Here is a 54,150-nt window from a genome sequence, read left to right as displayed (position 1 = left end):
ACGATGATCCGCGACTTGGGTGCGCCGCGCCGCACGGCTTCGAGTCGCGCCATGTCGTCGGCGGTGCCGAGCTTAATTTTCAGGAGCGGCCGATGCGCGTGCTTGCGTGCGGCCGCTTCCATCGCGTCCGGTTCGCCGAGCGACAGGGTATAGGCGGTGATCTCCGGTCCCGGCTTGGGCAGGCCCGCCAAGTCCCACACCCGCTGGCCAGCGCGCTTGGCCTTCAGATCCCACAGGGCGCAGTCCACGGCGTTGCGGGCGGCCCCGGCAGGCAGAAGCGTCTGCAACGCGGTTCGGTCGAAATCCTCCGGCAACCCCTCGACCTCGGCGCTGACGCTCGCGATGGTCTCATTGTAGCGCGCATAGGGCACGCATTCGCCCCAGCCCTCGGCGCGGCCATCCGACACGCGCACCGTCACGACCTCGGCCGCCGTCTTGGAGCCGCGCGAGATGGTGAACACCTCGGCCAGTGGGAAACTTTCGGACGTCACCGACAGGCGCATCGCGTCCTCCTTCTCTGTTTCCGGAAACCTCGGGGGTGCGGGGGCAGCGCCCCCGCCTTGGTCCGGGGCATCAGCCCCGGAAACTAACCCATCGCCGCCAGCGCATCCACCAGCTTGGCCGATCCGAAGCGGTAGGGGTCGGTCGCAGGCAGGCCCAGACGCTCTTCGACCTCGGCAAGGTATGCCTTGGCCTCGTCCTCGCCCATGTGCTGCGTGTTGACCGAGATGCCGACGACTTCGCAGGCCGGGTTGCCCACGCGGGCCAGCGGCAGGGCGGTGTCGCGCAGGGTTTCCAGCGACGGGGGCTGATAGCCGGGCAGGCCGCGCATGTGATCGCGCGTCGGCTCATGGCACAGGATCAGCGCATCGGGTTGTCCCCCGTGGATCAGCGCCATGGTCACGCCCGAGTAACTGACATGGAACAGCGACCCCTGACCTTCGATCAGGTCCCAGTGGTCGTCATCGTTGTCGGGCGTCAGCCATTCGATCGACCCGGCCATGAAATCCGCGATCACGGCGTCGAGCGGCACGCCGTCGCCGGTGATGAGGATGCCCGTCTGGCCCGTGGCGCGGAAGGTCGATTTCATGCCGCGCTCGCGCATCTCGGCATCCATCGCCATGGCGGTGTACATCTTGCCGACCGAGCAATCCGTCCCGACGGCGAGGCAGCGTTTGCCGCTGCGCTTCTCGCCGTTCGCGATGGGGTATTTGACCGACGGCACGCGCACGTCGTGCAGGGTCTGCCCGGTCGCCTTGGCAACGGCCACGAGGTCTTCCTCGTCGCGCAGCAGGTTGTGAAGCCCGCTCGCCAGATCGAAGCCTTCCTCGAGCGCGGCGATCAGGACTTTTTTCCAAGCCTGACTGATGACGCCACCCCGGTTCGCGACGCCAATGACGAGTGTCTTGGCGCCAGCTTCCTTGGCTTCGGCAAGTGTCATGTCGGGCAATTTCATGTCGGCCTTGCATCCGTCCATGCGGAATTGACCGACGGCGTTCTCGGGGCGCCAGTCCTTGATGCCCTGCGCCACTTTCGCGGCAAGGGGGTCGGGCGCATCGCCGAGGAATAGAAGATATGGTGTCTGGATCATGTGTCACTAACTCATGAGTGTCGCGTTTGATCCCAGATTGGCATGCTGCGTCTGCGAAATGCTCCCGATTCTTGCGTCAGTCGTGTCGTGATTGGGAGAAAACATGGATATGGCGCAAATCTTGCGCAGAATATCCCGCAGATCGCCCGATCAATCGTCGAAGGAGCGCACAAGGGAGTTGCAACGCCCAAGTTCGATTCTGCTGTCTTTGACACTCAGTTGGTTCGCAGCTCCTGCCTGCCTCTGCCTGACCGAGCGAAATCTGCAAAGGATCGAACTCCGGGTAGATCTAAAATGCTGCGGGTGCGAAAAACATGGTTGAAGGCTGCTGCGCAATAATCTAACCGGAAAGGCGACAAAAACGAAACGACGTTGCGAGGCCTCATGTCCTTCCGTATCCAACCCGCCGCTCCCGCCCGCCCGAACCGCTGTCAGCTCTTCGGCCCCGGCTCGAACACCAAGCTGTTTGCGAAGATGGCCGCGTCGGACGCGGATGTCATCAACCTCGACCTCGAGGATTCGGTGTCGCCGTCCGACAAGGATACCGCGCGCGCCAATGTGATCGAGGCGATCAACACGGTGGATTGGGGCAAGAAAACCCTGTCGGTGCGGATCAACGGGCTCGACACTCCGTATTGGTATCGCGACGTGGTCGATGTGCTGGAACAGGCGGGCGACCGTCTTGACCAGATCATGATCCCCAAGGTGGGCTGCGCGGGCGACATCTACGCGGTCGATGCGCTCGTCACGGCAATCGAACGTGCGAAGGGTCGCGAAAAGCCCATCGACTTCGAGGTCATCATCGAAAGCGCCGCCGGCATCGCCCATGTGGAAGAAATCGCTGCGGCCTCCCCCCGCCTCGTCGCGATGTCGCTGGGCGCTGCGGATTTCGCCGCCTCGATGGGTATGGCCACGACCGGGATCGGTGGCACGCAAGAGAACTACTACATGCTGCATGAGGGCCAGAAGCACTGGTCCGATCCGTGGCATTGGGCACAGGCGGCCATCGTCGCGGCCTGCCGGACGCACGGGCTTTTGCCGGTCGATGGACCGTTCGGCGATTTCTCCGACGATGACGGTTACATCGCACAGGCCCTTCGGTCCGCAACCCTCGGCATGGTCGGAAAATGGGCGATCCACCCCAAACAGATCGCGCTGGCGAACAAGGTTTTCACCCCGTCCGACGCGGCGGTGGCGGAAGCGCGCGAAATCCTCGCCGCGATGGAAGAGGCCAAGCGCACCGGCGCCGGGGCGACCGTCTACAAGGGGCGCCTTGTCGATATCGCTTCGATCAAGCAGGCCGAAGTGATCGTCAAACAGTCGGAGCTGATTGCCGGGTCGTAACATGCAGGCACCCGCGATAGGGTGCTCACATGCGGATCCTGATCCTCACTTACGGCTCGCGCGGTGACGTCCAGCCCTTCGTGGCGCTCGGGCGGGCGCTCGTCGCACGCGGGCACGAGGTCACGCTTGGCACCGCGCGCAGGTTCGAGACGTTCGTGCGCGAGGCCGGATTGGGCTTCGCCCCGATGTCCGACGCCATGCTGAACCTTCTGGACACCGAAGCCGGGCGCGACATGATGGAATCGACCCAAGGCGTGCTCCAGTCGCTTAAATGGACGGTCATGCTGACACGCACGGTCGGACCGGCCCAGGCCGAACTGATCGGCGACAGCTGGGCGGCGGCCGAGGCGGTGGACCCGGACCTGATCGTTTTCCATCCCAAGACCTACGCCGGGCCTCACATCGCGGAAAAGCGCGGCATCCCTGCGGTCCTCGCGATGCTGGTGCCGATGATGGTGCCGACGGGCGAGCGGCCGAACGTCGGCTTTCCCGATACCGGCTGGCAATGGTGGAACAGGTTCTCCTATCGCTTCGTCAACCGGACCATGGCGTTTTCCGCCGGGCGGCACGTGCGCGAGATGCGGGCGGAGCGCGGGTTGCCGAAGCAGCGGCGTTTCGATCTGTTGCGCGACAGCCTTGGGCGGATGCTGCCGGTGTTGAACGCGGTCAGCCCGTCGGTTCTGCCAGCCCCGCGCGACTGGCCGGACGAGGCGGTGATGACGGGCTACTGGTTCACGGACCAGGGCGACTGGACGCCGCCAGACGACCTCGCCGCATTTCTGGAGGCCGGGCCGCCGCCGGTCTACGTCGGGTTCGGGTCGATGGCGGGCCGCTCGCCCGGGCGGCTGGCAAAGGCGGTGATCGAGGCGCTGACCCGGACCGGAATGCGCGGGATCATCGCGACTGGCTGGGGCGGGCTGAAACCGGCGGACCTGCCGGACACCATTCACAAGATCGAAGGTGCGCCGCACGACTGGCTGTTTCCCCGCATGGCGGCGATCGTGCACCACGGCGGCGCGGGCACGACGGCGGCAGCGATCCGGGCGGGCAAACCTCAGGTTGTCGTCCCGTTCTTCGGGGATCAGCCGTTCTGGGGCAAGATCATGGCCCAACACGGCGTCGCACCCGACCCCATCGCGCAAAAATCACTGACGGCGGACAATCTGGCCGAGGCCCTGCGCCGCGTGACAGGCGACCCTGCCATGGCGCAGGCCGCCGAGGCGCTTGGCGCGGCGGTGCGGCAGGAGGACGGTCTGAAACGTGCGGTCGAGGTGATCGAGGCCGCCTAGGCCGGTTTCACCGGCTGGCGCAGGATGGTCTTGAGCTTCTCCGGCGCGGTGCGCCCCGGGTTCGACAGGTAGACCTCGTGATGCGGCCCGGCGAAGGTGACGCCAGCTTCCGGCATCAGTTCGTCGTGCAGTTCCGCAAGCTTCGGGGCCTCGTCGGCGTAGGGGCCGATGTGGAGCATCTGAAAGCAATCGCCCTCATCGATGATCTCGAGCCGGACCTCGTTACGGCGCGGGCCGGGTTTCGCAGACTTGCGGGCGGCGTCGAGAAAGGTCGCGTCGATGAAGTCCGGCATCCGTATCATGGCCTGCCATTCCCATTCATCCCGCCGACCTTGCACGAAAGCGGTCGGGTCCGCGGCCCACCACTGGGTCGACAGCGGTGGAATGGTGAAATCGCGCCCTTCGGCCTTGGCGGCGAATTTCATGGCATAGGCCAGCGGATAGAGCGCGGACATGGCTTCGGCATAGGCCGGGCCTTCGGGCGCGCCCTTGCCGGTGATCGCGAGGTAGGGAATGGGCGGCAGGGTCAGCCTTTGCCAAACACCGGGCTTGCCGCCGTAATAGGCTTTGTCCGACTTGCGGATTTCGAGTTTCGCGGTCATGCCGCCCTCCTGTGCCATGTGAGTGCCCGCGCGATGAGCGGGGCGAGCGCGTCGTTGTCGATGTCGGCGTCCTCCGCGAACAGGACGGCCCGGTTACCCTCGGTTTCGAACCGCCCGCCGGTCATGGCGCGAAAATCCGAAATCAGCGAGGTGCGGCAATGCGCATAAAGCGCGAAGCCGCCGGTCGCGGGGGTGCCGAGCCGCAGGGTCGAGCCATGCGGGGCGAGATAGGCGGGCTGCCCCCATCGCAGCGCCTCGGTCACGGGGCCGGCGCTGGTCGAGTCGGCCACCGCGAAGATCAGACCGCGCAGATTCAGAAGCCCCCGCCTCGCGCCCGCCGGGGCCGCATCGAACGCGGCCCGCACGTCGTCGGGCATCGGTGTCATAGGAGCGGCACGCCGATGAGCGTCACCAGATCGTCCGGGGCCGTGTCCATGGGGGTGTTGACGTAAAGCTCGAACGGAGGCGCCTCGCGCGGCATTTCACCCGCAGTCGCGAGCCACTCGCCGAACAGGTATTTATAGGCCTGCGCTAGACCCGTGTAGGGCCCGGTGTGGGTCAGGATGGCGTGCTTGCCGCCCTCCAGCCGGACTTCCCTGAGCGGCGGGGTGATCTCGGCGGTCTCGTCCATCTCGAACCCGGCGGCGGATCTCAGATCTTCGGCGGCTCCGTTTTCCGGGTCGTCGAAATAGATGCCGAGCATCGCGCCAAGATGCGGGCCAAGGCCGCGCGCCATGACCGTCGATCCGGCCTTTTCGAAGGCTTCGCCGATCTGGATATAGGGGCCTCGGTGGTCGATCACGCCAAGCCTGCGAGCCGGCTGATCTTCGATCTTTACGTCATACATCTGCGTCTCTCCTGATGTGCCAAGTCGCAGGGGAGGGACCGGCTGGGCATGCGCGCGAAACTCGGACGGGGTGCGCCCGAAGGCGTCGCGGAAACTGCGCGAAAAGCTGCGCGCGTTGTCGTAACCCATCTTCGCCGCCACGTCGGCCACCGGAGCATCCGACGACAACAGTTCCAGCCCGGCGCGGTGCAGGCGCACGCGGCGGATGAAATGGGCCACGGGTTCCCCGGTGACGGCGGTGAAGACCCGGTGGAAATGAAAGCGCGACAGCGCGGCCACATCCGCGAGCGTGTCGAGCGACAGGTCGCCGTCGAGATTGTCGTAGACGTAATCCAGAACCCGGAGCAGTCGTTTCTCGTAATCGTTCGCCATTCCGGCCGATCTCCCTTGCCCCGTCTTTTTGCCATCGGGCGAGGTCACAAATCTTGCCGAGTTGCAATTCGCCCCCGTGAAACCTTATATCGGCCCAAACTGTCCGGCGAGGCGCGCGTATGACCAAGAACTATCTCGACTTCGAAAAACCGCTCGCGGAAATCGAGGGGAAAGCCGAAGAGTTGCGCGCGATGGCGCGGGCCAACGAAGAGATGGATGTGAAGGGCGAGGCCGAGGCGCTCGACAAGAAGGCCGAGCAGATGCTCGTGGACCTCTACAAGAACCTCTCGCCCTGGCGGAAATGTCAGGTCGCGCGCCACCCGGAGCGGCCCCACTGCAAGGACTACATCGACGCGCTGTTCACCGAATACACGCCGCTGGCGGGGGATCGGAACTTTGCCGACGACCACGCCGTCATGGGCGGGCTGGCCCGGATGGGCGACATTCCGGTGATGGTGATCGGGCACGAAAAGGGCCACGACACCAAGTCGCGCATCGAGCGTAACTTCGGCATGGCCCGGCCCGAAGGCTATCGCAAGGCGATCCGGCTCATGGACCTTGCCGACCGTTTCGGCCTGCCGGTGGTGTCGCTCGTCGACACGCCCGGTGCCTATCCGGGCAAGGGCGCCGAAGAACGCGGGCAGTCCGAAGCCATCGCGCGTTCGACCGAAAAATGCCTGTCGCTGAACGTGCCGCTGGTGTCGGTCATCATCGGCGAGGGCGGTTCCGGCGGGGCCGTGGCCTTCGCGACCGGCAACACCGTGATGATGCTGGAGCACTCGGTCTACTCGGTGATCTCGCCCGAGGGCTGCGCGTCGATCCTGTGGAAAGACGCCGAGAAGATGCGCGAGGCCGCCGAGGCGCTGCGCCTGACCGCGCAGGATCTCAAGAACCTCGGTGTGATCGACCGGATCATTTCCGAGCCGGTGGGCGGTGCGCATCGCGGTGTGGGTCAGACCATCGCGGCCGTGGGCCATGCCATCGAGGCGGAGCTGAAGGCGCTGGGCAAGAAAAAGCCGGGCGAGCTCAAGACCTCGCGGCGTGAAAAGTACCTCAAGATGGGGTCGCAGGGTCTGGCGGCCTGACGCCCGGCTCATCCGAGCCGCTGGCCCGTCTTCGCCCATGCTTGCCCCCGATGAGCCGCTGTCAGGCGCGCGAAGAGCGTGTCACCACAGCGTGTCCTTCGCGCGCTCACCCCATTCAAGGTCATAGGTCGCCCCGTCGAACGCGCCGTCCGTCACGTCGCGCAGCATGTCGCCCACGCTCGGCAGGCCCTCGGCATCGTTTCGGTCCCACAGCCCCGCCCGCAGAACGGCGCGTGCGCATTGGGAATAGACTTCGCGAATCGTCACCACGATCACGGACTTGGGATTGCGCCCGTTGTGCTCGAACCGCCCGGTCAGCGCCGGGTCGTCCGTCAGCACCGCCGTGCCGTTCACGCGCATCACGTTCATCGACCCCGGCACCATGAACATGAGCGATATGCGCCCGTCCCGCACGATATTGCGGAGCGTGTCGAGGCGGTTGTTGCCCTTCCAGTCGGGGATGGCGAGCGTGCGCGCATTCAGTTCCAGCGCCACCGGCCCATCCTCGCCGCGCGGGCTGGCATCGGTGCCTTCCGGCCCCACGGTCGAGACGATGCAGAACCGCGACGCGGCGATCCATGCGCGGTAGCTGGGCGTAAGCCGGTCGGTGACCTTGATCGTCGCGGGTTCGGAGGGCTTCGCAGGATAAAGCGCCTCGAGCGCCGCGATGGTTTCAATCACCTTCATAGCTGTCCGGGTCGAACCCCGCCTCGCGCATCAGCCGGTCGGAGTTCTTTTCGACCGTCTCCTCCAGCACGGCTTGAAACGTCTCGATCGGCAGCCCCGGTTCGATCGCAGGCAGGAATTCGAGCACAGCCGTGCCCGGGTACTTGGTGATCCCGTTCTTTTTCCAGAACACGCCCACGTTCGTCGCCGCCGGAATGCAGCGTTGTCCGCTTTCGGTGTAGATAACGCCGGAGCCGATCTTGTAGGGCTTCTTCGCCCCCGCCGCGACGCGGGTGCCTTGCGGAAAGATGATGAGCTGACCGGGTCGGGACGCGCCGCTGGCGACATCGGCCATCATCTGCTTCACCGCCGCACCGCGCTTGCCGCGATCCACGGGGATACAACCGATCGCCTTGGCGAAGTAGCCGAGCACGGGGGCGTAGACCAACTGCTTCTTCATGATGAACTTCGGGCGCGGCACGGCCGAAACGATCAGGATGATGTCGAAAAAGCTTTGGTGTTTCGAGCAGATCAGAACCTCGTCCGTCGGCACATCGCCGCGGATTTCGGATTTCAGCCCGATGACCCATCGCGCGAGGAACCGGACCACGGCGGTGTAGTGGCTTACGGCCGTATAGGCGTAGTCGCGGTCGATGAGCGTGAGGAAAAAGTAGATAACCCCCATCACCCCCATCGCGCCATACATCAGCCCGGCGAAGAGGATTGAGCGGATGAACTGGATGGCCTGCATCAGGTCAACTCCCGCAGCGTGCTGTTGGCGGCGGCGCGCGTGGCGGCAAAGGCCACGATGGCCGCGAGCAGCGGAATAGCGAAGGGCAGGGCCCAATGCCAGCCCTGGAACCCGAGACCGGTCAGGAACTGGCCCCCGATGTCGGCGGACGGCAAGAGCAGGATGGCGATCATGCCGACGATCATGCCGACGCTCGCCCCGATCAGCGCACGCAGGGTGAACCGGCGCACGAAGGCCCCCGCGATGTAACTGTCGCGCGCCCCGACGAGCCGCAGGACGTGGATCACCTGTGCGTTGGCCGCCAGTGCCGCGTTGGCGGCCAGCGTGATCATCGCCGCCGTCGTCAGTGTGATGAGCAGGATCGAGATCGCGCCCAGCCCGCGCAGGCGTTTGGCCGCGCGCACCAGCGGGTCGCGCCAGCGGGTGTGGTCGTCGAGCACGGCGCCCGGCGCTTCACCGGCAAGGCGTTGGCGCAGCCCCTCGGCGTCGTAGCCGTCGCCTTCTTCGATCACTTCGATCAGCCGGGGGATCGGCAGGGTGTCGAGCGGAAGGTCCGGGCCGAACCACGGTTCGAGCAGCGCGCGCTGTTCCTCGTCGGTGAGAACCCGCGCGTTCGCGATGCCCGGTGTCGTGCGAAGCACGTCCATGACCGCGATCACCTGCTGGTCCACCTGACCTTCTGGAGCCGACACGCGGATGGTCGACGATTGGGCCAGCGCATCGCCCCATTGCTCGGCCAGACGCCCGGTGGCGAGCGACAGGGCCAGCGCGAAGACGGCGAGAAAGGCCATGGCACCAGACGCGAACAGGGTCAGGCGTGCCGTGAAGCCGGTCGGCGGCACCACCCGGTCGGCCTGTGCGTCGCCCGTGAGAAGCGTGAGGAAGCTGGCGAAACGCGAAATCACAGGTCCGCCCCCGCCAATTGCAGCCGCCGGTCGGAAATCCGCAGCACCCGAGCCTGAACCTGTGCTTTCGCTTGCCGGATGAGGTTCATGTCATGGGTCGCGATCATCACGGTCTTGCCCATGCGGTTCAGTTCGATGAGCAGGCGCAAAAGGCGCAGAGACATTTCCCAGTCCACGTTGCCCGTGGGTTCGTCCGCCAGAATGACCTCGGGCGACATGATGACGGCGCGGGCAAGGGCCGCGCGCTGTCGTTCGCCCCCCGACAACTCTGGCGGCAGCGCCTCCATCTGGTCCTGAAGCCCGACCCAGCCCATCAGGTCCGACAAGTCCTGAAGCTCGGTATCGCGACCCGACACCATCAGGGGCAGGGCCACGTTCTCGATCACCGTCATGTGGTCGAGGAATTGAACGTCCTGATGCACGACGCCGATCCTCCGCCGGGCCTCGGCCACGTCGTCGCGCGTCATGGTGCGCACGTCATGGCCGAAGAGGGCCGCGCGGCCCTGCGTCGGCACGAGCGCCCCGTAGCACAGCTTCATCAGCGTGGTCTTGCCCGCGCCCGATGGTCCGGTCAGGAAGTGGAACGACCCCGGCGCCAGCTTGAGCGACACGTCGGACAGAAGCGGCCCGCCCCCGCTGTAGCCGTAGGAGACTTCCTCGAATTCGATCACCGCCCCGCCTCTCTTTCTTCGGAACCGTTTTGCCCCACGGTGTGAATTGTTTCAATCTCGGGATTGCAAAGGTTTGATTTTCCGGGCTTTGCTTCGCATAGTGGCGCAAACGGGTGGACCGGGCGACCGGGGAATACGAAGGACAGGGCGAGGTTACAGGTCATATGCGGCTGGTATGCCCGAATTGCGGTGCGCAGTACGAGGTCGACGATCGCGTGATCCCCGAGGGTGGACGCGACGTTCAATGCTCGAATTGCGGTCACGCATGGTTCCAGCGCAGCGCGAACTGGCAGGAGCGTGCGCCGGATCACGACCCCGACGCCGCTCTGGCCGCGCCTGAAAACACCCACGACAGCCAGACCGCCCCGGACGAAGACGACTGGGGTGACGAGCCGGAAACACCTGCTCCGGCCCGGCCACGGCGCGAGCTCGACGACGGGGTCCGGGATATTCTCGCCGAAGAGGCGCAGCGCGAAATGGCCGCGCGCGCCCATGAGGGCGGGACAGTCGAGACCCAGGGCGAACTGGGCATCGAGGATTACGGCGACCCGGAAGAGGAACGTCGCCGCATCGCCCGCGAACGGATGGCCCGGATGCGCGGGATCGAAGAGGGCGAGACGCTTGAGCCCGAGGTCGCGCCGCCGCCTCCCCTCGGCCCGCAGGCGCGTCGGGACATGTTCCCCGATATCGACGAGATCAACTCGACCCTCGATACACCGGACAGCGCCAAGCCGAAGCCGAAGCGGACGCCGCGCCCGGCTGCCGACAAGGACAAGGGCCGCGAACCGCGCGGGGGGTTCAGCCGTGGATTTTCGATCGTGGTCCTGCTGGTCGCCATCGCCTTTGGGCTTTACGTCTTCGCGCCCAGGATCGTGGAGCTTTTCCCCGGCATCACGGACACCATGGTCGCCTATGTCGATCTCGTGAACCGCCTGTTCGGCTGGATCGAAGGGCTGATGCAGGGTGTCGTCGACAAGCTCGAGGATGCGGCGGGCGAGGGCTGATCGTCACCACCTGAACAAGAAAAAGGGTGCCTTTCGGGCACCCTTCGTCGTTTCTCGGTTCGGTATGTCAAACGGGGAGTAGGATGTCTGCGAAAAACGCCGACAATTCGTCGTAGCCATCCAGCGGCAGAACATGGGCCACATACTGGTCCGGGCGCACGACGATCATGCAGCCCTTGTCGCGGTCGATCCCACGCATCTCGTAGATGTCGCCCAACCCCTTGTGGTCGAGGCAGAAGACCTTTTCGTAATCCTGCAACCCAAGCGGGCCTTTGATCGGTTTCAACAGCGACGGCATCTTCTCATACGCCATCTTGTCGAACGTGGTCTGAAAGATCGCGCGCAGGTCGATGACGGCGTCGATATCCTCGTCCTCGCGGGTGTGGCGGACAACGGGCGAGGCCGGGTCGCGCTCCAGCCAGTCGGCCAGCTTGTGCAGCGCTGAACCCGGCTCCGACGTGTCGTTCTTGCCGCCGAAGGCATAGATGCGCCAGCGCCCGTCCGCCTCGGCGGCGTGGCCAAGCTGCATCTGCATCGCATCCGACACGCGCACGACAGGGGCCGAGTGGAACCTGCGCCCGATCTCCTCCCCCGTGGCCAGCGCCTGATGGGTCGGCGCGCCCGTCACCCGCGACGGGTCGTATTTGACGGCCAGCCCTCCGGTGAATTCGAGGTTCTCGATGAAATGCTTCTGGATGCGCGGCATGTCGGTGCCGTCCAGTTCGCTTTCGCCCGGCGGGGCCGACATGATGCGCGCCCATTTATGGTCGGTCTCGACCAGCCGCTTGGCTTCGGTCAGCCGCTCGGCGCAGTAGGTGTGCAACAGGCTCGGGTCGGCCCGGCCCGTCAGCACATGCGCCAGCTTCCAGCCGAGGTTGAAGGTATCCTGCATCGACACGTTCATGCCCTGACCCGCCTTCGGGCTGTGGGTGTGGCAGGCATCGCCCGCCGTGAAAACGCGTGGATTGCGCGTGGCACGGTCTTCGGGCGGCACGTCGTCGAAGGTCTCGGAAATCCGGTGCCCGATTTCGTAGACCGACCACCACACCACCTCTTTCACGTCGAGCGTGTAGGGGGTGAGGATGCGCTGGGCGGCGGCGATCATATGATCCTGCGTCAGGTTGCGCGCCGACACCCTTTCGTCGGGGTTCAGCTTGTCGAGTTCGACATACATGCGGAACAGGTAGCCGCCTTCGCGCGGCAGGATCAGGACGTTGCCTTCGGATTTCGACGCGATCAGGCACTTCTGGCGCACGTCCGGGAAATCGGTATTGGCGAGAATATCCATCACGCCCCAGGCCTGATGCGCCGCGTCCCCTTCCAGTTTGCCGCCGATGGCCGTGCGCACCGACGACCGCGCCCCGTCGCAGCCGACGACGTAGTTCGCCCGCACCACATGGGTTTCGCCCGCGTTGATCCCGGTGTTTTCGAGGATCACGGTCACCGGATGATCCTCGGTCGTGGTGTCGACGGTCAGGTCCTTCACTTGCCAGGAGTAATCCGGCACGTTGCGGGCCGCCGACTTGCGCGCGACGTCGAGGAACAACTCGTGCACCCGCGCCTGATTGATGAGCGTGTGCGGCATTTCGGAGGAATCGTCGGCCACGTCCTGCACCCGCCCGATCCGCTTGATGTGGCCGGGGTTCGCGGTGTCAGGCACCCAGAAATTCGTCTGGTTCACCCAATAGCTCTCGCGCTTGACCTTCTCGCCGAAGCCGAAGGCCTGAAACATCTCCATCGTCCGGGTGTTGATGCCGTCCGCCTGCCCTTTCTCGATCGGGCCGGGTTTGCGCTCGACCAGCATGGTGTCGATCTCGGGAAACTGCGAAAGCTGCGCGAACAGGCAGGTGCCCGCGGGGCCGGAGCCTGCGATCAGCACGTCGACCTTGTCGGGCAGGGGGGCGAAGGGCGCGCGGTCGCGCCGTCCGGGCGCCGCCTGTTTCAGGTCCGGGTCACCGCCGCGAAAGCCGTCTTCGTAATACTGCATGGTCCATCCTCCTCTCGCGGCGCGGGTCGCACCGAGCGTCTGGCAAATTAATATCTATACTTATCATTTTCCGTCAAGGAAAAATAAGTATACATATCATATCGGCCAAGCTATTGTCTTTGCGATGGTTTCGGGCGAGGAGGGCCGGGGATGGAAGCACAAGGCATGGCCGGGCACCTGATTCGACGCCTCAACCAGGTCTCGACGCAGGTCTTCACCAAGGGGATGCAAGCGGCGGGGTACGACCTCACCTCCGTGCAGTTCGCCGCGATGGACGCGATCCGGGAGGAACCGGGGATCGATCAGGCCACGGTCGCCGCGAAAATCGCCTATGACCGCGCCACCATCGGCGGCGTCATCGACCGCCTCGTCCAAAAAGGGCTGGTCGAACGCACGGTCTCCAAACGCGACCGCCGCGCCCGCGAAGTGCGCCTGACGCATACGGGCGAAACGCTGTTCGCGGACATCCTGCCCCTCGTGCGCGCGCTTCAGGCCGACATCCTGCCGGGCCTCACCGAGGGTCAGCGCGCCACCTTTCTGGCCTTGGCGCGTCAGGCGGTCGCCACGGCGGAGACCGCCGCGCAATCCGGCGACTGACGCGTTCCTCTTCTCTGGTCCGAAAATACCTCGGGGGGTGCGGGGGGCTGGCCCCCCGCCTTGGTCGGGTCGCGCCAGGGCGCGATCCGAACCTCAGAACAGGTCCAGAAGTCGTTCGATGTAGTCGCGTTCGACCTGCGGACGCTCTGTTTCACCCGACCGGCGACGCAACTCTTCCATCAGTTCCTCGGCCCGGCGATAGACGTCTTCGCCATCGGCGAGCGGGCTGTCCGACGACAGCGCCCCGCGCTCGCCCGCCTCGCGACCCAGCGGGTCACGCTCGTTGCCCTGCGGCCCGCCGCGGTTCGCGCTTTGCTCGCCGCCCTGCTGGCCTTCCTGCTGTTGCTCGGCCTCGCGCCGCATCGCGTCTTCGAGGTTGCGCATCCCTTCGCGCATTTCCTCCATCGCATCGGCCTGACGGTCGAGCGCACCCGAGGTGTCGCCCCGTTCCAGCGCCTCGGCGGCTTCGTCCATCGCACGGCCCGCGCGGTCCAGCGCGTCGCGTGCCGCTTCGCCCTCTTCCGTGCCGGCACCGGGCAGGTTGTTGCGCTGGCGTTCCAGCTCGCGCTCCAACTGCCGCTGGCGCTGCGACAGGCTGCCCTGAAGGTCGCTCTGACCTTCCTGCGTGCCCTGTTGGCCCTGTCCCGGCTGCCCCTCACCGGGCTGGTTCTGACCCATCTGGTCGCCGTTCTGGCCTTCCTGGCCCTGCTGACCTTGCTGTTGCCCCTGCTGCTGACCCTGTTGGCCCTGCTGTCCTTCCTGCTCCTGAAACGTCTCGTCGGAAAGGTCGCGCTGATTGCGCAGGGTCTCCTGCAAGCCCCGCATCGCCTGTTGTCCCGGCGACTGCTGGCCCTGACCCTGCTGCTGGGTCATCTGCATGTTTTCCATCATCTGCTGAAGCATCTGGAGCATCTGCGCCGCTTCCTCGGTCCGGCCCTCACGCATCAGTTCCTCGATGCGGTCCATCATCTCCTGCAAATCCTGCTGGGTCATCTCCATCGTGTTGTCGCCCTGATCGGGCTGGTCCAGCTGGTTCTCGGGCGGCTGCGCGTTCTGCGCCAACTGCTCCATGTAGTCGCGCATCGCCTCGCGCAACTCGTCCATCAGTTCCGACAACTCGTCCGGGGTTGCGCCCTGCCGCATGGCTTCCTGCAACCGTTCCTGCGCCCGGCGCAGCCGTTCGAGCGCGTCGTTCAGAGCGCCTTCCTCCAGTTCGATGGCGAGATCCCAAAGTGCCTGAGCCACCTCGTCGCGCACCGACGGGTTCAGGTCTTCTTCTTCCAGCGGACCCAGCGAGGCGCGCAGCATCTCGGCCTGCTCGGCCTTGGGGAAGAAATCCTCCGGGCGGTTCGAAATCGCGCGCAGGATACGGGCCGACGCCGCGGCGTTGTCCGTCGTCCAAAGGATGTCGCGGCGCATCTCGATGACGGCCTGTGCGATGGGGTTCAGAAACCGGCGGCCCGGCAACACGATGTCGAACGGGGTACTGGTCCCGGTCTGGCCCGCCGCGTCGGTCGCGGTGAACGTCACCGAAACCGGCATTTCCGCCCAGGGGTGCTGCGCGAAGTTTTCGACCAGAAGCTCGTCGACCTCCGAGCGGTCGCCGCGGAAGGGCATCGGCAGATCGACAACGATCGGCTCGCGCGGTTCGGGCTCGGCGGCAAGGCCGAAGGTGCGGTCGACGCTCGGCATGTCGATTGTGACCTGCGCCGTGCCGGTGGCCACACCGTAATCGTCGGTTGCGCGAAAGCCCTGACGCATCTCGCCCGCGAGGGTGCGGGACAACTCGCCCGACACCTCGATGGCCGGGTCCGCGTCGTCGATCGCGCTCACCTGCCATTCGTCATCGCCAATGGTGAGCGTGCCGTCGGTGTCGATGGTGAACAGGCGCGTGGGCACCGGCTCGGTCGGCGGTTCCTCCGACCATGTCTCGGTGATCTCGATCTCGTCGACCTTGCCGTAAAGGCGCAGGGTGACGCGCGAACCTTCGGGCACTTGAAGCGTGCCGGGAGTCTGATCGCCAAGGTAAAGCGTGGGTTTCCCGGTGTAGGACGGCGGTTCGACCCAACCCTCCCAGCTTGCCTGTGCGACCTGATCGCCACCCGCGCCGGGGATCATGGCGGTCAGCCCCGGACCCGCGGCGCGCACGCCGAAGAGCAGCGCGACCGCAAGGGCGGTCAGCGCGATGAGGCGGATGGCATAGGGATCGCGCGGGGCGAGGTCGGCGCGCGGTGCCTGACCCTTGGCGGCGTCCAGCTTGGTCGCCATGCGCGCAAGATGCGCCTCCCACACGGCGCGCGAGCCGAGGTCGGTTGCCCCGACGGCCTGTGCATCGGCCAGCGCCGCGATGGGCGCACCGGGGAGAGAGGCGTCGAGACGCGCCATCGCGTCGATCTTGGTGGGGGCCCGGTATCGGGCGAAGCCCAGAACCAGCGTTGCGATCCCCGCGATGACCACAAGCCCCGCGACGACCTGCGTGACCAGCAGCGGCGCGATAGCGGCAAGGCCGGACAACGCCCATGCGAGGGCGAGGAACAGGACTGTGGCAAGGGGCCAGAACGCGCGTGTCAGCCGTTCGACGAACAGCCCCGCCCATGTCAGGCGGAGCGGGCGTTTCACGCGCGCGGCGGCGGCTTCGGGGAGATTGTCGTAACGCTCCATCGGGGCCTTTCGCTGTCTCGCGGCCCCGAATTTAGGTCAGAGCCACTCAGGTATCGTATCGCGCGCCAGCATCTCTTCATAGGTGGGACGCGCGCGTATGACCGCAAAGTGATCCCCGTCCACCAGCACCTCGGGGATGAGGGGGCGCGAGTTATACTCCGACGCCATCACCGCGCCGTAAGCCCCCGCCGAACGGAAGGCGACCAGATCGCCCGCGCCCAAGGGCGGCAGGTTGCGCTGTTTGGCGAATGTGTCGCCCGTTTCGCAGACCGGGCCGACGATGTCGTGCGGAGCCTGTTCGACACCCGGCGCGGCCTCGATCACCGGCACGATGTCGTGGTGCGCGTCATACATCGACGGGCGCACGAGGTCGTTCATCGCACTGTCCAGAATAAGGAAATCACGGCCTTCGCCATGCTTCAGATAGATCACCGAACTGACCATGAGGCCCGCGTTGCCCGCGATCAGCCGCCCGGGTTCGATCTCGATCTCGCAGCCCAGATCGCCCACCGTCTCGCGGATCACCTGCCCGTATTCCAGCGGCAGGGGCGGGGCCTGATTGGAGGTCTCGTAAGGAATGCCAAGCCCGCCGCCGAGGTCCAGCCGAATGATCTCGTGCCCGTCCTCACGCAATGCGTGAGTGAGGTCCGCGACCTTCTCGTATGCTGCGCGGAAAGGCGCCAGATCGGTCAGCTGCGACCCGATGTGAACGTCGATCCCCACCGCCTTCACGCCGGGGAGGCCGCGAATCTCGGCATAGACCTCGCGCGCCCGCGCGATGGGAATGCCGAACTTGTTCTCGGACTTGCCGGTCGCGATCTTGGCATGGGTCTTGGCGTCGACATCCGGGTTCACACGGATGGTCACCGGGGCCACCGTGTCCATAGACATGGCGACCTCGTTCAGCGCCAGAAGCTCCGGCTCGCTTTCCACGTTGAACTGGCGGATACCGTTTTCCAGCGCGAGGCGCATCTCGTCGCGCGTCTTGCCGACGCCGGAAAACACGATCCGGTCGCCCGGTATGCCGGCGGCCAGCGCGCGGCGATACTCACCGCCCGACACCACGTCGGCGCCCGCCCCCAGATCGCCCATCAGCTTGACGACGGCGAGGTTGGAGTTGGCCTTCATCGCGTAGCAGATCAGGTGATCCATGCCCGCGAGCGCCTCGTCGAATACCTGATAATGGCGGCGCAGGGTCGCGGCGGAATAGACGTAGAAGGGCGTGCCGACACTGCGGGCGATATCGGTGATCGACACGTCCTCGGCGTGCAGAACGCCGTCCTTGTAGATGAAGTGGTCCATTCCGGCCCCCTGAGAAATGCCCGAACGCCCTACACCGCGCGAAACCCGCGATCAATGAGGATCGAAGGCGGATTCCTTTGGAGAATCGACCGGGCGGGTGCTTTCATGGGCTGGGCAGCCGGACACATCGGAAGGGCCAAGCCATGGACACGCGCGAATTCGCAGACCTGGAGCGCCGGGAATGGGCCGATGCCGATGTCGCGCGGTCCTATGCCAATGCCTTCGCCAAAGCCTCGGACATGGTGGTGCCGCATCTGGTGGCGGCGGTGGACACGGGGCCGGGGCGGACTGTGCTCGACCTGTGCTGCGGGCACGGCAACGTCGCGGCAGGGCTGGTCGCATCGGGGGCGGATGTGACCGGGCTGGATTTCTCGGCCCCCATGCTGGACCTGGCGCGGGCCAATGTGCCGGATGCACGCTTCGTCGAGGGCGACGCCATGACCCTCCCGTTCGCAGGCGCGCAATTCGATGCGGTGACCATCGGTTTCGGAATGCCGCATCTGCCCGACCCACCCGCCGCCTTGCACGAGGCGCGGCGCGTTCTCAAACCCGGTGGCAGGATCGCCTTTTCCGTCTGGTGCGGGCCGGAGGTCGACACGGCGCTGGGCTATGTCTTTGACGCCATCGCCACGTATGGCGACCCGTCAATCGTTCTGCCACCGGGGCCGGGGGCGAACGATTACGCCGACCCCGACACGGCCTATCCCGCATTGGACGCCGCCGGGTTCACGGATTTCACCTGCGAAACGGTCCCGTCACGCTGGGACGTCACCGATCCCGGCGCGCCCTATGACTTTTTCCTCGAAGGTACGGCGCGGGGCGGGGCGCTTCTGCGCCCGCAGCCCGATGCGCAAGCCCGCGCCATTCGCGAAGCGGTCGTCGCCCGCGTCCGCGCCAATCATGGCGACGGCCCCCGTTGGAACGTTCCCATACCGGCTGTCGTCATCTCGGCGCGCGCGATTTAGGGCAATCCCGCCTGTGGATAAGTGATTATCCGCGGTGAGCGAACGGAAAACCCGGTCTCGTTTCCACGCCAAACCCAATTCCCGAGAAAACCAACCTTTTGTCCGGAACGCATCACAGTCTTGCCCGATTTGGCGGCGATACAATTTCTTGTTGGGGCGATGACTGTAGAAAGATCAATTATGGACCGACTGACCGAAATGGAGGCCTTCGCCACTGTCGTGGACCAAGGCGGCTTCACGGACGCGGCGAAGAAAATGGGGATTTCCAAGTCTGCCGTCTCCAAGCACGTATCCTCGCTGGAGGCGCGCCTCGGTGCCCGCCTTCTCAATCGCACCACGCGCCGCGTCTCGCCGACCGAAATCGGTCTGGCCTACTACGATCGCGCCCGCCGCGTTCTGAACGACGCGGGGGAGGCCGACGCACTGGTGACCTCGATGCAAAGCGCGCCCTCGGGCCTTCTGCGCATCTCGGTGAACACCGACTTCGGCGTGAACCACCTGTCGCCGGTTCTGGGCCAGTTCCTTCAGGACTTCCCGGACGTGAACGTGAACATGGTTCTGAACAACCGCTACGTCGAGCTGATCTCGGAAGGCTTCGACATGGCCATCCGCGTGGGCGAGATGGAAGACAGCAGCCTGCGCGCCCGCAAGATCGCGGACACGACCCGGCGCATGGTCGGCAGCCCGAACTACTTCCAGAAATACGGTCGCCCGATGCGCATCGACGACCTGAACGAACACAAGCTTCTGCACTACAGCTCGCAATCTTCGGGCAACGTGTGGAAGGTGCCGGCCCCCTCGGGCGAAGTGCGTCAGGTGCGCACCGCCGGGTGGCTGTCGGTCAACGACGGTCAATCGCTTCTCAACGCCGCAATCGCCGGTCTGGGCATCGCTTACCTGCCCTCCTTCCTCTATGCCGACGCGCTGGAGCAGGGGCTGGTCGAGGACGCGATCCCCGAGCTTCCGATGGATGTGCAGGGCATTTACGCGGTCTACCCGCCGGGGCGTTTCACCCAGCCCAAGGTCCGCGCCTTCATCGACTTCCTTGTCGCGGCATTCAACGACAAGGGCCCCGACAACTGGTAATACGGACGGTCGGTCCAGACTTTCCCAGCCTGACATAAGGGCAACCTGAGCACCAGAAGGATGGCAGTCCTCTGGTGCTCGTTCTTTTTTGCAGGCGACGACCCTTCGGACGCGAATGTCTTTTGCGCGACGTGTCGGGAAAGGTTAAACCGTTAAGTATGAACGAATTGCCCTGGATCGACATCGCGTCTTATGTCGCCTCGTCCCTGGTGTTCGTTGCCTTTTTCATGAAGGCGATCCTGCCGCTCAGATTGATGGCCATAGCATCGAATGTCGCCTTCATCGTCTATGCCTTGGGCGCGGGGCTTGTTCCGATCCTCGTCCTTCACCTTTGCCTCTTGCCCCTCAATGCCTGGCGAATTCTGCAACATATGGCGGTCGTGCGGCGTGTGCGCGATGCCGCCACCGGAGCGCCTGACATTCGCAAAATCCTGCCGCTGATGCAGATGCAGACCTATGGCGCAGGCGACGTGATCTTCCGCAAGGGCGATCCGGGCCGGTCGCTCAGGTATCTGGCGGAAGGTCGCGTTCGGTTCGACGAAGTGGGGGTCGAGATCGGCGAGGGAACCGTGTTCGGCGAGATCGCCCTGTTCCTCGATACCCAAAGCCGCACTGCGACCGCGACCTGTCTGACCGACTGCACGGTTTATCGGTTATCGAAGGAAAAGGTGATCGAACTCACCGTGCTCGATCCGGGTTTCGGGCTGTTCCTGACGCGCATGGTGGCCGAACGTCTTCAGCAGAATGTCGAAGCGACGCGGTCCGCCTAGGTCGGGCGTTGCGCGGTCCACATGCTACTGGCCTGTCGTCCCGCATCGCAAGCGAGAGCGAGCGCCCCGCGCGGGGTGAAGGGGTAGATCCGAACCTTGGTCGCTTCGACCCCCTGATCCGTCCAAGTGCGTTTGAAGTCGTCGAGTCGCCCCTGAAAGTCGATCCTCGACACACCCTTCCCGGCCAACTCCCGCAACAGGTAAAACTGTTTCAGGATACCCGGCGCATACTTGCGGTAGTCTTCGTCATAGGCGGTCTTGTGTGCCCAGTAGGTGCCGCCATAGAGCTCGCCGATGCTCATGGCGATGGATTTGCCGTCGAGATCGAGGAATGTCAGATGCAGCCGCCCATGTTCGGCCAGCGTGCGGCAGTAGAAGCGGAAGAAGCTTTCCTGCTGCGGGTCCGTCGCCAGCGCGACCCCGGCGCGGGATTTCCACCCGCTCGCCTCGATCGCGAGCGCGGTGTCGAGCAGGGCGTCGACGTCCGACACGGACGGTGTCAGAAACGCCGTTTCTAGCTTTCCAAGCTCCGTCAGCCGTCGTTCGCGCCGACGGATGGATTGCGCGGTCTTTTTCTTCAGGTGCTGGGACGGGTCCGTCCACGTCGTGTCGAGGTTCAGCCACGGCTTCACCAGCCCCGGCAGCGGACGTGTCAGCACCAACGCGCGGCCACGGGCCGCGTCCCGAAGGGCGGGGATGAGGGGCGAGTGCGCCGGATAATCGCCAAGCGTGATCGGAGCCCCGAAACCGATGAGGGCACGGGCGATCGCGGGAATGGCTGCATCCGAACGGCGCGGAATTTCGACCCCGCCGCCTTCGTTGCCCAGCAGGCTATACCAGCCGATCGCGTCGCGCCGCCGCATCAGCGGGATGAGTGCCTCGGGCCGCTCCGCATCGCCGACAAGGAGGATCTTGGACTTGTCGCGCACCCCGTAGGATTTGAGCGAAATGTCCGACCAGACGCGCAGGTTCATCGGCGTGCGCCGATCCTCGGGCACGACCGCATCCCACGTGGCGGCCGAAACTTCATCGAGATCGACCGTGCGTATCGGCTGAAGTGCGTCCAGCGTTTCGGACTCCTTGCGTCCCAGTGTGCCCGAAGGGGTCATGTCGTCGGCAGTCAGCATATGTTCGGTCAGGTCTCGATAACAGTCTGGGAGGCCAGTGGTTCGAAGTGATCGAAAGTCAATTTACGGAACAATCCGGCGATAACATGGCAATTGACCCGAAAATGCGCGCGCTATTAAGTGGACATAAGTGACCAGATAAGGGGGCCAAGATGAAACTCGAAGGTAAGGTGATCGTCGTCACGGGCGGCGGAAGCGGTATCGGTCAGGAGCTGGTGCTCGCACTTCTCAAGCGCGGCGCACGGGTGGCCGCCGTAGACTTGCGCATGGAGGGGCTCGACGAGACGGCGGCCAAGGCGAACGCCGGGGATCGGCTTTCGCTGCACGAGGGCAATATCGCGGATCGGGAGGCGGTCATGGCGCTGCCCGCTGCCGTCGAAGCGGCCCATGGCGCGGTGGATGGCCTTATCAACAACGCGGGCGTCATCCAGCCTTTCGTGGATTTCGCGGATCTCGACATGGCGGTGATCGACCGGATGGTGAACGTGAACCTCGTCGGTCCGATCAATGTGACCAAGGCCTTCCTGCCGGCGCTCATGGCGCGGCCCGAGGCGCATCTGGTCAACGTGGCCTCGATGGGCGGGTTCATCCCGTTTCCGGGGCAGACCATGTATTCAGCGACCAAAGCGGGCGTGAAGCTGCTGACCGAAGGCATCTATGCCGAACTGATGGACACGAAGGTCGACGTGTCCTGCGTCATGCCGGGCGCCGTGAACACGCATATCGCCGAGAATTCGGGTATCGAGATGCGCGGCGGTGCCGATGCGTCGAGTGCGCGCATGACGTCGGCCCCCGATGCGGCCCAGATCATCCTCGACGGGATGGAGGCGGGCAAGCTCCACATTCTCGTCGGGTCCGATGCCAAGATGCTGTTCCGGCTCGTACGGCTCGCCCCGACTTGGGCCATCGGGTTCATTCAGAAGCAGATGGCGAAAATGGTGAAGTGACGCCTAGTCGGTCGTGACGAGTATCGCCTCGACGCGGCGATTGAAGGTGCGCCCCTCGTCCGACTGGTTCGAGGCGAGGGGGGAGAGATAACCGATCCCTTCGGCCTCCAACTGGCTCGACGGCACACCGTGGGCGGTGACGAGCCGCTCGAGAACCGACGTCGCGCGACGTTTCGAGATCGCGATATTCGCCGAGAGCGGGCCTTCGGCATCGGTATGCCCGACAAGGGCCACGCGCCGGGTCGGGTGGCTTTTCAGATAGGCGGCGAGGTCGGTGAGGCTGTCATACGTGCCGTCACCCAGCGCCGATGATCCGGTTTCGAACCTAAGATCGGTGAGAACGTACCGCCCGACGCTTTCCATCGCCTGACCCACATCGCCAAGCGCCTCCTGCGGCACGGCGGTCTGGGTTTCGGGCGTTTCGGCTTTGGACGAGGTGACGGTTGGGTCAGGCAATTCACCACGAGGCCCGACCTCGATCACCTGAATGTATCCGGCGCTTGCGGATCGGCTGACCAATACCGACGCGAACATGCCGCTGTCGCCGGGGACGTGGGCCGACAGGAACATGAAGTCGCCAAGGTCGACATGCATTTCGGGTTCGTGGACGACATCGGTGTCGAAACGGAAGTCGTAGCCTCCGCAGCTATCCTCATCGCATTCGAACAGGATGTCGTAACCGTCGTCGATCAACTGCTGACGAAAACCCAGCATGATCTGATAGCTGGATTGCCCGGTGCCGCCGATCCGGTAGGCCCGGGTCAGAACCGCGCCCTCGGTGCGGATGGTCGGCATGACGTCGCCATTGTGGGCGCCGATCGGCAGATCATAGGTTCCGCCCGTCTCGCGCTCCTCGAACCTGAGCGCGGCGCCGGAAGGCAGCAGCACTTCGGCCGCGACCGGGGAGGCGAGCCAGAGGCACGCAAGAGCGAAGGGGGCGGGACGGATCATCGGGCCTGCGCGTGATACTCGTCGTTGGGTTGCATGTCCGTCGCGGCGGCGACCCGGTTCGACATATTGTAGAAACCCACGGTCGAGGCGATGTCGAAGATGTCGCGATCCGAGAAGCCCACGTCGCGCAGCGCCTGACGGTCGCTTTCCTCGATCTTCGCCGGTGTCTCGGTCAGTTTTTCGGCGAAATGCAGCATCGCGTCCTGCCGTGCGTCCAGATGCGCGGCGCGGAAGTTCATCACCATCGCCTCGCCCAGCTTTGGGTCGCCCGATAGCTGGCGCACGGCGGCACCGTGGGCGACGAGGCAGTAGAAACATTTGTTCACGCTCGACACCACGACCGCGATCATCTCGCGTTCCAGTTTGGACAGGCCGGAGTCGCCCAGCATCAGGTCATTATACATCGCCGTGAAGGCGTTGAGCTTGGTGATGTCGAAAGAGTAGGCGCGCAGGACGTTCGGCACCATGCCGAGCTTTTCCATGCAGATGTCGAAGTATTTCTGCGTCGCCTCCGGCAGCGGATCGACGGGCGGCAGGTTCAATGCACCCAAGGGTTCGCTCATGTCAGGCCTCCTCCGATTTGATCCGGTAGTGATATTGCCCGCGCAACGCCATGCCAAGTGCGGCATAAAGTGGGTTCGCCGCGGTATTGCCCTGCGTCACGGCAAGACCGATCACGTCGGCCCCGTGATCCAGCGCCCAGACGGCGCAGCGTTTAACGATCTGCCGGGCCACGCCCTTGCGCCGCTCGTCGGGGAGGACGTGAAGCGCGTGGATCAAGGCGAGGTTGTCGCGGATCGCCACGAACGCCGCCCCGCCCGGATAGTCGCCAGAGCGCATCAAGACCCCGGCTTTCGGGTCGCCCGCACGCTCCATCACCGCCTGACGTTCCGGCCCGATACCGCCGTCCTGCCAGATGTCGCGGATCAGGTTGAGCGGCGGCCACATGGCATAACACATGCCCATCTTGAATGCGCCGTCGCCGGCCAGTCGCCGCGCATCTGCGGCCCAGAGGTTCGTAGGGTCCTTCACCTCGTAACCATGCGCGGCGAGCAGGTTGTCGAGCGCCCCCTCACCGTCGCGCACCATGAATTGCGGCGTCTGGCCGAGCGCCCGCATGGCCGCTTCGGCCGTCGGCAGGTCGGCCTCGGTCACGGGCCAGTCCTCGGTGGCCGACGACACGCGGCTTCCTCCCCCCTTGCCTTCGCGGATGGTCCAAGCCCCTTCGCGATGGATCGAGGCGGGCGGCCAAGTGGCCAAGACAGCTTCGACAAGGGTTCGGCTGTCGGGGAGGGGGACGTGGTTCACGCGAGGTTTCCCGGAAAAAGTTCGGCCAGTTTGACCATAGCCGCATCGACTTCGGACCCGTCATGGCCCCGGATCACGATGTTCGAGCCGAAAGCGCCGTTGTGCTGGAACGGGTAGGAGCCGATCGAAAGCGTCGGATGGGCTTCGGCCAGCCCGCGCAGGGGGCCGGCGATCTCGCCCTCGGGCAGTTCGATCCGAAGGGTCTGGCTCAGAAGCGGTGCGCCCCCCTTTATGGTCGGTAGGACCGAGGCGACCATCGCTTCGAACACGCTGGGCACACCGGCCATGACATGCACGTTTTCGATGGTGAAGCCGGGGGCGACGGACACGGGGTTTTCGATCAGCGTCGCGCCGTCGGGTATGCGCGCCATACGCATCCGTCCTTCGGTCGCCTCGACCCCACGGCGCTCGAAGAACGCTGTGAGCAGCGCGCGTGCGTCATCGCGAATGTCGATATGGACACCAAAGGCTTCGGCCACGCAGTCTGCGGTGATGTCGTCATGGGTCGGGCCGATCCCGCCGGATGTGAACACGTGATCGTAGGCCTCGGACAGGGACTTCACCGCGTTCACGATGGCGTCGCGGTCGTCGGAGACCACGCGCGCCTCTTTCAGATCGATCCCGTGCTGCGTCAGCGCCTGCGCCAGAACATGCATGTTGATGTCGCGGGTGCGGCCCGAAAGGATCTCGTCTCCGATGACGAGCATCGCGGCGGTGGGGTTTGTCATATCTCGCTCCCGGTATGGCGTGGCGCGAATCTAGTCGCTTTTGCCGGGGGCCAAAAGGCCGAGTTGACCGGGGATGGGCGAAGGTTGGCCGGGCGGGGCGGGCCGCCCGGCCAGATGGATCAAAGCCGTTCGATGGCGATGGCGATGCCCTGACCGCCGCCGATGCACATGGTGATGAGGCCGATCTTGCCGCCGGTGCGCTCAAGCTCGTACATCGTCTTGACCGTGATGATCGCGCCGGTTGCGCCGACCGGGTGGCCCAGTGCGATGGCGCCGCCGTTCGGGTTCACCTTGGCCGGGTCGAATTTCAGCTCGTTCGACACGGCCAGTGCCTGCGCCGCGAACGCTTCGTTCGACTCGATCACGTCGAAATCGCCGACCGAAAGGCCCGTGCGCTGCATCAGGTTCTGCACCGCCGGGATCGGGCCGATGCCCATGACCTCGGGCCGCACGCCCGCATGGGCATAGCCCAGAATGCGGAACTTCGGCGTCAGGCCCGCCTTTTCGGCTGCCTCGGCGCGGGCGAGCACGATGGCCGCTGCCCCATCGTTGATGCCGCTCGCGTTGCCTGCGGTGACGCTGCCGTCCTTCTTGAACGCAGGGCGCAGACCGGCGAGAGCTTCGGCGGAGGTCTGTTTCGGGTGCTCGTCGGTATCGAAGGCGACGGTGTCGCGCTTCACCTTCACCTCGACCGGGACGATCTGGTCCTTGAAGTAGCCCGCCTCGATGGCTTTGGCCGCGCGGGTCTGGCTTTCCAGCGCGAAGGCGTCCTGATCCTCACGGCTGATCCCGCATTCGCCCGCCACGTTCTCGGCGGTGACGCCCATATGGCCGGTGCCGAACGGGCAGTTCAGCGCGCCCAGCATCATGTCCTGAGCGCCTGCGTCGCCCATTTTCTGACCCCAGCGGGCTTGCGGCAGGATGTAGGGCGAACGGCTCATGCATTCCGCACCACCCGCAAGACCGAAGTCGGCGTCGCCCAGCATCAGGTTCTGCGTGACCGAGACGATGGCCTGCGCGCCGGACCCGCACAGGCGGTTCACGTTCATGGCGGGGGTGGTGTCGGGCACGCCCGCCTCCATCGCCGCCACACGGGACAGATACATATCGCGGGGTTCGGTGTTGATGACGTTGCCGAAAGCGACGTGCCCGATCTGGCCGCCCTCGACGCCGGCGCGGGCGAGCGCCTCTTTCGCCGCCGTCGCGCCGAGTGTGATGGGGGGCGTTCCGGCCAGCGATCCGCCGAAGGTGCCGATGGCGGTGCGTGCGCCGCCGAGAATTACGATGTCAGTCATGAAGTCCTCCGTGTATACGCCGACCATCTACAAAATATGCAGATAGTCCATCAGAACGTTCCGTCAGCCGGATCTCTTTCCCGCGTCCGGGTGGTCAACAGGACCACCGCATCGCGGAAGGCGTCGTACTTGTCACCCAGAACGTCACGTAGTTCGGCGTCGTAGCCCTGTGCGATCGGGGCGAGCGTCTCGATCATTTCGCGTCCCTTGTCGGTCAGGGTAAGCTGGACGAGACGTCTGTCGGTTTCGTTCACCACCTTCTTGACGTATCCGCCCGCTTCGAGCCGCGTGGCCGCCCGGCTGACCTTGGGTTTGTCCATGCCGACCCGGCGCGTGATCTCGCGAACCGAAACGGCGTCTTCCTGGCTGAGATGCGCGACGACGCGCCATTCGGCAACCGTGATCCCGTAGCGTTCGCGATAATGGTAGGAAAACCCGGCGCTGACGGCCCGCGACAGTTCGTTCAACTGGTACGGCAGAAAGGTTTCGAGGTCGAATTTCGTCACGGGCATCCCCCTTTTGGCGGACATATGACGTGAAGGATCGCTAGGGCGCAAGGCTCGCACCCTTGTCATTCCCCGCGCTTTCGGTCCATCTGGCCGGACGCGGAACGGGAGGAGGACCACATGCGCGCCGGGATCGTCACACTCGTGGTGGCTTACGTGTTGAGCCAGTTCTATCGCGCCTTCCTTGCCGTCATGGCGCCGGTGCTGAACGCCGACATCGGCGCGACGCCCGAGGATCTGAGCCGCGCCTCCGGCCTTTGGTTCCTCGTCTTCGCCGCGATGCAGATTCCCGTGGGCTGGCTTCTGGACAACGTGGGGCCGAAAAAGACCTCGTCGATCCTTTTCGGGATCGGGGCCGCCGGGGGCGCGGCCCTGTTCGCCGTGGCGCAGGGTCCGGGCACCGTGAACCTTGCCATGGCGCTGATCGGCATCGGGTGTTCCCCGGTCCTTATGGCCAACTACTTCACCTTCGCCCGCGTGTTCGAGCCGCGCGTGTTCGGGACGCTCGCGGGCGTCGTTCTGGGCACGGGCACGTTCGGAAACGTGGTCGCGTCCTATCCGATGGCCTGGGCGGTCGAGACGATGGGGTGGCGCGAAACCATGTGGGGACTTGCCGCGATCAGCCTGCTCATCGCGCTGGTCATGGCGGTTCTGGTCAAAGACCCGCCGCCGTTCGAGCATGAGCCGGGGGCCAAGAAGGGCTCGGTCCTCACGCTGCTCGCCATTCCGGCGCTGTGGTTCATCATCCCGATCCAGATCGTCAACTATGCCCCCGCCGCGGGTCTGCGCGGGCTTTGGGCGGGACCGTATCTTGAGGATGTTTTCGGCCTGACCTCGAACGGGATCGGGATCGTCACGCTGGTCATGGCGCTGGCGATGATCGCGGGCAACTTCCTTTACGGTCCGGCGGACCGCCTGTTCGGCACGCGCAAATGGGTGATCTTCTTCGGCAACGGGCTGGCGGCGTTGAGCCTGTTCGGCCTCTGGCTCTTCCCCGACAACAGTGTGGTGACGACGACGCTCCTCCTGTCCGCCGTGGGGCTGTTCGGGGCGTCCTTCCCGCTCATCATGGCGCACGCGCGGGCGTTCTTCCCGCCGCATCTGGCAGGGGCCGGGGTCACGCTCATCAACCTGATGGGGATCGGGGGCGTGTCGCTGTTCCAGTTCGCGTCGGGCGGCATCTTCGCGGCAACGAAAGAGGGCGCAGCCTCGGCGGCCGCGCCCTATCAATCGTTGTTCCTGTTCTTCGGCATACCGCTTCTGATCGGGCTGGCGATCTACCTCTTCAGCACCGACCGCACGGATTAAGCGGCGCTCCGGCTCCGCGAACGGCGGCGGCGCTGGCCGCTCCGGGCGGATTTCTTGGCGCCCTGACCCTCGGACTTCGGTTTGGCCGCCGCTTTGGGCTTGCCGCCACCGCGCCGCGGGCCACGCCCGCGACCGCCGCCACCGCCGCCGCCATTTCCGCCGCGACCCTGTTTCGGGGGTGCGAGTTCTTCGGGCCGGTTGCCGCCCAGAACCGGAATGTCGATCTTCATCAGCTTCTGGATGTCGCGCAGGTAGCCAAGCTCATCGCCCGTGACGAGCGAGATCGCGTCGCCATCGGCACCCGCGCGCGCGGTGCGGCCGATCCGGTGAACGTAGTTCTCGGCCACGTTCGGCAGGTCGAAGTTGAACACGTGGCTCACGCCCGGAATGTCGATGCCGCGTGCGGCCACGTCGGTCGCCACGAGAACGCGGGCCTTGCCGTCACGAAACGCGGCGAGCGCCCGGTCGCGCTGACCTTGGCTCTTGTTGCCGTGTATCGACACCGCGTCGAAGCCAGAAGCGCAAAGCTGCTTCATCAGCCGCTCGGCCCCGTGCTTGGTGCGCGCGAAAACCAACGACAAACCGTCCGGCTCGTCCGAAAGGTAGGCTTTCAGGATGTCGATCTTGTCGCCCTTGTCCTGCGCCCAATGCACGCCTTGGGTGATCTTGTCGGCGGCCTTGCCCGGCGAGGCGACCTGCACCTTGACCGGATCGGTCAGGTAGGCGCGGCTGAGTTCCTCCATCTGTTTCGGCATGGTGGCCGAGAACAGCATGGTCTGGCGCGGGGTGCCCAGTTCCGGCGCGATCCGGCGCAGGGCGTGGATGAAGCCCATGTCGAGCATCTGGTCGGCCTCGTCGAGCACCAAGAACGTCGCCGTGTCGAGGCGCACGGCCTTGCGGTCCATCAGGTCGATCAGGCGGCCGGGGGTGGCCACCAGAATGTCGGTGCCTTTGGCGAGGATTTGCACCTGCTTGTTGATCGACTTGCCGCCGACCACGGTGTTCACCTTGATATGCGTGCCTTTGACATAGGCGATCAGGTTGTCGGCGATCTGGTTCACCAGTTCGCGCGTCGGGGCGAGGACGAGGGCGCGCACGCCCTTCGGCTCGCGCTTGTCATGGCCGCCGAGAAGCTGTTGCACGAGCGGCAGACCGAAGGCCGCCGTCTTGCCGGTGCCGGTCTGGGCAAGACCCAGAACGTCGGTGCCCGCAAGGGCGTGGGGAATGGCTTGCACCTGAATGGGCGAGGGGGTCTGGTATCCCGCAGCCTTCACGGCGGCGAGGAGTTTCGGGTCGAGCCCGAGATCGTTGAAGGTCTTCATGTTGTCTTTCCGCGAAGCGCAAAGGCTCCGCCTGTCCGGCGCATCGGCGTCGTCATCGCTGGGACGCGCACGGGCCTCATGACAAAGCGATTGCCTGCCACCGTCCGGCGCGAAGCCCCCCGCGTGAAATGGGAACCTGTATCGGGGCGCTTCGCCCCTGCATCCTGACCCTGCCGCCCATGTTTTTGGTCATTGTCGTGGCGACGGCGGCTCACGCGGCCGCGGTCAGGATGAGCGGCATTTCGGGCGTGCCGTCACAAAAGTCAATGGAGCCTGTCACGAATGGTGAGCGATGAAACTCTTTCACCTCTCTCTGCATTCCTGTATCAGCGCCCGAAACCTGAGACACCGAAAAGGAGAGCCAGATGGGCTACAAGGTCGTCGTCTGCGGCGCCACGGGGAACGTGGGTCGCGAAATGCTCAACATCCTGGCCGAGCGCCAGTTCCCGGTCGACGAGATCGCCGCGCTCGCGTCGCGCCGGTCACTGGGAACCGAGGTGAGCTTCGGCGACAAGACCCTGAAGACCCAGGACCTCGACCAGTTCGATTTCTCGGGCTGGGACATGGCGCTGTTCGCCATCGGGTCGGACGCCACCAAGAAATACGCGCCGATTGCCGCCAAGGCCGGTTGCGTCGTGATCGACAACTCGTCGCTCTACCGTTACGACCCGGACGTTCCGCTGATCGTGCCGGAGTGCAACCCCGAGGCGGTCCACGGCTATTCCAAGAAGAACATCATCGCGAACCCGAACTGCTCGACCGCGCAGATGGTCGTGGCGCTGAAGCCGCTGCATGACCGCGCCAAGATCAAGCGCGTCGTCGTCTCGACCTACCAGTCGGTCTCCGGCTCGGGCAAAGACGCGATGGACGAGCTGTGGAACCAGACCAAGGGCATGTTCGTGCCGGGTCAGGAGGTCGAGCCGTCGGTCTATCCGAAGCAGATCGCGTTCAACTGCATCCCGCAGATCGACGTGTTCATGGATTCGGGCGACACCAAGGAAGAGTGGAAGATGGTCACGGAGACGAAAAAGATCGTCGATCCGTCGATCAAGGTCACCGCGACCTGCGTGCGCGTCCCGGTCTTCGTCAGCCACTCGGAGTCGGTCAATGTCGAATTCGAGGAATTCCTCGACGAGGACGAAGCCCGCGAAATTCTGCGTCAGGCGCCGGGCCTGCTTGTCGTCGACAAGCGCGAGCCGGGCGGCTACGTCACTCCGGTCGAGGCGGTGGGCGACTTCGCCACCTTCATTTCGCGCATCCGTCAGGACGTCACGATCGAGAACGGCCTGAACTTCTGGTGCGTGTCGGACAACCTGCGCAAGGGCGCGGCGCTGAACGCGGTTCAGATCGCCGAGCTTCTGGGCCGCGAGGTTCTGAAAAAGGGCTAATCGTCCTCGATCAGAATGAGGTCATCGTCGCCGTCGGGGGGAACTCCGGCGGCGATGTCGTTCAGGATGTGCTGCATCCGGTGCGGATGGCCCGGCATCGGGCAACGGAATTTGCGCACGAAGCGCGCATAGGCAAAGCCAAGCTCCGATGATTTGCACAGCCGCGCGCCGGTCACGCGGTCGTGGATCGTCAAGCCCCCGCCCGCGGGCCGGACCTCATACCCTTTCAGCGATAATCTTCCGGCAAGGTCGGCCCAACCATGCGCGCTGGCCATGTCGGCTGCGAGGAGCCGCTGAAGGCGGGCGACGAGCGGCTCATCCGCCCGGTTGGGCGTCTTCGCCCCGGTGTTGCGTTTCAATTCCTTCTCGACCAAAGCCCGCACGATCTGGCCCGGCGTCAGATCACGCGCTTCGGCAATACGCTCAAGCCCACGGATCATTTCGGGCGGCATGGACAGGGTGACGGGTTCAAGGGTCATACCCCACCCTCCCGCATCGTCCTTAACGATCGGTGAATTCGCGCCGACGAAAATCCCGGTGCTATGCCCGCGCCCCGCCCCGCGTTAGCGTGCCTTCACCTCAATTCAGGAGAGCACCCAGTCATGCGCGCCACCGTTTCCCTCATCGCTCTGATCGCCGCCGTTCCCGCTCAGGCCGATACCTTCTTCGCGCAGGCCACAGTGGCCGAAGCGATTATCTATCCCGACGGGGCGACATTGACCCTGCGCGCCGAACTCGATCTGCCCGCAGGCGAGCACGTCGTCATGGTGCCTTACCCCGAGTCCGACAGCATGGGCAGCCTGCCGCGTATCGCGGTAAGCGAGGGCGTGGTGGTCGGTGCGCTGGGTTTCCGGCGCGACGTCGTTTCAGACGCGCGCGACCTTTATACCGAGGCGCAGGAGGAAGCAGCCGCCCGGATCGACCGGGCCGAAGAGGCGCTTGAAGCCAAGGTGGACGAAATCGAGGTGGCTCGGGTGGACCTTGCGGCCTTGCAGGCCAAAGCCGACTATCTTGCCGCGATCACACCGCCGGCCGAGGCGACGGCGGAGGAAATCCTCGCCATCGCAGACCTCGTCGCCACGCAGACGGCCGAAACCCGCGCCGCGCTTCTCGTCGCCAAGGCTGCCCTGCGGCCATTGGAGGACGAGCTTTCCGATCTGAAGGGTGACCTTGCCGCTGCCCAAGCCGCGCTCACCCGCCTGTCCCCGCCCACGACCGAGAACGACATGCTGACCGTCGAGGTCGTGGTCGCCGAAGCGGGGCCGGTTGCGCTTGAGATGACCGAGCAGAGCTGGGCCGCTGGCTGGCGCGTGGATTACGACATGAACCTCGACCGCGAGGCGGGCGAGATCACGATGGACCGCAAGCTGATCGTCACGCAGGACGACCGGAGGGCCTGGACCGATGTGGCGCTGACCCTGTCGACCGCACGGCCCAGCGACCGCATCGCGCCGAGCGAGGTTTATCCGGATATGGCCGACATCTTCGACCCCGACGAGCGTCGCCCGATCCCGATGGCCCCGCGCGCGGAAATGGAGATGGCGGACGAGGATATGGCCGTCGCGGGAATCGTGGCCGAACCCGCGCCGATGAAGACGGCCGGTTTGCAGATCGACGGGCTTGCGGTGTCCTATGTCTATCCCGACCCGGTGACCATCGCGCCGGGCGAGGCGGCCGAACTTGCGCTCGACACGCTGACCATAACGGCCGATGTGACCATCGAGGCCGCGCCGCGTTGGGACGAGACCGCGTTCCTCATGGCCGAATTCACGAACGAGACCGGCGAGCCGATCCTGCCGGGCGAGGCGAGCTTGATGCGCGACGGTCATTTCGTCGGGCGCATGGCGATCCCGATGATCCCGGCGGGCGGCGACGAGGAGCTGGCGTTCGGCCCGATGGAATCGATCCGGCTCGACACGATCCTCAAGCGCAATGCGGAAGGGGACGCCGGGATCATCAACCGATCCTCCACGCGCGTTCAGGACATCACCTTCACCGTCGAGAACCTGTCGGACGAACCGCAGGAGGTTCGCGCACTCTTTCCGCTGACCTTCTCGGAGAAAGAGGATCTGGAGGTCGAAATCGTCGCGTTGCCCGCGCCGGACGAAACCGACGTCGATGACCGCCGGGGCGTGTCGGCCTGGGATCTGACGCTTGCGCCGGGCGAGACGCAGGAGGTCGAGATCACGATCACCCTCGACTGGCCCGAGGGGCAGGTGCTCAGTTGGAACCCGTGACGACCGGTCGATTTTAACTCAACTAAAATCGTTTCCTTGAGGCACCGTTTCGCCGCAAGTCAGCGCGATTTGTGACCGAATTCTTAGCGAGAACGTGGGGGTCGGCGGACAAGCCGACCCTGCGGCAAAGCCCGCTCGGCCCGAGAGGCCCCAGCCGGAAACCGGTTTTCCCTTCTTCAGAACAGCGGGCCAAATGCGGCCCCGAGCAAGGACCGGATCGTCATGAACAGCATCGTCATCGCCTTTCCCAAGACACGCGCCGCCAATTCCAATGCGCCGCGTCTGCCTATGGCTGCCGCGAACATCGTGTCGCTCGAACGGTGGAAAGGCCGCACGCGCCCGCACCGCACCGCGAACGGCTTGTTCTTCATGACCCGTGTCCTCGCCACCTCCGGCGATTTCGCCTGATCCAACATTCCGGGAGAATTACCATGACCGCCTTCAACGCCACCACGACCACCGTTCTTGAAAGCGAAGGATGTGAGGATCTGCCGATCGTCGAAAAGATCCGCCGGGGCCGTCTGGCCGCGCTTGCCGCACTGCGTGCCGTGACCGCCGACTCAGGCAACGTCGTGTCCATTTTCGACGGCACCCTGCCCAAGCGCGCGGACCGTCCGGTTTTCCATACCTGCCGAAAAGCCAGTGAAAACAAGCTCCCGCCGCTGATGCTTACGAATCCCATTGCGGCGTGAATGCGACTCACTTGTGTCGGGGGTCATGGCAGGGCCGCATTTGAACCGGCTGGTTACCGTGAACTAGGGCGAAGGTGGGTCTGAAAGGGGCAAAAACCGGTATTTTTAGGTGTCGAAAGGGTGAAATGCCCCAGTCTTGCCCCATTTGAGCACATTTCCCGCCCGAATCGGGGCGCAGCTTTGTCCTCATCGGAACAGAAAAGTGCCAACGAGGTTTAGAATGGCTGCCACCGCTCAGAACCAGAAAGACGAAAAGGTCGTTCGCTTCCCGAAGCCGTTCAAAGGCATCGCGAACCGCGACCGGAAAAAACGTCTGCCCGAGCTGTCGAGCACCGACATCGAGGATTTCTTCTCGAGTGCCGACAGCAAGGGCACCATCAAACGACTAGCGGCCTGACCACCGCGCTCTCCTGACCACCTGACCAAACCTGACCACACGGCCACACAAAAACAAAACGGCCACAAAATCCTGGGGAAACCAAAATGACCAACGTTATCGACTTCACCGCCTACGCCGCCAAAGCTCCGAAAGCTGCCGCTGGCAACGTCTACCAGAACAACGTCGTGTCGATGGCCGACTGGAAAGCCGCCGCGAATGCCCGCCGCTGCAACCACGTCACCACCGACGTCCTCGCCTCCGGCGGTTCCGTCGCCTGAGCGACTGACCCCGACGCCCCCAACGACACCCCTGAATTCTGGAGACACCCCAATGACCCTCATCGAAAAAGCCCGCGCCGGACGCCTTGCCGCTCTCGCTTCGCTGGATGCCGCCAACGACCACGCCCACAATGTGGTTTCCATCTTCGACTTCGAACCTGTGAAAAAGGCCCAGCCGATCCCGGCCTTCAGCTCGATCCGTTCGCAAGGCTCCGTGGTGCGCCTCGCCGCCTGATCGGCCCCGACAGTCGGAAAGACGGATGCGGACGCCCTCGCCGCATCCGTTTTTCATTTTCGGGACAACGCTTCGCGAAAACGGACCGCCCGCCTGACGAGGGTCAGGACCGTCCCGATCAAAACCACCCAAAGCGCAAGTTCCAAGGTCGCATGACCGGCGATCTGGGGGAGGGCAATGGACAGAAGCGCCGCGATGCTCATCGCCGCCATGCGGTGCGGTTTCGCCATCGGGCCTGAGAAATCCGCGTCCAGCCCCTGCGCGACACGCGCTTCACGGACATAGGCTGTCCCGACGGCGACCGATCCGACCGCCCACCCGAGTGCGGGGTTGTCGACGGCAAGACCCGCACCGACAAGTATGGAGACATCCGCGATCCGGTCGGGAAACTCATTCCAGAACGCGCCGTCCGCGGACGCTTTCCCCCCTTCGACCGCCACCATACCGTCGAGCAGATTGCAGAGAAGGCGCAACTGGATCGCCGCGGCTGCAACCACCAGCCAACCATCGGCAACGCCGCGCGAAGCCCAGAACGCCACACAGGCGAAGGCGGCGAACAGCACGGAAGCCATCGAGATCGCGTTTGGCGTGACCCGCGTTCGGGCCAGCCCGCGTGCCAGTGCTTTGGCCCAGCCCGCGCTGCGTGTCGCAAGCGGGCGGCGGGTCACTGTGCCCGGCTCGGCGCGAAGGACCGCCGAAGTGTGAAAGTGTACGTCGCGCCATAGATCGTGGCGACCGTGAAAGGCACAATGACCGTGGCCCAGAAGGCAGGCGTGCCTGCGAGCGTGTGGATCACGGTGAGCATGGTGGCCGAAATCGTGCTTGCCGCAAGCGTCGGCGGCAGCACGCCCGTCGTGCGTTGGGCCACCCATTCCAACGCTTTCTTGATGAAGAATGTCATCGTGCCCGTGATCGCACCCTGCACCAGCCCGGCGATCAGGGCGGCCGGCCAAGGATGACCGAGGTTCGCGATGAAGGCCCAGCCCCCCATCAGGAGGACGCCCGCAAGGACGTGAGCGATATTCGAATGCAGAACTGCCATTAGACCGACCAGAAATACCTTACGACGTGGAAAAATACGGGCGCGGAAAACACAACGGAATCAAGACGATCGGTAAAGCCTCCGTGGCCCGCGATCAAGTGCCCCCAGTCCTTTACGCCCTTATCCCTTTTGATAGCTGACATTACCAATCCGCCGAAGAATCCCATGAGAGTGACGAGAATGGCAAGTAAGGCTGCCTGCCATATGGCGAAGGGCGTGAGCCATGCGAGGAGCGCCCCGAGGGCCGAGGCCGAAAGGACGCCGCCCGCAAAACCCTCCCACGTTTTCGACGGTGACAGGGGCGGGGCCACCGGGTGACGCCCGATCAGCTTGCCCCAGACGTATTGCAGCACGTCCGAGCCCTGAACGACGACGACGAGCCATGCGATCAGCAGGACTTCGCGGCCTTCGAAGCCCGGAATGTCCAGCGTCAGAAGCGCGGGGACGTGGGAGGCGGCGAAAACCGCGACCATCAGGCCCCATTGGGTTTCGGCCACGCGGCTCAGAAAACGCGAGGTGTCGCCGCGCAGGGCGACGAGGATCGGCATGAATAGGAAGGCGTAGACCGGGATGAAGATCGAATAGAGGCCATACCAGTCGATGTAGATCAGCCAATATTGCACCGGGATGACGACGAAGAACGATACCAGAAGCGCCCAGTGGTCGGCGCGGGCCTTGACGGTGAGGGTCAGGAACTCGCGCAGTGCCGCAAAGGACATCAGCGCGAACAGAACGACGACGCCGATGCGACCGAACAGAAGCGCGAGCGCCAGAAGAATCACCATCGCCCACCACGAATTGATTCGGGCGTTCAGGTTTTCGATGACCGTGTTCGTGCCGTCCGCGTCGAAGCGACGGCGCAGCACCTCGCCAAGGCCCGAGGCCAGCGACAGAACCACCACGACGGCGAGCAGGAGGCGAAAGAACTCTTCGGGGGCGTTCATGCGTCACGCTCCGGCTTGAGGGCGACCAACGCCTGTTCGGCTCGCTTCAGGAACGCCTCTTTCGTTTCCCCGTCGCCCAGATGGATCGGCGTGCCATAGGTGACCGTGCACAGCAGCGGCACCGGAACGATCTCGCCCTTTGGCAGGATGGCATTCAGGTTTTCGATCCACGTCGGCACGAGATCCACCTTGGGCCGCTTCGAGGCGACGTGGAACAGACCCGTTTTGAACGGCAGGAGCGGATCGGGCCCCATGTTACGCCCGCCTTCGGGAAACAGGATCAGGCTGGAGCCTTCGTCCAGCGCGCCGACCATGTGCTCGACAGGGTCGTCCGCCCGGTTTTCGGGGTTCCGGTCGATGAGCACGGCGCGAAACACGTCGCGACCGGCGAACGCGCGAAGCGGCGACTTGAGCCAGTAATCGGCGGCGGCCACGGGGCGGGTCCGGTCACGCAAGGCAGGGGGCAGGACGGCCCATGCGAGCACGAAATCCCCGTTCGACGTGTGGTTGGCGTAATAGATGCGTTGGGCGGGAACCGGGTCGATCCCCGCCCAGATCGCCCTAGGGGCCGTGACCAGCCGGGCGAATAGAACGATGGCATGTCCTGCGACGAGCGCCGCGAAGGCTTTCAGTCCTCGCAGCGCCCGGTGCATCAGACCGGCTGGAAGGAGTCGGTTTCGGTTTCGTAGAACAACAGCCCGCCTTCCCCGATGTCGTGCCACAGGCCATGCAGCGAAAGCTCTTCCTTTTTCACGGCGTCCGCTACGAAGGGGAAGGTCATCAGGTTGTCGAGCGACACCTTCACGGCTTCTTTTTCAAGGTGATCGACGCAATCCTGCCCGGAGTGGTGATCCTTGATCCGGTCGTAACCCGGTTGCAGCACGTCCATCCAGCGGCCGACGAAGCTTTCGGGCGCCTTCAGCTCGGGCGCGGCGCCGGTTGCCATGTCATAGAAACCCTTGACGCCCCCGCAGGACGAATGGCCGATCACGATGACATGCGCGACCTTGAGTGCCGTGACGGCGTATTCGATGGTCGCCGAGGTGCCGTGCCGATTCCCGTCCGGTTCATAGGGCGGCACGAGGTTCGCGATGTTACGGTGAATGAAGAATTCACCCTGATCGGCGCCGAAAATCGACGTCACGTGCACGCGGCTGTCGCAGCAGGAAATAATCATCGCGCGGGGATGCTGCCCCTCGCTCGCCAATCGGCGATACCATGATTTGTTCTCGGAATAGCTCGTCGCTTTCCAGCCTTGGTAACGCTGGACAAGATATTTCGGAAGCGGTCTCGCGTGGTCCATGCTTCTCCCCGTTGTTGCGCGCGGTCAAAGCTGTTTAGGCGGATTTTTCGGGAAATTCGAGTGATTTCAAGATCACGCGGAAACCTTTTCTTGAGGCTGAGGGTGCACGGTTCATGCGCTTTGAGGGGAAAGGGTGAAGGTGATGTCAGTTGCCGTTTTGAAATTGGCCGAAGCGGTCGCGCTCGACCGCGACCAGTTGGAGGTGCTTTACCGGCAATTGGGGCCGGTCGGGGCCGACAAGGTCGTGCAGCACGCGCTCGAGGAATTGTCGGCGCTGCTCGAAGCCCTGCCGGGGGATTACCGCGATGGACGCTTCGACGATCTCACGGCCGGAGCGCGCGCGCTTGCCGCCGTGGCGCAGCAGGTCGGCATGACCAAACTTGCGCGGGTGTCGCGTGATTTGTCCGATCTCTCCTCCGGACGCGACGCCCCGGCACTGGGCGCTGTCATCGCGCGGCTGGAACGGATCGGGGATCGGTCACTGGTCGCTGTCTGGGATATGTCGGACGGGATTGGCTGAGGGGCGCAGGCCCCGCGCGGCCCCCGTTGCAGGTGCCCGCACATGGGATAGGGTGGCGCGGTCGACAATCTGACCGGAGCCAACATGAGCCTGACATTCGCCGCACCGACCGATGATGCCATTCCCCTGACGCTCGTGGCGAAGGAGTCGCTTGCGAAGGTCAAGGAAACCCTGCCGGACAGCCATGCGGCATGGCTCGACGCAAGCGGCTATTCCGCAGGTCTTGGGGCGGTGCTCGTCTTGCTGGGCAAAGACGGCAAGATCGACGGCGCTCTCGTCGGATTGGGCGATGCCAAGGCGCGCGCGCGAATGCGGTTCGGCACGGCAAAGGCCCGCGCGGCGCTGCCGGAGGGCACCTACCGGCTTGTCACGGACCTGACCGGCCACGCGCTTGACGAGGTCGCGTTGGGCTGGCTTCTCGCCGGTTACACCTTCGAGAAATACGCCAAGCACCCCGCGCCCAAGGCGGGGCTGATCGCGCCCGATGGGGTCGATGCGGCCCGGGTGCAGGCCATCGCGGCGGGTGAGGCATTGACCCGCGATCTCATCAACACGCCCGCAGGTGATATGGGGCCGGCGGACCTTGCCGATGCGGCCCGTGCGCTGGCGGACGAATTCGGCGCCGAGATCGACGTGATCGTCGGCGATGATCTGATCGAACAGAATTTCCCGATGATCCATGCGGTCGGCCGCGCCGCCGTGCGTGCGCCGCGCCTGATCGACATGCACTGGGGCGAAAGCGGGCCCACCCTGACGCTGGTGGGCAAAGGCGTGTGCTTCGACACCGGGGGGCTCAATCTGAAACCGGGCGCGTCGATGGGCCTTATGAAAAAGGACATGGGCGGCGCGGCGACCGTGCTTGGCCTCGCGCGGATGATTATGGCGCTGGGGCTGAAACTGCAATTGCGCGTTCTGATCCCCGCGGTCGAAAACGCCGTCTCGGGCGATGCTTTCCGGCCGGGCGATATCCTGACCAGCCGCAAGGGGCTGACGGTCGAGATCAACAACACCGACGCCGAGGGGCGGCTGGTGCTAGCCGATGCGCTGGCGCTGGGGGACGAGGATATGCCGGACCTGATGGTTTCGATGGCGACGCTGACGGGGGCCGCGCGGGTGGCGGTCGGCCCGGACCTCGCCCCATTCTATGCGACGGACGGGATGGATGCCGACGCGCTGCGCGTGGCCGCGCCGAAAGTGGCGGACCCGGTCTGGGAAATGCCGTTCTGGACGCCGTATGACGCAATGATCGAACCGGGGATCGCCGACCTCGACAACGCGCCGAAGGGCGGTTTCGCGGGGTCGATCACGGCGGCCCTGTTCCTGAAACGCTTCGTGACCGACACCGACAGATACGTGCATTTCGATATCTTCGGCTGGCAGCCTGCGGCGGCCCCGGCACGGCCCGTCGGCGGCGTGGGACAGGGCGCGCGCGCGCTCCTCGAAGCCCTGCCCGGGATGCTGAAGCTGTGACGGACCGTCGGCTTCTGAAATCGAACGGTCGGGTCGCGCATATTTCTTTGCGGGGTCAGGTCGACGCGGAAGCCTTTGTCGAAGGCGAGCGGCGAAGTGTGGCCGTTCCCGTCGCCACGCTCAGAGATGCCTTGGACCCCGCCAAACGTCTGCGGGAACTGGTGCTTCACGACACCTTCGTCGTGCTCGACGAGTCGGATGGGCGCTGCTTCGGGTTTGCCGAGAAAGACGGATATGTCGGCACCATCGCGTCCGACCTGCTCGCCGAACCCGGATTTGAGCCGACCCACGTCGTCTCGGCACGTCAGAGCTATCTGGTCGGTTCGCCCGAACTCAAGACCGGAGACGAGGCATTGCCGATTTCGCACGGCTCCCAACTGACCGTCTTCGCCACGCATGAGGGCGGTCGTTGGGGCGAGGTGGACATGCGGCGGCGCCCGAGCGAGATCGACGGGCACAAGACCGGACGCACGCAATACGTGCCCATGGCGCACCTGCGGCCCATCGCCGAGGTCGAAAGCGATCCGGTCGCCGTCGCCGAGCGGTTCCTGGGAACGCCTTATCTGTGGGGCGGAAATTCCGGGTTCGGACTGGATTGTTCAGGGCTGGTTCAGGCCGCGTTTCTCGCCTGCGGTCTGACTTGTCCGGGTGACAGCGACATGCAGATGTCACTCGGTGAAGCTGCCGAAGGTCCGGCGCGGCGCGGCGATCTTCTGTTCTGGAAGGGGCATGTCGCGATGGTCGCGGACGAAACGCGGATCATCCATGCCAACGCCCGTGCAATGGGGGTCACATACGAGGACATGGAGGCTGCGATTGCGCGGATCGAGGCGCAGGGCGATGACCCGGTGACGGCGCATCGGCGCCTGCCGTAATCACTCGACCGCGCGGATCAGCTTGCGTTCGAGCACGCGGAGCACCGTCTTGAGGTCCGCGCCACGTTTCAGGATCTGCCCGTCCATGCCGATGACCGAATACTGGCCCTGCTTTCCGCGCAGCTTCGGTCGTTTCTCGATCCGGTAAAGCGGGTTTTCGGCGGCTCTGCGGAACACCGAAAAGATCGCGACGTCTTTCAGGAAACTCATGCCGTAGTCGCGCCATTCGCCGGCGGCGACCATGCGTCCGTATAGGCCAAGAATGATGGAGAGCTCGTGGCGGTTGAATGCCACCTTCTCGTCTACGTTACGAGGGAACGGAGTGGGCGCGTTCATGGGGTAAGCCTGCGCCCAATTCGACGGTAAATCAATCCCCGGATGAGTGCGCCCGATTCACGACACAAAAAGACCGCTGGTTTACCGCGGGTCGCCCAAAATGGCGCCGCGATTGGTATGCAAACCTGACCCTCGAAGCGCAAGCTTCCCCGGTGCCGCGTCAACAGCCCCCACCCAGTTTGCGGCGCCGGGATCCAAAACCCCACCCCAAGCGGTGGGGTTTTGCATTTTTCCGCCTATGCGCCGGAAACAAGGGCGCTTGTTTTGCTTGATTGTGTTGGCGATTTGCGCGGGGCGGGCTGCTCCGTCGTGCAAGGCTGGGCCGCCTTGCTAAAATCAGGGTCTTCAGCCCACCAGCGCGATGACGCCCGCGACCGTGAAGATCGACACGGCGGTCGAGACGAGGATCGCCGCAGACACGCGCATCGGTGCCACCCCGTAATGCTGGGCGAGGATGAAGACGTTGCCCGCAACGGGCAGGGCCGCCGTCGCGATCATGACCTTGGCCGAGAAGGCGTCGAGCGTGAATACGAAGATCGCCATGACGGCCACCGCCGCGGGATGCAGGACCAGTTTGGCGAAGGACAGCCAGACCGCGACCGACAGCCGTTCGGCCGATTTCGAGGCGAGCGAGGCGCCGATGGCGAAGAGCGCGCCGGGCGTGGCCGCCGCCCCCAGAAGCGTCAGCATCTCGGTGACGGGGCCGGGGAGCGGAATGCCCGTGGCCGACCACGAAAAACCGGCGACGATGGACACGATCATCGGGTTCTTCACCAGCCCCATCGCCACGGTGCCCAGAACCTTGGGGCTGACGCGTCCGTCACGCGTTCCCGTGATGAGGATCACGATGAGCGACGAGAACACGACGAGGTCCACGGCAAGGCACAGCATGACCGGCCCGATCGCCTCTTCCCCGAACAGAAGCGCCAGCATGGGCACGCCAAGGAAGCCGGTGTTGCCGATCACGGCGCATTGCGCCTCGACCGCCGCCTGTTCCACGCCGATGCGGCGAACGAGGGCGACGATGGTCGCGACGATGTAGATGGCCGAGGTGCCGATCAGGTAGGCCCAGATGAACGGCCAACTCACCACGTCGCCCAGATTGAGCGTGGCCGAGAACCTGAGCAGCATCGCCGACAGGGCGAAGTAGAACACGAACTTGGTCAGTGCCGCCGTCGCTGCTTCCGAGAAAAAGCCCGTGCGCCCCGCGAGATAGCCAAGCGCGATCACGGCGAAGAAGGGAAGAACCTGGATAAGGACAGCGACCATGACCTGCCCCTAGCATGACCTGCGGGCGGCCACCATCCTCAAGCGAAGGCGCCGTGACAGAACCATCCGGCGCTCTGCGCGGCACCGTGGGCGAAGTAGAGCCACAGCCGTTCGCCCCGCGTCGTCGTCACCACCCAGTAGTCGCGCTGCCCGGTGCGCCAGGCGGGATCGTCCAGCCACCATTCCGGGGCGAGCCGTTCCGGGCCAAAGGCGCTGGCCACCCCGTGATCGCGTCCGCGCCAGCGAAAGGTCTCGGGCAGATGGGGCAGGTCGGGGATCATCACCGGCTCCGGCGGCCACATCCTGAGGGGCCGTTCGCGGGCCGGGGCCTGCCAGTTCGTCGCGGGCTGGGAAAAGGCGGCGGCCAGCACGGTGGCGCCCTTTTCGGGGATATGGCTTTCCGCCGGGTGCAGGCGCACCATCGCCTCCAGCCCCAGCCGCGTGCCGATCCGCCCCAGAAGGTCGTCGAGCGCCGCGCCCGGACCACGGTTCGACACAGTCGCGCCCGCCTCCAGATGCCCGCGATGCTGGGTGGCGTGCACCGGCTCGTGACTGGTCACAACCAGCCGCACCGCGTCGATGCCGAAGCCCGCGTCGACGTCGGACAGCTTCATGCCCAACAGCGGACGCATCCGATGCGGGTCGGCGGTGGGGCGGGCCAGCCCGATCTCGACCGCCTGCATGGTGTGGTCGGACCGCGAGAATTCGGCCCTGACCCGCCGTGCGCCCCGGCCCGCGCGGGTCAGGCGGTCGCACAGCTCCGGCAGCAGGCGGTCGAAACAGGCGAGCAGATCCTCCTCCAGCCCGATGGGGTCGGGCAGGCCCATGCGCACGGCGAAGCGCACCGGCGGGCGGGCGGGCGAGACGGGTTCGGGTTCGACGCCCAGCGCCTGATCCAGCCGGCGCACCATGTGCCGCCCGAACCGGCGGGCCAGACCTGCGCGCGGCGTGCCGAACAGGTCGTCGATCCGGCGCAGCCCCAGCCGCGTCAGCCCCTCGACCGTCTCCGTTTCAAGCCGGAGCGCGGCGACGGGCAGGGGGCCGATGGCCTGTCTGGTCTGTCCCACGGGTGCGATGCGCGGGGCGACCGACTGCGTGGCGGGCTTGGGGGCCGTGCCGCCGCGCGTCCAGTGTTTGCGCTTCACGGCACGGGATCGTGTCGCGCGCGCCTCCTGATCGATGGCGTCGCCGGAGCGGTGGCCGCTGCCCGCCACATTCGCGAACCGCGCCAGCGCCCATGCCGCGCCCAGCGTGTCGGCCAGCCCCAGCCGAACGGTCAGCCCCAGCGTGGTGCATTCCCGGTCGATCTCGGCGGCAAGCTCGTCTTCGCCGCCGAACAGATGCGCGCAGCCGGTGATGTCGAGGATCAGGCCGTCGGGCGCCTCTTCCGAGACCCACGGGCTGAAACGCCCCGCCCAGCGGCGGAGCGTGGTGAGGAACGCGGCCTCGGCCACCGGATTGGCGGGCCGCGAGGTGAGGCCCGGACACATCGCCCGCCCGTCGCGCAGAGGCTGGCCAAGGGTCAGGCCCGCCGCCTGCGCTTCCGCGTTCATCGAGGCGATCACCTGCGCCCCGCGCTGATCCTCGACCACGACGAAAGGCCCCGCGGGCAGGCCGCGATCGAGACGCAGCAGGCGCTCGGCGGCGAGGCGGGGGAACCACAGCGACAGATGGCGTTTGGCAGGCATGGCGGGCGGCAGCGCGGCTAATGTTCACTTAATGTTCTCATAGGCGAACCGCAGGGCCGGAGTCGAGTCCCGGCAGTCCCCCGCCTCCTGACGGGGATGTGACTATGCAATCATGCCGCACCCGCTAAGGTGACCTGGAGACGCGCAAAACATATTGATCGCAAAGGGAAATCCAGATGAACGTCAAGACACTCCTTGCTTCCGCCGCTCTGGCCACGGCCACTTTCGGCATCGCGGCCCATGCCGAGTCGGACAACCCAACCATTCAGGCGCGGCAGCAGGCGATGAAAACCATCGGCCAGAATTTCAAAATCGTCGGCGACACGGCCAAGGGCACGATGGAATTCGACGCGGCCGCCATTCAGGCCGCTCTCACCACGATCTCCGAGACGGCGGCCACGGTGCCCACGTTGTTCGAAGAAGAGGTGGTGGACGCCGAAAGCGATGCGTCGGACGACATCTGGGCCAACTGGGACGATTTCGTGAGCAAGGCCGAGGCGCTTCAGGCCGCGGCGGCAGATGCGTCCGGCATGGTGTCGAGCGCGGATGATCTTGGTGCGGTGATGGGCTCGGTCGGCGGGGCCTGCGGCGCCTGCCACAAGCCCTACAAGCTGTAAGTCTGGCAGGGCGTACAACGGGCGCCCCGCACAGCCCTTAAGGGGAACGGATCACCCGCACCAGATGCGGGTGATGACCTCGTTCTCGTCCAGATCGACGTTAAGGCGGTTTTCCAGATAATCCCGCGTCACCGCATCGCCGGGCCGGATGATCCGGAGGTCCGGCCATTCGATCCGCGTGTTGGCATAGGGCTGGCCCACGAACTCCTGAAATGCCGGAGCCGGGCAAACGCCCAGTTGCCCGCTCGGATCATAGGTCACCGTCGCCCCCTGCTCGCACGCGGCGAGCGCGAAGGCCGCGATGGCGAGCGCGCCCCACTTCATCCGCAATAGACCTTGGTGATGATGCCCGCCTCGTCGGTGTCGATATTCAGCCGGTCCGCGCGATAATCCATGGTCACCATCGAACCGGGCTCGAGGATACGAAGATCCTTGGATCGCACGAGTTCGGGGTGGTTCGAGATGTCGTCACCGACAAGCGATTGCATCTGGTCGGCCGCGCAAAGCTGCGGTTCGGGCATGGGCGCCGATGCGACGGGAGCCTCGGTCTGGCAGGCGGCGAGCGCCAGAAGCGCGGCGGGGATGAGGGCGAATTTCCACATGCTTCCTAGATATCCGTCCTTGGCGCAGGCGCAAGGCCATGCCATTGAACGGACGCGAATATTCGCCCAAGGTAGACGAAAGCGATTAGGGAGAGTTCTTATGAAAACGCGCGCCGCCGTTGCCACGCAGGCCGGTAAACCCCTTGAAATCATGGACGTGAACCTGGCCGGGCCGAAAGCCGGCGAAGTGCTCGTCGAGATCAAGGCCACCGGCATCTGCCACACCGACGAATTCACCCTGTCCGGTGCGGACCCCGAAGGGCTTTTCCCGGCCATTCTGGGGCATGAGGGCGCGGGGGTCGTTGTCGAGGTCGGCGAGGGCGTGACGACGGTGAAGCCGGGCGATCACGTCATTCCGCTCTACACGCCCGAGTGTCGCGAATGCTATTCCTGCACCTCCGGCAAGACGAACCTGTGCACCTCGATCCGTGCGACGCAGGGACAGGGCGTCATGCCGGACGGGACCAGCCGTTTCACGACGCTCGATGGCGACCCGATCCTGCACTACATGGGCTGCTCGACGTTTTCGAACCACACGGTGTTGCCCGAAATCGCGCTCGCCAAGGTGCGTGAGGACGCGCCGTTCGACAAGATCTGTTACATCGGCTGCGGTGTGACTACGGGCATCGGCGCCGTCATCAATACCGCCAAGGTGGAGATCGGCGCGACCGCCGTGGTGTTCGGGCTGGGCGGGATCGGTCTGAACGTCATTCAGGGGCTGCGCCTTGCCGGGGCCGACATGATCATCGGCGTCGACATCAACCCGTCGAAAAAGGAAATGGCCGAGAAATTCGGCATGACCCATTTCGTGAACCCGAAGGAGCTGGACGAGGATATCGTCCCCTATCTGGTCAACCTGACCAAGCGGCGCGGCGACCTGATCGGTGGGGCGGATTACACATTCGATTGCACCGGGAATACCACCGTCATGCGTCAGGCGCTGGAAAGCGCACATCGCGGCTGGGGTGAATCGATCATCATCGGCGTCGCGGCGGCGGGGGCCGAGATTTCGACCCGTCCGTTCCAGCTGGTCACCGGCCGCGTCTGGAAGGGCACTGCCTTCGGCGGCGCCAAGGGCCGCACCGACGTGCCGAAGATCGTCGACTGGTACATGGACGGCAAGATCGAGATCGATCCGATGATAACGCACACCATGCCGCTCGACGAGATCAACACCGGCTTCGACCTGATGCACAAGGGCGAGTCGATCCGGTCGGTGGTGCTTTACTGACCCACGCCAGACGGCGTCGGAAAAAACGGCCGGAACCGCAGGGCGGTCTCCGGCCGTTGTCTTTCGGTGAGCAGCCACTATCGGAGGACACATGACCCCCTTGGACGTCATCGAACTGACCATAGGCGCGGTGATCGTCGTCTATGTTTTCGTCGATTTCATTTTCACCACCATCGGAACGAACGTCTATTACTTCGTCTCCCATCGGCTTGCCCGTGGCGTGTTCGCGCTGCATCGAACGCTGCCCGACCTGCGCTGGAAATATCACGTCGTCGGTCCACTTTGCATGAGCGTCGTCGCGATCTGGTGGATCGCCGGGCTGGCAGTGGGCTGGACCATGATCCTCCACGCACTCGAACCCGGTATTCTGCGCCAAGGGCCGGAAACGCCGGCCTCGCTGATCGGGGCGCTGTCCCACGCCGGGCACATGCTGTCCACGGTCGGCGGCGGGATCACCAAGGCCGGGTCCATGGCGTCCGCGCTCTTGGGTGTCATGGCGGCGGTGACGGGTATGGTGGTTCTGACCCTGTCGGTCAGTTTCATCCTGTCGACGACACAGACCGTGCTGGCCGGTCGGTCGCTTTTGATGCTGACCCATGCCATTCCGCCGGAGGACGTGGATTTCAAAAGCACGATCCTGCCCGATGTGGCGAGCCTCGTGTCCAACATCAATTCCGCGCCTTTCGCGCTGTTCTACAGCCATCCCGAGCCGGAAATGCGCCTGCCCGGTGCTCTCGCCTCGCTCTATCGCCAGACCGAAGGGGACACGCGCGCGGCGCTGGATCGGATACTGAGCCGCATCGCGCTGGTCGAACGGCTGGACGGTCCCGGTGATCTGGACGACTGGGCGAAACAATACGACATCGCAAGCGGGTGACGGCAGCGACCAAGTAGGATACCGAAGGCGCAGCCATACGAAGGACAGCCCGACATGCCCGAAACCAAGCCTCTTCTCGCCGTCCTGATCGACGCCGACAATATCCCCGCCCGCTTCGCGGATGGCGTGTTGAAGGAGATCACGACCTATGGCGAGCCTGCGCTGCGCCGCGTCTATGGCGACTGGTCCTCGCAAAGGCTTGGCCCCTGGAAATCCAAGGTGCAGGAACTGGGGATGGTCGCGCATCAGGAAAGCGCGAATACCAAGGGCAAGAATGCCTCCGACATCGGTCTCGTGATCGACGCGATGGACCTTTTGCACACCGGGCGGTTCGACGGTTTCGTGCTCGTCTCGTCCGACAGCGACTTCACCGCATTGGCCAACCGCATCCGTGAACAGGGGCTGACCGTGATCGGGATCGGCGAGGGCAAGACGCCGGAAAGCCTGCGCAACGTCTGTTCGCGCTTCGTCATGATCGAGAACATCGTGGATGAAGAGGCCGAGAAACCCGCCGAGAAGAAAAAGGGCAAGCGCGATCCGATGGATGCGCTGCCGCTGATCTTCGGGGCGATGGCCAAGATCGATCAGGATGGCGAGTGGTTCCAGCTTGGCGTCGTCGGCCAGACCATTCAGGCCGACAACCGGGACTTCGACACCCGCAGTTACGGTCGCGCGAAATTGTCGGACCTGATCCGCGACACCAAGCGGTTCGAGATGAAGCGCGAGGGGAACCACGTCTACGTCCGCCGTCTGGACTGAGGCCGCGACAAGCTGGACCCTTGAACTTGGCGGGCGCGTCGCTAGTTTGGAATCGTTCCAAACAGGTGTGCATATGGTTCCCGGATTCTCATTCTCCCGCCGTCGGTTCTCCGACCTGTCCGAGCAGGAAGTGCTCGCGCTCGCCATTTCCAACGAAGAGGATGATGCGCGCATTTACCGCCAGTATGCCGAGCGTCTGCGTGAGGAATATCCTTCCTCCGCGAAGGTGTTCGATGAAATGGCGGCGGAAGAGGACAACCATCGCAAATGGCTGATCGACGAGCATGAGCGCCGTTTCGGCACGGTGATCCCCTTGGTCCGGCGTGAGCATGTGGCGGGTTATTTCCAGCGCCAGCCGGTGTGGATGATCGAAAACCTCGGGCTGGAGCGGATGCGGGCGCAGGCGCGCGAGATGGAGCGGCAGGCGGAACAATTCTACCGCAAGGCCGCCGACCGTTCTTCCGATGCCGCCACGCGCAAGCTTCTGGGTGACCTCGCGGCTGCCGAGGCCGGGCACAATGACGTGGCCGGGCAGCTCGAACGCAAATACCTGTCGGGCGAGGCGCGGGAGCAGGAGGACGAAGCGGCGCATCGCCAGTTCGTCCTCACATGGGTGCAGCCGGGGCTGGCGGGCCTCATGGATGGGTCGGTGTCGACGCTGGCCCCGATCTTCGCGACCGCGTTCGCGACGAAAGACCCGCAGACCACGCTTTTGGTCGGTCTGGCGGCGGCGGTCGGCGCGGGCATCTCGATGGGCTTCACCGAGGCCGCGTCGGATGATGGCGAACTGTCGGGGCGCGGCTCTCCGGTCAAGCGCGGGGTGGCATCGGGGCTGATGACCACGCTCGGCGGTCTGGGCCACGCGCTCCCCTACCTGATCTCGGATTTCTGGACCGCCACGATCATCGCCATCATCGTGGTGTTCGTCGAGCTTTGGGCGATCGTGTGGATTCAGAACAAATACATGGCGACGCCCTTTTTCCGCGCCACGTTCCAAGTGGTGCTGGGGGGTGCGCTGGTGTTCGCGGCAGGGGTGCTTATCGGGGGCGGTTGACGCCCCCGAGGCCTCAGACCGGGTTGACCAGTTTTCCTTCGGCGAAGAACGACAGGATGTTGTCCACCGCCAGCATCCCCATCGCCGTGCGCACCTCAAGCGTCGCGGTGCCGAGATGGGGCAGGAGCGTCACGTTCTCCATCGCTCTCAGCGCCTCGGGCACCTCAGGCTCGTTCTCGTAGACGTCGAGCCCGGCCCCGCCGATGTCGCCCGCCTGAAGCGCGGCGATGAGCGCGGCCTCATCGACAACATCCCCGCGTGAGATGTTCACGAAGATCGCATGGTCCGGCATCGACGAGAACACCTCGCGCCCGATCAGGTGATGCGTCTCGGCCCCGCCCGGAACGGCGACGACAAGGAAATCGGCAAGCGCCGCCACATCCTCCAGCCGTTCACGCTGGCGCGCCGGGAACCCGACCTTCTTGGGCGAACGGTTGTAGAAGATCACGTCCATGCCGAAACCGTGGTGGCAGCGTTTCGCTATCGCCTGACCGATCCGGCCCATGCCGATAACGCCCAGCGTCTTGCCGGTGACGTGCTGGCCGAGCATCTGCATCGGACCCCAGCCCTCCCACTGACCGGCCCGCACGATCCGCTCGCCTTCGCCCGCACGTCGCGCGGTCATCAGGATCATCGTCATCGCGATATCCGCCGTCGCATCCGTCACCGCGCCGGGGGTATTGGACACCGCCACCCCATGCGCCTGGGCCGCCGCCACGTCGATATGGTTGTAACCGACCCCGAAATTGGCGAGCAGCTTGCAGCGGATGTCGCCCGCCGCCTCGAACACCTCGCGCGAGAACGCGTCGCCCAGTGTCGGCAGCACCGCATCGAACCCGGTAAGAGCCGCCAGCATCTCATCCCGGTCGAGCGGTTCGGTCGACTCCCGCAGGGTCACGTCGTGGGCCGCGCCCAGTTTGTTCAGCACGGCGTCGGGCAGGGGGCGGGTGACGAGGATCTCCATCAGAAAAGCCGCCCGCCGTTGGGCACGGACTTGTCCGGGGTGATGAGCACCACCTCGCCATCCGCGTCCGGCACGCCGAGGACGAGGATTTCCGACATGAACTTGCCGATCTGACGTGGCGGGAAATTCACCACCGCCATGACGCCCATGCCGATCACGCTGGTCTCGGTGTAGTGCTTGGTGATCTGGGCCGAGGATTTCTTGACCCCGATCTCTTTGCCGAAGTCCACCCACAGCTTGATCGCGGGCTTGCGCGCCTCGGGGAACGGCTCGGCCTTGACCACCGTGCCTTTGCGCACGTCGACCTTCAGGAAATCGTCAAAGCTGATTTCGCTCATGCGCCCAGTTCCTTGTCGCGCTTGATCGCGGCCTCGACCGCGCGTTCCAAGAGCGGCGGAAAGCCGTCGGTCTCGTTCATCAACACTTCGAGCGCGGCTTGCGTCACGCCGTTGGGCGAGGTCACGTTGACGCGCAATTGGCCCGGGTCTTCGTCGGCGTTCTCGGCCAGATGCCCGGCGCCCGCGACAGTCGCTTTTGCCAGTTGCAAGGCCAGTTCCGGCGCCAGCCCATTCGCCTCGCCCGCCGCCGCCATCGCTTCGATCAGGTGGAAGGTATAGGCAGGCCCGCAGCCGGAAATCGCGGTCACCGCACTCATCTGCTCTTCGCTTTCCAGCCGCACGACCTGACCGACGGCGGACAAGAGCGCCTCGGCCAGATCGGCGTGATCGGTACCCGCCGCGCCGTTCCCGATGATCGCGGTCACGCCACGGCCCACGGCGGCAGGCGTGTTGGGCATCGCGCGCACGATGGGGGTCCGATCGCCCAGCATGTCCTCATAGGTGGCGATGGTGATCCCGGCGGCGACCGAAACGAACAGGGTGGACCCGTTTCCCATCGCCTTCAGCGTCGGCAGCGCATCGGCCATCATCTGCGGTTTGACCGCGACCAGAACGACCGCAGGCGCAGGCGGCAGATCGGCGTTCAGGTTCAGACCCTCCAGCCCCTGCAACCATTCCGACGGCTTCGGGTCGTTCACCCAGACCGACGTGGCGGGAAGGCCACCATCCAGCCAGCCCTTGAGCATCGCCGAGCCCATCTTGCCGCAACCCAGAAGGACCATGCCCTTCTCGCGGATGTCGTTCATGTCCATCGCTTGTCTCCTTCGTCGGCGCGGAGACTAGGCGGGCGGCACCCGGTGCGCAATGCGGATACGAAAACAGGGGGCCGAAGCCCCCCGTCGCCGTTCATTGGAGATGAATTTCGTCAGGCGCGACCGTATGCCTCGGCCATCGCGATCTGCATGGCGGCTTCGACGCTCTTGTCGCCCCAGTTGACCAGTTGGAAGGCCGGGTAGAAGCGTTCGCAATTCTGGACGGCCGAGGAAATCAGGCGTCCGATCTGCTCGGGCCCGGCCATCTGCCCGCCGGCCAGAACGAGGCCGTAGCGGAACACCATCAGGCGCTGTTCGTGCCAGTAGGTGAAGGCCCCGTCCCACACCATGTCGTTGGTGGCGTTGAGCGCCTCGTAGAGCATGGCGAGTTTTTCTTCGGGCGGCTCCATCTCGAACGTCGTGATGAGCCGGAGCGTTTCGTCGTAGGGGCTCCAGGCGAGCGTGATCGAGTAGGTGCGCCACTGACCTTCGACCGCCATCGCGATCTGGTCGTCGGCCACACGGTCGAAGTCCCAGGCGTGGCTTTCCGCGAGAGTTTCTACGATGTCGATTGGATGCAGGTCTTCCGCTTCGAGATAGTGCTCGGTCGCCGCCATGGCTTGCCCCTTCTGCTCGCTTCAGCCTTTGCGGATGCAGAAACGCAATGGCTGGTTGCCTGTACAGGGTGTGGCGTCTAGTGCGCCCCATCCCTACTAGATATCGTGTGATATTCGTTGACTCCTGTAAAGGAGAAAGTCAAAAATCCGCTTTTTCCTAACGAATCGAGTCGCTTGAGGACTCGCGACTTGCACAAATCACGCAATTTTTTCGAGATTTCCGGGCGTTAACCATCGTCACGTGCGCGAATTGCAGCCGAACGGCGCGGGCCGTTCCGGCAGGTTGGTGCCGGGTCGGACGGCGCGGCCCGCGATGCGCTCAGGCGGCGCTGCCCCGGATCATGTCGGCGGCCTTTTCTGCGATCATGACGGTGGGCGAGGCGGTGTTGCCCGAGGTGATCGTCGGCATGACGCCCGCATCGACGACCCGCAAACCGTCGATCCCGTGGACCTTGAGGTCCGGTCCGACGACGGCCATGGGGTCGGTTCCCATCTTCGTGGTGCCGACCGGATGAAAAATGGTCGAAGCGATGTCGCCCACGCTGCGCAAGAGGTCCGCATCCGTGGCGATGGCGGGGCCGGGAAGGAATTCCTCCGGCGCGTATTTCGCCATGGCGGGCATCTTCATCAGCTCGCGCGCCTGCTGCACGGATTTGACGGCCACCAGTTTGTCCTTCTCGGCGGAGAGGTAATTCAGCCGGATGTCCGGCTGTTCGCCCGGATCGGTCGAACGCAGATGCGACGTGCCACGGCTTTCGGGCCGGAGGTTGCAGACCGAAACGGTGATGCCGGGGAACGGGTGCAGCGGATCGCCAAGCTTGTCGGTCGTCAGCGGTTGCACGTGATATTCGAGGTCCGGCGTCGCGACGCTGTCGTCCGACCGGGTGAAAATGCCCAACTGCGAGGGCGCCATGGCAAGCGGACCGGAGCGTTTCAGCGCATATTCCATGCCCATGCGGGCCTTGCCGATCAGCGAGTTGGTCAACTGGTTCAGCGTCTTGGCGCCGGTGACCTTGTAGGCGGTGCGGATCTGAAGGTGGTCCTGAAGGTTCTTGCCGACACCGGGCAACGCATGGGCGACATCGATCCCGAAGTCGCCGATCACGTCAGGGTCGCCGATCCCCGAGAGTTCCATGAGCTTGGGAGAGTTGAGCGACCCGGCGGCCAGCAGCACTTCGCCCGCCGTCCGCGCCTCCTGCGCCGCGCCCTTGACGGTCCACCGCACGCCGACCGCGCGCTTGCCATCGAGGATCAGGCTTTCCGCCAGCGCCCCTGTCACCACGCGCAGGTTCGAGCGCCCCTGAGCCGGGCGCAGGAACGCCTTGGCCGCCGACCAGCGCACGCCGCCCTTCTGGTTCACGTCGAAGAAGCCGACACCTTCGTTCAGCCCGTCGTTGAAGTCCGACGAGAACGGGATGCCGAACTGGATCGCGGCTTCCTGCACCGCTTCGAGAATATCCCATTTCAGGCGTTGTTTCTGGACCTTCCATTCGCCGCCGGACCCGTGAAGGTCGGACGCGCCGCCGTAGTGATCCTCGCTCCTGCGGAAATAGGGGAGGACATCATCCCAGCCCCAGCCCGTGTTGCCCAGTTGCCGCCAATGGTCATAGTCCGCCGATTGCCCACGCATATAGAT

61 protein-coding genes (2 of these 61 running past the window's edge) are annotated in these 54,150 nt (G+C 64.9%); 25 read left to right on the top strand and 36 right to left on the bottom strand.

Annotated features, from left to right (window positions below):
• Both dgcA and dgcN read right to left on the bottom strand, forming a co-directional pair.
• Window positions 1-503: the 5' portion of an N-acetyl-D-Glu racemase DgcA gene (gene dgcA, locus FCT00_RS04100; protein ID WP_138421949.1), read on the bottom strand. The gene continues 463 nt to the left of window position 1, outside the view; the window shows 503 of its 966 coding nt (coding positions 1-503); its start codon is at window positions 501-503; its stop codon lies off the left edge, out of view.
• An 83-nt stretch (window positions 504-586) separates the two neighbouring features.
• Window positions 587-1,591 (bottom strand): N-acetyltransferase DgcN, encoded by a 1,005-nt coding sequence (gene dgcN / locus FCT00_RS04095; protein WP_008333686.1) that lies wholly within the window; start codon window positions 1,589-1,591, stop codon window positions 587-589.
• A 384-nt stretch (window positions 1,592-1,975) separates the two neighbouring features.
• On the opposite strand from dgcN, the gene FCT00_RS04090 reads away from it, so the two are divergent.
• Together FCT00_RS04090 and FCT00_RS04085 are read left to right on the top strand one after the other, a co-directional pair.
• On the top strand, window positions 1,976-2,935 hold the full coding sequence (locus FCT00_RS04090; RefSeq protein WP_138421948.1) for an L-malyl-CoA/beta-methylmalyl-CoA lyase: 960 nt from the start codon (window positions 1,976-1,978) through the stop codon (window positions 2,933-2,935).
• 29 nt (window positions 2,936-2,964) lie between these two features.
• On the top strand, window positions 2,965-4,224 hold the full coding sequence (locus FCT00_RS04085) for a glycosyltransferase (RefSeq protein ID WP_138421947.1): 1,260 nt from the start codon (window positions 2,965-2,967) through the stop codon (window positions 4,222-4,224).
• On the opposite strand, the gene FCT00_RS04080 is transcribed toward FCT00_RS04085, so the two are convergent.
• From FCT00_RS04080 to FCT00_RS04070, 3 genes are read right to left on the bottom strand one after another with little or no spacing between them, the layout of a single operon-like run.
• Window positions 4,221-4,826 (bottom strand): GyrI-like domain-containing protein, encoded by a 606-nt coding sequence (locus FCT00_RS04080; protein WP_040885103.1) that lies wholly within the window; start codon window positions 4,824-4,826, stop codon window positions 4,221-4,223. The two genes, FCT00_RS04085 and FCT00_RS04080, sit on opposite strands and share 4 nt — an antisense overlap.
• Window positions 4,823-5,203: a DUF1801 domain-containing protein gene (locus FCT00_RS04075; RefSeq protein ID WP_235888932.1), complete on the bottom strand. Its 381-nt coding sequence runs from the start codon at window positions 5,201-5,203 to the stop codon at window positions 4,823-4,825. Before FCT00_RS04075 ends, FCT00_RS04080 begins: the two co-directional genes overlap by 4 nt.
• 5 nt (window positions 5,204-5,208) lie before the next feature.
• The gene (locus FCT00_RS04070; RefSeq protein ID WP_138421945.1) at window positions 5,209-6,045 is read right to left on the bottom strand and encodes an AraC family transcriptional regulator; all 837 of its coding nucleotides are present in this window, start codon (window positions 6,043-6,045) and stop codon (window positions 5,209-5,211) included.
• Window positions 6,046-6,164: 119 nt separating this feature from the next.
• On the opposite strand from FCT00_RS04070, the gene FCT00_RS04065 reads away from it, so the two are divergent.
• Window positions 6,165-7,130 (top strand): acetyl-CoA carboxylase carboxyltransferase subunit alpha, encoded by a 966-nt coding sequence (locus tag FCT00_RS04065; protein ID WP_008333694.1) that lies wholly within the window; start codon window positions 6,165-6,167, stop codon window positions 7,128-7,130.
• Between the two features lie 81 nt (window positions 7,131-7,211).
• Here FCT00_RS04065 and FCT00_RS04060 read toward each other — a convergent pair whose 3' ends face one another.
• Genes FCT00_RS04060 through FCT00_RS04045 form a run of 4 tightly spaced genes read right to left on the bottom strand, consistent with a single transcriptional unit; the run spans window position 7,212 to window position 10,123 of the window.
• On the bottom strand, window positions 7,212-7,817 hold the full coding sequence (locus FCT00_RS04060) for a pyridoxamine 5'-phosphate oxidase family protein (RefSeq protein WP_138421944.1): 606 nt from the start codon (window positions 7,815-7,817) through the stop codon (window positions 7,212-7,214).
• Window positions 7,804-8,547 (bottom strand): lysophospholipid acyltransferase family protein, encoded by a 744-nt coding sequence (locus FCT00_RS04055; RefSeq protein WP_138421943.1) that lies wholly within the window; start codon window positions 8,545-8,547, stop codon window positions 7,804-7,806. Before FCT00_RS04055 ends, FCT00_RS04060 begins: the two co-directional genes overlap by 14 nt.
• Window positions 8,547-9,452, bottom strand: coding sequence for a cell division protein FtsX (locus FCT00_RS04050; protein ID WP_138421942.1), 906 nt, complete (start codon window positions 9,450-9,452; stop codon window positions 8,547-8,549). The genes FCT00_RS04055 and FCT00_RS04050 overlap by 1 nt, the downstream gene beginning before the upstream one ends.
• A complete protein-coding gene (locus FCT00_RS04045) occupies window positions 9,449-10,123 on the bottom strand; it encodes a cell division ATP-binding protein FtsE (RefSeq protein ID WP_008333703.1) in 675 nt (224 codons plus the stop codon). Before FCT00_RS04045 ends, FCT00_RS04050 begins: the two co-directional genes overlap by 4 nt.
• A 113-nt stretch (window positions 10,124-10,236) precedes the next feature.
• Here FCT00_RS04045 and FCT00_RS04040 point away from each other — a divergent pair, with 113 nt between their 5' ends.
• On the top strand, window positions 10,237-11,127 hold the full coding sequence (locus FCT00_RS04040) for a zinc-ribbon domain-containing protein (RefSeq protein WP_171042877.1): 891 nt from the start codon (window positions 10,237-10,239) through the stop codon (window positions 11,125-11,127).
• Between the two features lie 67 nt (window positions 11,128-11,194).
• Here the strand turns inward: FCT00_RS04040 and FCT00_RS04035 are convergent, their stop codons facing one another.
• Window positions 11,195-13,114, bottom strand: a complete 1,920-nt coding sequence (locus tag FCT00_RS04035; protein WP_138421940.1) for an FAD-dependent monooxygenase — start codon at window positions 13,112-13,114, stop codon at window positions 11,195-11,197.
• Between the two features lie 150 nt (window positions 13,115-13,264).
• On the opposite strand from FCT00_RS04035, the gene FCT00_RS04030 reads away from it, so the two are divergent.
• A complete protein-coding gene (locus FCT00_RS04030) occupies window positions 13,265-13,711 on the top strand; it encodes a MarR family winged helix-turn-helix transcriptional regulator (RefSeq protein ID WP_138421939.1) in 447 nt (148 codons plus the stop codon).
• A gap of 93 nt (window positions 13,712-13,804) precedes the next feature.
• On the opposite strand, the gene FCT00_RS04025 is transcribed toward FCT00_RS04030, so the two are convergent.
• Both FCT00_RS04025 and lysA read right to left on the bottom strand, forming a co-directional pair.
• Complete coding sequence (locus tag FCT00_RS04025) at window positions 13,805-16,372, bottom strand: TIGR02302 family protein (protein ID WP_138421938.1); 2,568 nt, start codon at window positions 16,370-16,372, stop codon at window positions 13,805-13,807.
• Window positions 16,373-16,408: 36 nt separating this feature from the next.
• Window positions 16,409-17,674, bottom strand: coding sequence for a diaminopimelate decarboxylase (gene lysA / locus FCT00_RS04020; RefSeq protein ID WP_138421937.1), 1,266 nt, complete (start codon window positions 17,672-17,674; stop codon window positions 16,409-16,411).
• A gap of 143 nt (window positions 17,675-17,817) precedes the next feature.
• Here lysA and FCT00_RS04015 point away from each other — a divergent pair, with 143 nt between their 5' ends.
• The 3 genes from FCT00_RS04015 (at window position 17,818) to FCT00_RS04005 (ending at window position 20,495) form a co-directional block, all read left to right on the top strand.
• Window positions 17,818-18,639: a class I SAM-dependent methyltransferase gene (locus FCT00_RS04015; protein ID WP_138421936.1), complete on the top strand. Its 822-nt coding sequence runs from the start codon at window positions 17,818-17,820 to the stop codon at window positions 18,637-18,639.
• A gap of 180 nt (window positions 18,640-18,819) precedes the next feature.
• Window positions 18,820-19,725, top strand: a complete 906-nt coding sequence (locus FCT00_RS04010; RefSeq protein WP_008333711.1) for a LysR family transcriptional regulator — start codon at window positions 18,820-18,822, stop codon at window positions 19,723-19,725.
• Window positions 19,726-19,883: 158 nt separating this feature from the next.
• A complete protein-coding gene (locus tag FCT00_RS04005) occupies window positions 19,884-20,495 on the top strand; it encodes a Crp/Fnr family transcriptional regulator (RefSeq protein ID WP_138421935.1) in 612 nt (203 codons plus the stop codon).
• Here the strand turns inward: FCT00_RS04005 and FCT00_RS04000 are convergent.
• Window positions 20,492-21,622, bottom strand: a complete 1,131-nt coding sequence (locus FCT00_RS04000; protein ID WP_138421934.1) for a GNAT family N-acetyltransferase — start codon at window positions 21,620-21,622, stop codon at window positions 20,492-20,494. The two genes, FCT00_RS04005 and FCT00_RS04000, sit on opposite strands and share 4 nt — an antisense overlap.
• A 152-nt stretch (window positions 21,623-21,774) precedes the next feature.
• Here FCT00_RS04000 and FCT00_RS03995 point away from each other — a divergent pair, with 152 nt between their 5' ends.
• Window positions 21,775-22,569: an SDR family NAD(P)-dependent oxidoreductase gene (locus tag FCT00_RS03995; protein WP_138421933.1), complete on the top strand. Its 795-nt coding sequence runs from the start codon at window positions 21,775-21,777 to the stop codon at window positions 22,567-22,569.
• 3 nt (window positions 22,570-22,572) lie between these two features.
• On the opposite strand, the gene FCT00_RS03990 is transcribed toward FCT00_RS03995, so the two are convergent.
• The 6 genes from FCT00_RS03990 to FCT00_RS03965 form a co-directional block, all read right to left on the bottom strand.
• A complete protein-coding gene (locus FCT00_RS03990) occupies window positions 22,573-23,520 on the bottom strand; it encodes an OmpA family protein (RefSeq protein WP_138421932.1) in 948 nt (315 codons plus the stop codon).
• On the bottom strand, window positions 23,517-24,083 hold the full coding sequence (locus FCT00_RS03985; RefSeq protein WP_008333720.1) for a peroxidase-related enzyme: 567 nt from the start codon (window positions 24,081-24,083) through the stop codon (window positions 23,517-23,519). The genes FCT00_RS03990 and FCT00_RS03985 overlap by 4 nt, the downstream gene beginning before the upstream one ends.
• Before the next feature lies 1 nt (window position 24,084).
• Entirely contained in the window at window positions 24,085-24,828 is a 744-nt protein-coding gene (locus FCT00_RS03980) for a GNAT family N-acetyltransferase (RefSeq protein WP_138421931.1), read from the bottom strand.
• On the bottom strand, window positions 24,825-25,556 hold the full coding sequence (locus tag FCT00_RS03975; RefSeq protein ID WP_138421930.1) for a competence/damage-inducible protein A: 732 nt from the start codon (window positions 25,554-25,556) through the stop codon (window positions 24,825-24,827). The genes FCT00_RS03980 and FCT00_RS03975 overlap by 4 nt, the downstream gene beginning before the upstream one ends.
• Window positions 25,557-25,675: 119 nt before the next feature.
• Window positions 25,676-26,851, bottom strand: coding sequence for an acetyl-CoA C-acyltransferase family protein (locus FCT00_RS03970; protein ID WP_040885769.1), 1,176 nt, complete (start codon window positions 26,849-26,851; stop codon window positions 25,676-25,678).
• A gap of 50 nt (window positions 26,852-26,901) precedes the next feature.
• Window positions 26,902-27,363, bottom strand: coding sequence for a MarR family winged helix-turn-helix transcriptional regulator (locus tag FCT00_RS03965; RefSeq protein ID WP_008333729.1), 462 nt, complete (start codon window positions 27,361-27,363; stop codon window positions 26,902-26,904).
• Between the two features lie 114 nt (window positions 27,364-27,477).
• On the opposite strand from FCT00_RS03965, the gene FCT00_RS03960 reads away from it, so the two are divergent.
• On the top strand, window positions 27,478-28,665 hold the full coding sequence (locus tag FCT00_RS03960) for an MFS transporter (RefSeq protein ID WP_138421928.1): 1,188 nt from the start codon (window positions 27,478-27,480) through the stop codon (window positions 28,663-28,665).
• On the opposite strand, the gene FCT00_RS03955 is transcribed toward FCT00_RS03960, so the two are convergent.
• Window positions 28,662-29,987 (bottom strand): DEAD/DEAH box helicase, encoded by a 1,326-nt coding sequence (locus FCT00_RS03955; protein ID WP_138421927.1) that lies wholly within the window; start codon window positions 29,985-29,987, stop codon window positions 28,662-28,664. The two genes, FCT00_RS03960 and FCT00_RS03955, sit on opposite strands and share 4 nt — an antisense overlap.
• Window positions 29,988-30,352: 365 nt before the next feature.
• Between FCT00_RS03955 and FCT00_RS03950 the strand changes: the two genes are divergently transcribed.
• Window positions 30,353-31,375, top strand: a complete 1,023-nt coding sequence (locus FCT00_RS03950) for an aspartate-semialdehyde dehydrogenase (protein ID WP_008333736.1) — start codon at window positions 30,353-30,355, stop codon at window positions 31,373-31,375.
• Here FCT00_RS03950 and FCT00_RS03945 read toward each other — a convergent pair.
• Window positions 31,372-31,854, bottom strand: a complete 483-nt coding sequence (locus tag FCT00_RS03945) for a hypothetical protein (protein WP_138421926.1) — start codon at window positions 31,852-31,854, stop codon at window positions 31,372-31,374. The two genes, FCT00_RS03950 and FCT00_RS03945, sit on opposite strands and share 4 nt — an antisense overlap.
• 123 nt (window positions 31,855-31,977) lie before the next feature.
• On the opposite strand from FCT00_RS03945, the gene FCT00_RS03940 reads away from it, so the two are divergent.
• From FCT00_RS03940 to FCT00_RS03925, 6 genes are all read left to right on the top strand, one after another.
• Window positions 31,978-33,612 (top strand): mucoidy inhibitor MuiA family protein, encoded by a 1,635-nt coding sequence (locus tag FCT00_RS03940; protein ID WP_171042876.1) that lies wholly within the window; start codon window positions 31,978-31,980, stop codon window positions 33,610-33,612.
• 222 nt (window positions 33,613-33,834) lie between these two features.
• Window positions 33,835-34,020 (top strand): hypothetical protein, encoded by a 186-nt coding sequence (locus FCT00_RS03935; protein WP_138421924.1) that lies wholly within the window; start codon window positions 33,835-33,837, stop codon window positions 34,018-34,020.
• Window positions 34,021-34,043: 23 nt separating this feature from the next.
• Window positions 34,044-34,304 carry a hypothetical protein gene (locus tag FCT00_RS03930; RefSeq protein WP_138421923.1) on the top strand — a complete coding sequence of 87 codons (261 nt, stop codon included), beginning with the start codon at window positions 34,044-34,046 and terminating at the stop codon, window positions 34,302-34,304.
• 220 nt (window positions 34,305-34,524) lie between these two features.
• Window positions 34,525-34,701 carry a hypothetical protein gene (locus FCT00_RS21390; RefSeq protein ID WP_171042875.1) on the top strand — a complete coding sequence of 59 codons (177 nt, stop codon included), beginning with the start codon at window positions 34,525-34,527 and terminating at the stop codon, window positions 34,699-34,701.
• Between the two features lie 86 nt (window positions 34,702-34,787).
• The gene (locus FCT00_RS21385; RefSeq protein WP_008333744.1) at window positions 34,788-34,961 is read left to right on the top strand and encodes a hypothetical protein; all 174 of its coding nucleotides are present in this window, start codon (window positions 34,788-34,790) and stop codon (window positions 34,959-34,961) included.
• Between the two features lie 52 nt (window positions 34,962-35,013).
• Window positions 35,014-35,196, top strand: a complete 183-nt coding sequence (locus FCT00_RS03925) for a hypothetical protein (RefSeq protein WP_008333746.1) — start codon at window positions 35,014-35,016, stop codon at window positions 35,194-35,196.
• A 53-nt stretch (window positions 35,197-35,249) separates the two neighbouring features.
• On the opposite strand, the gene FCT00_RS03920 is transcribed toward FCT00_RS03925, so the two are convergent.
• The 5 genes from FCT00_RS03920 to FCT00_RS03900 are packed head-to-tail and all read right to left on the bottom strand — an operon-like array spanning window position 35,250 to window position 38,485.
• Entirely contained in the window at window positions 35,250-35,864 is a 615-nt protein-coding gene (locus FCT00_RS03920) for a CDP-alcohol phosphatidyltransferase family protein (protein ID WP_138421922.1), read from the bottom strand.
• Entirely contained in the window at window positions 35,861-36,238 is a 378-nt protein-coding gene (locus FCT00_RS03915; protein ID WP_008333749.1) for a hypothetical protein, read from the bottom strand. Before FCT00_RS03915 ends, FCT00_RS03920 begins: the two co-directional genes overlap by 4 nt.
• Entirely contained in the window at window positions 36,238-37,182 is a 945-nt protein-coding gene (locus FCT00_RS03910) for a phosphatidate cytidylyltransferase (RefSeq protein WP_138421921.1), read from the bottom strand. Before FCT00_RS03910 ends, FCT00_RS03915 begins: the two co-directional genes overlap by 1 nt.
• Window positions 37,179-37,835 (bottom strand): lysophospholipid acyltransferase family protein, encoded by a 657-nt coding sequence (locus FCT00_RS03905; RefSeq protein ID WP_138421920.1) that lies wholly within the window; start codon window positions 37,833-37,835, stop codon window positions 37,179-37,181. Before FCT00_RS03905 ends, FCT00_RS03910 begins: the two co-directional genes overlap by 4 nt.
• Window positions 37,835-38,485, bottom strand: coding sequence for a carbonic anhydrase (locus FCT00_RS03900; protein ID WP_008333755.1), 651 nt, complete (start codon window positions 38,483-38,485; stop codon window positions 37,835-37,837). The genes FCT00_RS03905 and FCT00_RS03900 overlap by 1 nt, the downstream gene beginning before the upstream one ends.
• A gap of 142 nt (window positions 38,486-38,627) precedes the next feature.
• Between FCT00_RS03900 and FCT00_RS03895 the strand changes: the two genes are divergently transcribed.
• The 3 genes from FCT00_RS03895 to FCT00_RS03885 all read left to right on the top strand — a co-directional run bounded on the left by FCT00_RS03895 (window position 38,628) and on the right by FCT00_RS03885 (window position 41,350).
• Window positions 38,628-39,005: a hypothetical protein gene (locus FCT00_RS03895; protein ID WP_040885106.1), complete on the top strand. Its 378-nt coding sequence runs from the start codon at window positions 38,628-38,630 to the stop codon at window positions 39,003-39,005.
• 84 nt (window positions 39,006-39,089) lie between these two features.
• Window positions 39,090-40,475 (top strand): leucyl aminopeptidase family protein, encoded by a 1,386-nt coding sequence (locus FCT00_RS03890; RefSeq protein ID WP_138421919.1) that lies wholly within the window; start codon window positions 39,090-39,092, stop codon window positions 40,473-40,475.
• A 98-nt stretch (window positions 40,476-40,573) separates the two neighbouring features.
• Complete coding sequence (locus tag FCT00_RS03885; protein WP_328591391.1) at window positions 40,574-41,350, top strand: C40 family peptidase; 777 nt, start codon at window positions 40,574-40,576, stop codon at window positions 41,348-41,350.
• Here FCT00_RS03885 and FCT00_RS03880 read toward each other — a convergent pair whose 3' ends face one another.
• The 3 genes from FCT00_RS03880 to FCT00_RS03870 form a co-directional block, all read right to left on the bottom strand.
• Window positions 41,351-41,686 carry a DUF2794 domain-containing protein gene (locus FCT00_RS03880; protein WP_040885109.1) on the bottom strand — a complete coding sequence of 112 codons (336 nt, stop codon included), beginning with the start codon at window positions 41,684-41,686 and terminating at the stop codon, window positions 41,351-41,353.
• Window positions 41,687-42,031: 345 nt separating this feature from the next.
• Complete coding sequence (locus FCT00_RS03875) at window positions 42,032-42,955, bottom strand: AEC family transporter (protein WP_138421917.1); 924 nt, start codon at window positions 42,953-42,955, stop codon at window positions 42,032-42,034.
• A gap of 38 nt (window positions 42,956-42,993) precedes the next feature.
• Window positions 42,994-44,643, bottom strand: coding sequence for a Y-family DNA polymerase (locus FCT00_RS03870; RefSeq protein WP_138421916.1), 1,650 nt, complete (start codon window positions 44,641-44,643; stop codon window positions 42,994-42,996).
• A 176-nt stretch (window positions 44,644-44,819) separates the two neighbouring features.
• Between FCT00_RS03870 and FCT00_RS03865 the strand changes: the two genes are divergently transcribed.
• The gene (locus FCT00_RS03865; RefSeq protein ID WP_138421915.1) at window positions 44,820-45,260 is read left to right on the top strand and encodes a c-type cytochrome; all 441 of its coding nucleotides are present in this window, start codon (window positions 44,820-44,822) and stop codon (window positions 45,258-45,260) included.
• A 51-nt stretch (window positions 45,261-45,311) separates the two neighbouring features.
• Here the strand turns inward: FCT00_RS03865 and FCT00_RS03860 are convergent, their stop codons facing one another.
• Complete coding sequence (locus FCT00_RS03860; RefSeq protein WP_138421914.1) at window positions 45,312-45,584, bottom strand: I78 family peptidase inhibitor; 273 nt, start codon at window positions 45,582-45,584, stop codon at window positions 45,312-45,314.
• The gene (locus FCT00_RS03855; RefSeq protein ID WP_138421913.1) at window positions 45,581-45,862 is read right to left on the bottom strand and encodes an I78 family peptidase inhibitor; all 282 of its coding nucleotides are present in this window, start codon (window positions 45,860-45,862) and stop codon (window positions 45,581-45,583) included. The genes FCT00_RS03860 and FCT00_RS03855 overlap by 4 nt, the downstream gene beginning before the upstream one ends.
• A gap of 100 nt (window positions 45,863-45,962) precedes the next feature.
• Here FCT00_RS03855 and FCT00_RS03850 point away from each other — a divergent pair, with 100 nt between their 5' ends.
• The 4 genes from FCT00_RS03850 (at window position 45,963) to mbfA (ending at window position 49,783) form a co-directional block, all read left to right on the top strand.
• Window positions 45,963-47,093, top strand: coding sequence for an S-(hydroxymethyl)glutathione dehydrogenase/class III alcohol dehydrogenase (locus FCT00_RS03850; RefSeq protein WP_138421912.1), 1,131 nt, complete (start codon window positions 45,963-45,965; stop codon window positions 47,091-47,093).
• A gap of 91 nt (window positions 47,094-47,184) precedes the next feature.
• Entirely contained in the window at window positions 47,185-47,970 is a 786-nt protein-coding gene (locus FCT00_RS03845) for a hypothetical protein (protein ID WP_138421911.1), read from the top strand.
• 54 nt (window positions 47,971-48,024) lie between these two features.
• Window positions 48,025-48,729, top strand: coding sequence for an NYN domain-containing protein (locus FCT00_RS03840; RefSeq protein ID WP_008333773.1), 705 nt, complete (start codon window positions 48,025-48,027; stop codon window positions 48,727-48,729).
• Window positions 48,730-48,802: 73 nt separating this feature from the next.
• Window positions 48,803-49,783: an iron exporter MbfA gene (mbfA, locus tag FCT00_RS03835; RefSeq protein WP_008333776.1), complete on the top strand. Its 981-nt coding sequence runs from the start codon at window positions 48,803-48,805 to the stop codon at window positions 49,781-49,783.
• A 13-nt stretch (window positions 49,784-49,796) separates the two neighbouring features.
• On the opposite strand, the gene FCT00_RS03830 is transcribed toward mbfA, so the two are convergent.
• The 5 genes from FCT00_RS03830 to FCT00_RS03810 all read right to left on the bottom strand — a co-directional run.
• A complete protein-coding gene (locus FCT00_RS03830) occupies window positions 49,797-50,747 on the bottom strand; it encodes a 2-hydroxyacid dehydrogenase (RefSeq protein WP_138421910.1) in 951 nt (316 codons plus the stop codon).
• Window positions 50,747-51,085 carry a tRNA-binding protein gene (locus FCT00_RS03825; protein ID WP_008333779.1) on the bottom strand — a complete coding sequence of 113 codons (339 nt, stop codon included), beginning with the start codon at window positions 51,083-51,085 and terminating at the stop codon, window positions 50,747-50,749. The genes FCT00_RS03830 and FCT00_RS03825 overlap by 1 nt, the downstream gene beginning before the upstream one ends.
• A complete protein-coding gene (gene proC, locus FCT00_RS03820) occupies window positions 51,082-51,897 on the bottom strand; it encodes a pyrroline-5-carboxylate reductase (protein WP_138421909.1) in 816 nt (271 codons plus the stop codon). Before proC ends, FCT00_RS03825 begins: the two co-directional genes overlap by 4 nt.
• A gap of 113 nt (window positions 51,898-52,010) precedes the next feature.
• Window positions 52,011-52,514 carry a type III secretion system chaperone family protein gene (locus FCT00_RS03815; RefSeq protein ID WP_008333781.1) on the bottom strand — a complete coding sequence of 168 codons (504 nt, stop codon included), beginning with the start codon at window positions 52,512-52,514 and terminating at the stop codon, window positions 52,011-52,013.
• Window positions 52,515-52,833: 319 nt separating this feature from the next.
• On the bottom strand, window positions 52,834-54,150 hold the 3' portion of the coding sequence (locus tag FCT00_RS03810) for a GMC family oxidoreductase (RefSeq protein ID WP_138421908.1). Its footprint extends 291 nt past the window's final position; 1,317 of the gene's 1,608 nt are visible here — the last part of the coding sequence; the start codon falls outside the window, past its right edge; its stop codon occupies window positions 52,834-52,836.

The organism is Maritimibacter alexandrii (assembly GCF_005871115.1).
Lineage (GTDB): Bacteria > Pseudomonadota > Alphaproteobacteria > Rhodobacterales > Rhodobacteraceae > Maritimibacter > Maritimibacter alkaliphilus.
The sequence above is the reverse complement of the archived record's forward strand: the minus strand, read 5'-3'. Positions and strand labels throughout refer to the sequence as shown.

Coding starts and splice junctions, on each gene's coding strand:
- dgcN (WP_008333686.1), bottom strand. CDS start 1,591: ATGATCCAGACACCATATCTTCTATTCCTCGGCGATGCGCCCGACCCC.
- FCT00_RS04090 (WP_138421948.1), top strand. CDS start 1,976: ATGTCCTTCCGTATCCAACCCGCCGCTCCCGCCCGCCCGAACCGCTGT.
- FCT00_RS04085 (WP_138421947.1), top strand. CDS start 2,965: ATGCGGATCCTGATCCTCACTTACGGCTCGCGCGGTGACGTCCAGCCC.
- FCT00_RS04080 (WP_040885103.1), bottom strand. CDS start 4,826: ATGACCGCGAAACTCGAAATCCGCAAGTCGGACAAAGCCTATTACGGC.
- FCT00_RS04075 (WP_235888932.1), bottom strand. CDS start 5,203: ATGCCCGACGACGTGCGGGCCGCGTTCGATGCGGCCCCGGCGGGCGCG.
- FCT00_RS04070 (WP_138421945.1), bottom strand. CDS start 6,045: ATGGCGAACGATTACGAGAAACGACTGCTCCGGGTTCTGGATTACGTC.
- FCT00_RS04065 (WP_008333694.1), top strand. CDS start 6,165: ATGACCAAGAACTATCTCGACTTCGAAAAACCGCTCGCGGAAATCGAG.
- FCT00_RS04060 (WP_138421944.1), bottom strand. CDS start 7,817: ATGAAGGTGATTGAAACCATCGCGGCGCTCGAGGCGCTTTATCCTGCG.
- FCT00_RS04055 (WP_138421943.1), bottom strand. CDS start 8,547: ATGCAGGCCATCCAGTTCATCCGCTCAATCCTCTTCGCCGGGCTGATG.
- FCT00_RS04035 (WP_138421940.1), bottom strand. CDS start 13,114: ATGCAGTATTACGAAGACGGCTTTCGCGGCGGTGACCCGGACCTGAAA.
- FCT00_RS04030 (WP_138421939.1), top strand. CDS start 13,265: ATGGAAGCACAAGGCATGGCCGGGCACCTGATTCGACGCCTCAACCAG.
- FCT00_RS04025 (WP_138421938.1), bottom strand. CDS start 16,372: ATGGAGCGTTACGACAATCTCCCCGAAGCCGCCGCCGCGCGCGTGAAA.
- lysA (WP_138421937.1), bottom strand. CDS start 17,674: ATGGACCACTTCATCTACAAGGACGGCGTTCTGCACGCCGAGGACGTG.
- FCT00_RS04015 (WP_138421936.1), top strand. CDS start 17,818: ATGGACACGCGCGAATTCGCAGACCTGGAGCGCCGGGAATGGGCCGAT.
- FCT00_RS04010 (WP_008333711.1), top strand. CDS start 18,820: ATGGACCGACTGACCGAAATGGAGGCCTTCGCCACTGTCGTGGACCAA.
- FCT00_RS04005 (WP_138421935.1), top strand. CDS start 19,884: ATGAACGAATTGCCCTGGATCGACATCGCGTCTTATGTCGCCTCGTCC.
- FCT00_RS04000 (WP_138421934.1), bottom strand. CDS start 21,622: ATGCTGACTGCCGACGACATGACCCCTTCGGGCACACTGGGACGCAAG.
- FCT00_RS03995 (WP_138421933.1), top strand. CDS start 21,775: ATGAAACTCGAAGGTAAGGTGATCGTCGTCACGGGCGGCGGAAGCGGT.
- FCT00_RS03990 (WP_138421932.1), bottom strand. CDS start 23,520: ATGATCCGTCCCGCCCCCTTCGCTCTTGCGTGCCTCTGGCTCGCCTCC.
- FCT00_RS03985 (WP_008333720.1), bottom strand. CDS start 24,083: ATGAGCGAACCCTTGGGTGCATTGAACCTGCCGCCCGTCGATCCGCTG.
- FCT00_RS03975 (WP_138421930.1), bottom strand. CDS start 25,556: ATGACAAACCCCACCGCCGCGATGCTCGTCATCGGAGACGAGATCCTT.
- FCT00_RS03970 (WP_040885769.1), bottom strand. CDS start 26,851: ATGACTGACATCGTAATTCTCGGCGGCGCACGCACCGCCATCGGCACC.
- FCT00_RS03965 (WP_008333729.1), bottom strand. CDS start 27,363: ATGCCCGTGACGAAATTCGACCTCGAAACCTTTCTGCCGTACCAGTTG.
- FCT00_RS03960 (WP_138421928.1), top strand. CDS start 27,478: ATGCGCGCCGGGATCGTCACACTCGTGGTGGCTTACGTGTTGAGCCAG.
- FCT00_RS03955 (WP_138421927.1), bottom strand. CDS start 29,987: ATGAAGACCTTCAACGATCTCGGGCTCGACCCGAAACTCCTCGCCGCC.
- FCT00_RS03950 (WP_008333736.1), top strand. CDS start 30,353: ATGGGCTACAAGGTCGTCGTCTGCGGCGCCACGGGGAACGTGGGTCGC.
- FCT00_RS03945 (WP_138421926.1), bottom strand. CDS start 31,854: ATGACCCTTGAACCCGTCACCCTGTCCATGCCGCCCGAAATGATCCGT.
- FCT00_RS03940 (WP_171042876.1), top strand. CDS start 31,978: ATGCGCGCCACCGTTTCCCTCATCGCTCTGATCGCCGCCGTTCCCGCT.
- FCT00_RS03935 (WP_138421924.1), top strand. CDS start 33,835: ATGAACAGCATCGTCATCGCCTTTCCCAAGACACGCGCCGCCAATTCC.
- FCT00_RS03930 (WP_138421923.1), top strand. CDS start 34,044: ATGACCGCCTTCAACGCCACCACGACCACCGTTCTTGAAAGCGAAGGA.
- FCT00_RS21390 (WP_171042875.1), top strand. CDS start 34,525: ATGGCTGCCACCGCTCAGAACCAGAAAGACGAAAAGGTCGTTCGCTTC.
- FCT00_RS21385 (WP_008333744.1), top strand. CDS start 34,788: ATGACCAACGTTATCGACTTCACCGCCTACGCCGCCAAAGCTCCGAAA.
- FCT00_RS03925 (WP_008333746.1), top strand. CDS start 35,014: ATGACCCTCATCGAAAAAGCCCGCGCCGGACGCCTTGCCGCTCTCGCT.
- FCT00_RS03915 (WP_008333749.1), bottom strand. CDS start 36,238: ATGGCAGTTCTGCATTCGAATATCGCTCACGTCCTTGCGGGCGTCCTC.
- FCT00_RS03910 (WP_138421921.1), bottom strand. CDS start 37,182: ATGAACGCCCCCGAAGAGTTCTTTCGCCTCCTGCTCGCCGTCGTGGTG.
- FCT00_RS03905 (WP_138421920.1), bottom strand. CDS start 37,835: ATGCACCGGGCGCTGCGAGGACTGAAAGCCTTCGCGGCGCTCGTCGCA.
- FCT00_RS03900 (WP_008333755.1), bottom strand. CDS start 38,485: ATGGACCACGCGAGACCGCTTCCGAAATATCTTGTCCAGCGTTACCAA.
- FCT00_RS03895 (WP_040885106.1), top strand. CDS start 38,628: ATGTCAGTTGCCGTTTTGAAATTGGCCGAAGCGGTCGCGCTCGACCGC.
- FCT00_RS03890 (WP_138421919.1), top strand. CDS start 39,090: ATGAGCCTGACATTCGCCGCACCGACCGATGATGCCATTCCCCTGACG.
- FCT00_RS03880 (WP_040885109.1), bottom strand. CDS start 41,686: ATGAACGCGCCCACTCCGTTCCCTCGTAACGTAGACGAGAAGGTGGCA.
- FCT00_RS03875 (WP_138421917.1), bottom strand. CDS start 42,955: ATGGTCGCTGTCCTTATCCAGGTTCTTCCCTTCTTCGCCGTGATCGCG.
- FCT00_RS03870 (WP_138421916.1), bottom strand. CDS start 44,643: ATGCCTGCCAAACGCCATCTGTCGCTGTGGTTCCCCCGCCTCGCCGCC.
- FCT00_RS03865 (WP_138421915.1), top strand. CDS start 44,820: ATGAACGTCAAGACACTCCTTGCTTCCGCCGCTCTGGCCACGGCCACT.
- FCT00_RS03860 (WP_138421914.1), bottom strand. CDS start 45,584: ATGAAGTGGGGCGCGCTCGCCATCGCGGCCTTCGCGCTCGCCGCGTGC.
- FCT00_RS03855 (WP_138421913.1), bottom strand. CDS start 45,862: ATGTGGAAATTCGCCCTCATCCCCGCCGCGCTTCTGGCGCTCGCCGCC.
- FCT00_RS03850 (WP_138421912.1), top strand. CDS start 45,963: ATGAAAACGCGCGCCGCCGTTGCCACGCAGGCCGGTAAACCCCTTGAA.
- FCT00_RS03845 (WP_138421911.1), top strand. CDS start 47,185: ATGACCCCCTTGGACGTCATCGAACTGACCATAGGCGCGGTGATCGTC.
- FCT00_RS03840 (WP_008333773.1), top strand. CDS start 48,025: ATGCCCGAAACCAAGCCTCTTCTCGCCGTCCTGATCGACGCCGACAAT.
- mbfA (WP_008333776.1), top strand. CDS start 48,803: ATGGTTCCCGGATTCTCATTCTCCCGCCGTCGGTTCTCCGACCTGTCC.
- FCT00_RS03830 (WP_138421910.1), bottom strand. CDS start 50,747: ATGGAGATCCTCGTCACCCGCCCCCTGCCCGACGCCGTGCTGAACAAA.
- FCT00_RS03825 (WP_008333779.1), bottom strand. CDS start 51,085: ATGAGCGAAATCAGCTTTGACGATTTCCTGAAGGTCGACGTGCGCAAA.
- proC (WP_138421909.1), bottom strand. CDS start 51,897: ATGGACATGAACGACATCCGCGAGAAGGGCATGGTCCTTCTGGGTTGC.
- FCT00_RS03815 (WP_008333781.1), bottom strand. CDS start 52,514: ATGGCGGCGACCGAGCACTATCTCGAAGCGGAAGACCTGCATCCAATC.